Source organism: Edaphovirga cremea (genome assembly GCF_003332275.1).
GTDB lineage: Bacteria > Pseudomonadota > Gammaproteobacteria > Enterobacterales > Enterobacteriaceae > Edaphovirga > Edaphovirga cremea.
This window is the reverse complement of sequence record NZ_QOVA01000011.1, coordinates 1-57671: the sequence shown is the minus strand read 5'-3', so window position 1 is coordinate 57671 and position 57671 is coordinate 1. Positions and strand designations below refer to the sequence as shown.

Annotated in this window: 55 protein-coding genes and 1 riboswitch (1 of these 56 running past the window's edge); of the genes, 28 read left to right on the top strand and 27 right to left on the bottom strand. The window is 50.6% G+C overall.

The genetic code is table 11. The features are described from left to right. A protein-coding gene (gpmM, locus tag DRI82_RS15400; protein WP_114194865.1) for a 2,3-bisphosphoglycerate-independent phosphoglycerate mutase crosses the window boundary here: on the bottom strand, nucleotides 1-361 show its beginning. 1184 nt of this gene lie to the left of the window's left edge; the window shows 361 of its 1545 coding nt (coding positions 1-361); it begins with the start codon at nucleotides 359-361; the stop codon falls past the left edge of the window. Nucleotides 362-681: 320 nt separating this feature from the next. On the opposite strand from gpmM, the gene DRI82_RS15395 reads away from it, so the two are divergent. The 5 genes from DRI82_RS15395 (at nucleotide 682) to cysE (ending at nucleotide 3833) form a co-directional block, all read left to right on the top strand. After that, a complete protein-coding gene (locus tag DRI82_RS15395) occupies nucleotides 682-1113 on the top strand; it encodes a rhodanese-like domain-containing protein (RefSeq protein ID WP_114194794.1) in 432 nt (143 codons plus the stop codon). Nucleotides 1114-1136: 23 nt separating this feature from the next. After that, entirely contained in the window at nucleotides 1137-1385 is a 249-nt protein-coding gene (gene grxC, locus DRI82_RS15390) for a glutaredoxin 3 (RefSeq protein WP_114194793.1), read from the top strand. Between the two features lie 66 nt (nucleotides 1386-1451). Continuing rightward, nucleotides 1452-1922 carry a protein-export chaperone SecB gene (secB, locus tag DRI82_RS15385; RefSeq protein ID WP_114194792.1) on the top strand — a complete coding sequence of 157 codons (471 nt, stop codon included), beginning with the start codon at nucleotides 1452-1454 and terminating at the stop codon, nucleotides 1920-1922. Continuing rightward, nucleotides 1922-2941, top strand: coding sequence for an NAD(P)H-dependent glycerol-3-phosphate dehydrogenase (gene gpsA / locus DRI82_RS15380; protein WP_114194791.1), 1020 nt, complete (start codon nucleotides 1922-1924; stop codon nucleotides 2939-2941). Before secB ends, gpsA begins: the two co-directional genes overlap by 1 nt. Nucleotides 2942-3017: 76 nt before the next feature. Further along, nucleotides 3018-3833 (top strand): serine O-acetyltransferase, encoded by an 816-nt coding sequence (gene cysE / locus DRI82_RS15375; RefSeq protein ID WP_114194790.1) that lies wholly within the window; start codon nucleotides 3018-3020, stop codon nucleotides 3831-3833. Between the two features lie 93 nt (nucleotides 3834-3926). Here cysE and trmL read toward each other — a convergent pair whose 3' ends face one another. From trmL to cpxR, 3 genes are read right to left on the bottom strand one after another with little or no spacing between them, the layout of a single operon-like run. Continuing rightward, complete coding sequence (gene trmL / locus DRI82_RS15370) at nucleotides 3927-4400, bottom strand: tRNA (uridine(34)/cytosine(34)/5-carboxymethylaminomethyluridine(34)-2'-O)-methyltransferase TrmL (protein ID WP_114194789.1); 474 nt, start codon at nucleotides 4398-4400, stop codon at nucleotides 3927-3929. Nucleotides 4401-4439: 39 nt separating this feature from the next. Further along, nucleotides 4440-5810, bottom strand: a complete 1371-nt coding sequence (cpxA, locus tag DRI82_RS15365) for an envelope stress sensor histidine kinase CpxA (RefSeq protein ID WP_114194788.1) — start codon at nucleotides 5808-5810, stop codon at nucleotides 4440-4442. Continuing rightward, entirely contained in the window at nucleotides 5807-6505 is a 699-nt protein-coding gene (gene cpxR / locus DRI82_RS15360) for an envelope stress response regulator transcription factor CpxR (protein ID WP_114194864.1), read from the bottom strand. The genes cpxA and cpxR overlap by 4 nt, the downstream gene beginning before the upstream one ends. A gap of 151 nt (nucleotides 6506-6656) precedes the next feature. Here cpxR and cpxP point away from each other — a divergent pair, with 151 nt between their 5' ends. After that, nucleotides 6657-7115, top strand: a complete 459-nt coding sequence (gene cpxP, locus DRI82_RS15355) for a cell-envelope stress modulator CpxP (RefSeq protein WP_114194787.1) — start codon at nucleotides 6657-6659, stop codon at nucleotides 7113-7115. Between the two features lie 507 nt (nucleotides 7116-7622). On the opposite strand, the gene DRI82_RS15350 is transcribed toward cpxP, so the two are convergent. Continuing rightward, nucleotides 7623-8102: an Hcp family type VI secretion system effector gene (locus tag DRI82_RS15350; protein ID WP_114194786.1), complete on the bottom strand. Its 480-nt coding sequence runs from the start codon at nucleotides 8100-8102 to the stop codon at nucleotides 7623-7625. A gap of 613 nt (nucleotides 8103-8715) precedes the next feature. On the opposite strand from DRI82_RS15350, the gene DRI82_RS15345 reads away from it, so the two are divergent. From DRI82_RS15345 to DRI82_RS15320, 6 genes are all read left to right on the top strand, one after another. Continuing rightward, nucleotides 8716-9567 (top strand): DUF4225 domain-containing protein, encoded by an 852-nt coding sequence (locus DRI82_RS15345; RefSeq protein ID WP_114194785.1) that lies wholly within the window; start codon nucleotides 8716-8718, stop codon nucleotides 9565-9567. Further along, nucleotides 9567-9842 carry a hypothetical protein gene (locus tag DRI82_RS15340; RefSeq protein ID WP_114194784.1) on the top strand — a complete coding sequence of 92 codons (276 nt, stop codon included), beginning with the start codon at nucleotides 9567-9569 and terminating at the stop codon, nucleotides 9840-9842. Before DRI82_RS15345 ends, DRI82_RS15340 begins: the two co-directional genes overlap by 1 nt. 111 nt (nucleotides 9843-9953) lie before the next feature. Continuing rightward, complete coding sequence (locus tag DRI82_RS15335) at nucleotides 9954-10364, top strand: hypothetical protein (protein WP_245956859.1); 411 nt, start codon at nucleotides 9954-9956, stop codon at nucleotides 10362-10364. A gap of 389 nt (nucleotides 10365-10753) precedes the next feature. Next, nucleotides 10754-11656, top strand: coding sequence for a CDF family cation-efflux transporter FieF (gene fieF / locus DRI82_RS15330; RefSeq protein ID WP_114194783.1), 903 nt, complete (start codon nucleotides 10754-10756; stop codon nucleotides 11654-11656). A 231-nt stretch (nucleotides 11657-11887) separates the two neighbouring features. After that, nucleotides 11888-12850 (top strand): 6-phosphofructokinase, encoded by a 963-nt coding sequence (gene pfkA / locus DRI82_RS15325; RefSeq protein WP_114194782.1) that lies wholly within the window; start codon nucleotides 11888-11890, stop codon nucleotides 12848-12850. Between the two features lie 186 nt (nucleotides 12851-13036). Next, nucleotides 13037-14026, top strand: coding sequence for a sulfate ABC transporter substrate-binding protein (locus DRI82_RS15320; RefSeq protein ID WP_114194781.1), 990 nt, complete (start codon nucleotides 13037-13039; stop codon nucleotides 14024-14026). Nucleotides 14027-14133: 107 nt separating this feature from the next. Here DRI82_RS15320 and tpiA read toward each other — a convergent pair whose 3' ends face one another. Then, a complete protein-coding gene (tpiA, locus tag DRI82_RS15315; RefSeq protein ID WP_114194780.1) occupies nucleotides 14134-14901 on the bottom strand; it encodes a triose-phosphate isomerase in 768 nt (255 codons plus the stop codon). Between the two features lie 127 nt (nucleotides 14902-15028). Next, nucleotides 15029-15634, bottom strand: coding sequence for a DUF1454 family protein (locus DRI82_RS15310; RefSeq protein ID WP_114194779.1), 606 nt, complete (start codon nucleotides 15632-15634; stop codon nucleotides 15029-15031). Nucleotides 15635-15778: 144 nt separating this feature from the next. Between DRI82_RS15310 and DRI82_RS15305 the strand changes: the two genes are divergently transcribed. Next, entirely contained in the window at nucleotides 15779-16201 is a 423-nt protein-coding gene (locus DRI82_RS15305) for a DUF805 domain-containing protein (RefSeq protein ID WP_114194778.1), read from the top strand. A gap of 63 nt (nucleotides 16202-16264) precedes the next feature. On the opposite strand, the gene fpr is transcribed toward DRI82_RS15305, so the two are convergent. Beyond that, the gene (gene fpr / locus DRI82_RS15300) at nucleotides 16265-17011 is read right to left on the bottom strand and encodes a ferredoxin--NADP(+) reductase (protein WP_114194777.1); all 747 of its coding nucleotides are present in this window, start codon (nucleotides 17009-17011) and stop codon (nucleotides 16265-16267) included. A 476-nt stretch (nucleotides 17012-17487) separates the two neighbouring features. Here fpr and emrD point away from each other — a divergent pair, with 476 nt between their 5' ends. After that, the gene (gene emrD, locus DRI82_RS15295; protein WP_114194776.1) at nucleotides 17488-18672 is read left to right on the top strand and encodes a multidrug efflux MFS transporter EmrD; all 1185 of its coding nucleotides are present in this window, start codon (nucleotides 17488-17490) and stop codon (nucleotides 18670-18672) included. Between the two features lie 55 nt (nucleotides 18673-18727). Here emrD and glpX read toward each other — a convergent pair whose 3' ends face one another. The 3 genes from glpX to DRI82_RS15280 all read right to left on the bottom strand — a co-directional run bounded on the left by glpX (nucleotide 18728) and on the right by DRI82_RS15280 (nucleotide 22249). Next, a complete protein-coding gene (glpX, locus tag DRI82_RS15290; RefSeq protein WP_114194775.1) occupies nucleotides 18728-19738 on the bottom strand; it encodes a class II fructose-bisphosphatase in 1011 nt (336 codons plus the stop codon). A gap of 125 nt (nucleotides 19739-19863) precedes the next feature. Further along, complete coding sequence (gene glpK / locus DRI82_RS15285; RefSeq protein WP_114194774.1) at nucleotides 19864-21372, bottom strand: glycerol kinase GlpK; 1509 nt, start codon at nucleotides 21370-21372, stop codon at nucleotides 19864-19866. Nucleotides 21373-21403: 31 nt separating this feature from the next. Next, nucleotides 21404-22249: an MIP/aquaporin family protein gene (locus DRI82_RS15280; protein WP_114194773.1), complete on the bottom strand. Its 846-nt coding sequence runs from the start codon at nucleotides 22247-22249 to the stop codon at nucleotides 21404-21406. Between the two features lie 566 nt (nucleotides 22250-22815). Between DRI82_RS15280 and zapB the strand changes: the two genes are divergently transcribed. After that, on the top strand, nucleotides 22816-23055 hold the full coding sequence (zapB, locus tag DRI82_RS15275) for a septal ring assembly protein ZapB (protein ID WP_114194772.1): 240 nt from the start codon (nucleotides 22816-22818) through the stop codon (nucleotides 23053-23055). 101 nt (nucleotides 23056-23156) lie between these two features. Here zapB and rraA read toward each other — a convergent pair whose 3' ends face one another. The 7 genes from rraA to priA form a co-directional block, all read right to left on the bottom strand. Further along, nucleotides 23157-23645, bottom strand: coding sequence for a ribonuclease E activity regulator RraA (gene rraA / locus DRI82_RS15270; protein WP_114194771.1), 489 nt, complete (start codon nucleotides 23643-23645; stop codon nucleotides 23157-23159). Between the two features lie 149 nt (nucleotides 23646-23794). Next, on the bottom strand, nucleotides 23795-24721 hold the full coding sequence (locus DRI82_RS15265) for a 1,4-dihydroxy-2-naphthoate polyprenyltransferase (protein ID WP_114194770.1): 927 nt from the start codon (nucleotides 24719-24721) through the stop codon (nucleotides 23795-23797). 97 nt (nucleotides 24722-24818) lie between these two features. Beyond that, on the bottom strand, nucleotides 24819-26153 hold the full coding sequence (gene hslU, locus DRI82_RS15260) for an ATP-dependent protease ATPase subunit HslU (protein ID WP_114194769.1): 1335 nt from the start codon (nucleotides 26151-26153) through the stop codon (nucleotides 24819-24821). A gap of 12 nt (nucleotides 26154-26165) precedes the next feature. Next, nucleotides 26166-26696: an ATP-dependent protease subunit HslV gene (gene hslV / locus DRI82_RS15255; RefSeq protein ID WP_114194862.1), complete on the bottom strand. Its 531-nt coding sequence runs from the start codon at nucleotides 26694-26696 to the stop codon at nucleotides 26166-26168. Nucleotides 26697-26795: 99 nt separating this feature from the next. Next, nucleotides 26796-27695: a cell division protein FtsN gene (gene ftsN / locus DRI82_RS15250; RefSeq protein ID WP_114194768.1), complete on the bottom strand. Its 900-nt coding sequence runs from the start codon at nucleotides 27693-27695 to the stop codon at nucleotides 26796-26798. A 65-nt stretch (nucleotides 27696-27760) separates the two neighbouring features. Next, the gene (gene cytR / locus DRI82_RS15245; RefSeq protein WP_114194767.1) at nucleotides 27761-28789 is read right to left on the bottom strand and encodes a DNA-binding transcriptional regulator CytR; all 1029 of its coding nucleotides are present in this window, start codon (nucleotides 28787-28789) and stop codon (nucleotides 27761-27763) included. A gap of 311 nt (nucleotides 28790-29100) precedes the next feature. Next, nucleotides 29101-31296: a primosomal protein N' gene (gene priA, locus DRI82_RS15240; RefSeq protein ID WP_114194766.1), complete on the bottom strand. Its 2196-nt coding sequence runs from the start codon at nucleotides 31294-31296 to the stop codon at nucleotides 29101-29103. Nucleotides 31297-31498: 202 nt separating this feature from the next. Between priA and rpmE the strand changes: the two genes are divergently transcribed. Continuing rightward, the gene (gene rpmE / locus DRI82_RS15235) at nucleotides 31499-31717 is read left to right on the top strand and encodes a 50S ribosomal protein L31 (protein WP_114194765.1); all 219 of its coding nucleotides are present in this window, start codon (nucleotides 31499-31501) and stop codon (nucleotides 31715-31717) included. Nucleotides 31718-31881: 164 nt separating this feature from the next. On the opposite strand, the gene metJ is transcribed toward rpmE, so the two are convergent. Beyond that, nucleotides 31882-32199: a met regulon transcriptional regulator MetJ gene (metJ, locus tag DRI82_RS15230; RefSeq protein ID WP_004392248.1), complete on the bottom strand. Its 318-nt coding sequence runs from the start codon at nucleotides 32197-32199 to the stop codon at nucleotides 31882-31884. A gap of 353 nt (nucleotides 32200-32552) precedes the next feature. On the opposite strand from metJ, the gene metB reads away from it, so the two are divergent. The 3 genes from metB to metF all read left to right on the top strand — a co-directional run bounded on the left by metB (nucleotide 32553) and on the right by metF (nucleotide 37273). Next, nucleotides 32553-33713 (top strand): cystathionine gamma-synthase, encoded by a 1161-nt coding sequence (gene metB / locus DRI82_RS15225; RefSeq protein WP_114194764.1) that lies wholly within the window; start codon nucleotides 32553-32555, stop codon nucleotides 33711-33713. A gap of 2 nt (nucleotides 33714-33715) precedes the next feature. Next, complete coding sequence (locus tag DRI82_RS15220; protein WP_114194763.1) at nucleotides 33716-36151, top strand: bifunctional aspartate kinase/homoserine dehydrogenase II; 2436 nt, start codon at nucleotides 33716-33718, stop codon at nucleotides 36149-36151. A 213-nt stretch (nucleotides 36152-36364) separates the two neighbouring features. After that, a complete protein-coding gene (metF, locus tag DRI82_RS15215; RefSeq protein WP_114194762.1) occupies nucleotides 36365-37273 on the top strand; it encodes a methylenetetrahydrofolate reductase in 909 nt (302 codons plus the stop codon). 83 nt (nucleotides 37274-37356) lie between these two features. Here the strand turns inward: metF and ppc are convergent, their stop codons facing one another. Together ppc and argE are read right to left on the bottom strand one after the other, a co-directional pair. After that, nucleotides 37357-39993 carry a phosphoenolpyruvate carboxylase gene (gene ppc, locus DRI82_RS15210; RefSeq protein ID WP_114194761.1) on the bottom strand — a complete coding sequence of 879 codons (2637 nt, stop codon included), beginning with the start codon at nucleotides 39991-39993 and terminating at the stop codon, nucleotides 37357-37359. Nucleotides 39994-40283: 290 nt separating this feature from the next. Next, the gene (gene argE / locus DRI82_RS15205) at nucleotides 40284-41435 is read right to left on the bottom strand and encodes an acetylornithine deacetylase (RefSeq protein WP_114194760.1); all 1152 of its coding nucleotides are present in this window, start codon (nucleotides 41433-41435) and stop codon (nucleotides 40284-40286) included. Between the two features lie 214 nt (nucleotides 41436-41649). Between argE and argC the strand changes: the two genes are divergently transcribed. The 4 genes from argC (at nucleotide 41650) to argH (ending at nucleotide 46223) form a co-directional block, all read left to right on the top strand. Beyond that, nucleotides 41650-42654 carry an N-acetyl-gamma-glutamyl-phosphate reductase gene (gene argC / locus DRI82_RS15200; protein ID WP_114194759.1) on the top strand — a complete coding sequence of 335 codons (1005 nt, stop codon included), beginning with the start codon at nucleotides 41650-41652 and terminating at the stop codon, nucleotides 42652-42654. A 52-nt stretch (nucleotides 42655-42706) separates the two neighbouring features. After that, nucleotides 42707-43480, top strand: a complete 774-nt coding sequence (gene argB, locus DRI82_RS15195) for an acetylglutamate kinase (RefSeq protein ID WP_114194758.1) — start codon at nucleotides 42707-42709, stop codon at nucleotides 43478-43480. Nucleotides 43481-43525: 45 nt separating this feature from the next. After that, on the top strand, nucleotides 43526-44749 hold the full coding sequence (locus DRI82_RS15190) for an argininosuccinate synthase (protein WP_114194757.1): 1224 nt from the start codon (nucleotides 43526-43528) through the stop codon (nucleotides 44747-44749). A gap of 100 nt (nucleotides 44750-44849) precedes the next feature. Beyond that, on the top strand, nucleotides 44850-46223 hold the full coding sequence (gene argH / locus DRI82_RS15185) for an argininosuccinate lyase (protein WP_114194756.1): 1374 nt from the start codon (nucleotides 44850-44852) through the stop codon (nucleotides 46221-46223). Between the two features lie 40 nt (nucleotides 46224-46263). On the opposite strand, the gene DRI82_RS15180 is transcribed toward argH, so the two are convergent. The 4 genes from DRI82_RS15180 to DRI82_RS15165 form a co-directional block, all read right to left on the bottom strand. Further along, entirely contained in the window at nucleotides 46264-46590 is a 327-nt protein-coding gene (locus DRI82_RS15180; protein ID WP_114194755.1) for a type II toxin-antitoxin system HicB family antitoxin, read from the bottom strand. A 106-nt stretch (nucleotides 46591-46696) separates the two neighbouring features. Further along, the gene (locus tag DRI82_RS24355) at nucleotides 46697-46840 is read right to left on the bottom strand and encodes a hypothetical protein (protein WP_245956858.1); all 144 of its coding nucleotides are present in this window, start codon (nucleotides 46838-46840) and stop codon (nucleotides 46697-46699) included. Nucleotides 46841-46994: 154 nt separating this feature from the next. Beyond that, nucleotides 46995-48443, bottom strand: a complete 1449-nt coding sequence (locus tag DRI82_RS15170) for a dihydrolipoyl dehydrogenase (protein ID WP_114194754.1) — start codon at nucleotides 48441-48443, stop codon at nucleotides 46995-46997. A gap of 73 nt (nucleotides 48444-48516) precedes the next feature. Further along, entirely contained in the window at nucleotides 48517-49248 is a 732-nt protein-coding gene (locus DRI82_RS15165) for a glutathione peroxidase (RefSeq protein ID WP_114194753.1), read from the bottom strand. Nucleotides 49249-49394: 146 nt separating this feature from the next. Between DRI82_RS15165 and oxyR the strand changes: the two genes are divergently transcribed. Further along, complete coding sequence (gene oxyR / locus DRI82_RS15160; protein ID WP_114194752.1) at nucleotides 49395-50312, top strand: DNA-binding transcriptional regulator OxyR; 918 nt, start codon at nucleotides 49395-49397, stop codon at nucleotides 50310-50312. On the opposite strand, the gene sthA is transcribed toward oxyR, so the two are convergent. Then, complete coding sequence (gene sthA / locus DRI82_RS15155; RefSeq protein ID WP_114194751.1) at nucleotides 50295-51695, bottom strand: Si-specific NAD(P)(+) transhydrogenase; 1401 nt, start codon at nucleotides 51693-51695, stop codon at nucleotides 50295-50297. The genes oxyR and sthA overlap by 18 nt on opposite strands. Nucleotides 51696-51909: 214 nt before the next feature. Here sthA and fabR point away from each other — a divergent pair, with 214 nt between their 5' ends. Together fabR and DRI82_RS15145 are read left to right on the top strand one after the other, a co-directional pair. Continuing rightward, nucleotides 51910-52542 (top strand): HTH-type transcriptional repressor FabR, encoded by a 633-nt coding sequence (fabR, locus tag DRI82_RS15150; protein ID WP_170138720.1) that lies wholly within the window; start codon nucleotides 51910-51912, stop codon nucleotides 52540-52542. A gap of 52 nt (nucleotides 52543-52594) precedes the next feature. Then, on the top strand, nucleotides 52595-52960 hold the full coding sequence (locus tag DRI82_RS15145; protein ID WP_114194749.1) for a YijD family membrane protein: 366 nt from the start codon (nucleotides 52595-52597) through the stop codon (nucleotides 52958-52960). 127 nt (nucleotides 52961-53087) lie between these two features. Here the strand turns inward: DRI82_RS15145 and trmA are convergent, their stop codons facing one another. Next, nucleotides 53088-54191, bottom strand: a complete 1104-nt coding sequence (trmA, locus tag DRI82_RS15140; protein ID WP_114194748.1) for a tRNA (uridine(54)-C5)-methyltransferase TrmA — start codon at nucleotides 54189-54191, stop codon at nucleotides 53088-53090. A gap of 132 nt (nucleotides 54192-54323) precedes the next feature. Beyond that, nucleotides 54324-54533, top strand: a riboswitch (cobalamin riboswitch). A gap of 71 nt (nucleotides 54534-54604) precedes the next feature. Between trmA and btuB the strand changes: the two genes are divergently transcribed. Both btuB and murI read left to right on the top strand, forming a co-directional pair. Then, a complete protein-coding gene (gene btuB, locus DRI82_RS15135) occupies nucleotides 54605-56482 on the top strand; it encodes a TonB-dependent vitamin B12 receptor BtuB (protein WP_114194747.1) in 1878 nt (625 codons plus the stop codon). Then, complete coding sequence (gene murI, locus DRI82_RS15130; RefSeq protein ID WP_114194746.1) at nucleotides 56427-57290, top strand: glutamate racemase; 864 nt, start codon at nucleotides 56427-56429, stop codon at nucleotides 57288-57290. Before btuB ends, murI begins: the two co-directional genes overlap by 56 nt. Nucleotides 57291-57671 lie beyond the last annotated feature (381 nt).

The window sequence follows — 57671 nt, the reverse complement described above, 5'->3', positions numbered from 1 at the left end:
CGGAGAGCAGGCCCATAATGTGCACTGCTTTACCGGCTTTCACTGCATTGTCGACAGCAGAAACCAGCGTCGGGTTGACGAAGAAATCGCCATCCTTGATCTCTTTATCCAAACGGGTCAGATCCTGGTAGACAATGCGCCCTGCACCGAGGTTTACGTGACCGACTTCGGAGTTACCCATCTGACCGTCTGGCAGACCGACATCCAGCCCAGACGCGGCAATAAGCGTATGCGGACACGTTTTCCACAGAGAATCCATCACCGGTGTTTTTGCATTCAGAATGGCGTTATCCTGCTGCTCTTCGCGATAGCCATAGCCATCAAGAATGACCAGTACGGTTGGTTTTTTTTTGCTCGACATTGCAATAACCTCAATTAAAGACATCTAAGTATTGAATAGCCGCGAGCATTCCGCAATCCTGGCTGGCGCGGTGGGAAAATCCGCGGCTATTCCTACTCAAAGGCCTGCAGATTTTACACTAATGTCGGGGATGAATAGCCTCGGGAGATCAAAGTTGAGTGGATGATTGGGTTAACTTTTACTCACAGAGGCTGGTAATTTTTCGTGGTGTGCCGCAGTTTATGCATTCGCGATTGCATACTGGCTGTATTTGCTGCAACGCGCAGGTATACTCTGAAACCTTGAATTTGTCCCTTAACTGACGGGAGTCGTTACACCCCATGCAAGACATTATGCCATTCATTAGCTCGCACCCCGTACTCAGCCTGGCCTGGGTTGCGCTGCTGATTGCCGTGATTTTCACCACCTTCAAGAGCCGTTTTTCCAAGGTGAGAGAGATCACCCGTGGTGAAGCTACCCGCCTGATAAACAAAGAAGACGCCGTAGTGGTGGATGTTCGTCAGCGTGAAGATTTTCGCAGAGGTCACATCGCCAATTCGCTCAATTTGCTTGCCAGCGATATTAAAAACAACAACGTGGGTGAATTGTCCAAACATAAAGCACAGCCGGTTATTGTGGTGTGTGCCAATGGGACGTCAGCACGTGAGTCGGCAGAAAACCTGAGCAAAGCCGGGTTCGAAACGGTCTATACCTTGAAAGAAGGTATTGCAGGCTGGAGCAGTGAAAATCTGCCGCTGGCCCGCGGAAAGTAACGTTGTAAGACTGAGGGGGTTCCATAGCCAAGATCGAAATGTATACCAAGGCAACGTGTCCGTTTTGTCACAAAGCCAAGGCATTGCTGAAGAGCAAAGGTGCCACGTTTACCGAGATTGCGATTGATAGCCATCCTGAAAAGCGTGAAGAGATGATCGCGCGCAGCGGGCGAACAACGGTACCCCAGATTTTTATCGATGATCAGCACATTGGTGGCTGTGACGATTTACATGCACTTGACGCACGTAACGGGCTTGACTCATTACTTTAATAGCGGCATTTTTTCGCTGTTGGCCGCAAAGTGTCAATAAAGACATTTAACCAAAGGTATTTTCACATGTCAGAACAAAACGAAACAGAGATGGCTTTCCAGATTCAGCGCATTTATACCAAAGATATCTCCTTTGAAGCGCCGAATGCACCGCAGGTTTTCCAGCAGGAATGGCAACCAGAAGTTAAGCTTGATCTTGATACCGCATCAAGTCAGCTGGCTGATGACGTGTATGAGGTTGTACTGCGTGTTACCGTCACTGCAAGCCTGGGCGAAGAAACTGCGTTTCTGTGTGAAGTACAGCAGGGCGGTATTTTCAGCGTCGCCGGGATTGAAGGGACTCAGTTGGCACATTGCCTGGGTGCATACTGCCCGAACATTCTGTTCCCGTATGCGCGCGAATGCATCACCAGCCTGGTTTCACGTGGTACTTTCCCGCAGTTGAATCTGGCTCCCGTCAATTTTGACGCGCTGTTCATGAACTATCTGCAACAGCAGTCAGAAGGCGAAGGTGCTGCTCCACGTCAGGATGCCTGATGAACACCGTCAATGCTTCAATGACTGTAATCGGTGCCGGCTCGTACGGCACCGCATTAGCCATTACCCTTGCACGTAATGGTCACTCTGTTGTGCTCTGGGGGCATAATCCCAAGCATATCCAGGCGTTGCAAAATAGCCGATGCAACCAGGTTTTTCTTCCTGATGTCCCTTTCCCAGATACCCTGGTACTGGAAGCCGATCTCGGTAAGGCCCTGGCTGCAAGCCGTAATGTATTGGTCGTGGTGCCGAGCCATGTATTTGGCGATGTCTTGCGCCAGATTAAGCCGCATTTGCGAGCCGATGCCCGTATTGTTTGGGCAACGAAAGGTCTGGAAGCAGAAACCGGGCGTTTGTTGCAGGACGTTGCGCGTGAAGCACTGGGCGACACGATCCCACTTGCTGTGGTTTCTGGTCCCACGTTTGCCAAAGAGCTTGCGGCTGGATTACCAACAGCGATAGCGTTGGCGTCAACAGATGCTGTGTTTGCTGACGATCTGCAAAAACTATTGCACTGTGGCAAGAGTTTCCGCGTTTATAGTAATCCCGACTTTATCGGTGTTCAGCTTGGTGGTGCGGTTAAAAACGTCATCGCTATCGGCGCCGGTATGTCTGATGGCATCGGGTTTGGTGCGAATGCGCGTACCGCACTGATCACCCGCGGGTTGGCTGAAATGAGCCGGTTGGGTTCAGCCTTGGGTGCTGACCCATCGACATTCATGGGTATGGCAGGACTGGGCGACTTGGTGCTCACTTGTACAGATAATCAATCACGTAATCGCCGTTTTGGCATTATGCTCGGACAGGGTTTGGACGTGCAGGAAGCGCAGGACAAAATTGGTCAAGTGGTAGAAGGTTACCGCAATACCAAAGAGGTGCTGGCGCTGGCAAAACGGATGAACGTCGAAATGCCGATCACGGAACAGATCTATCAGGTATTGTATTGCAATAAGGATGCCCGCGAAGCTGCAATCAGTTTGTTGGGGCGTACAAGCAAAGACGAAAAAAGCAGTGCTTAACCTGTAAATTCTCAAGCCACTTTATCGTTAGATATCGATATGGTGGCTTATTTTCGTAAGGCTGAGAGGAAGAGTGATGTCTGCAGAAGAACTAGAGCAGGTCTGGAGTAACATTAAATCTGAAGCCCGGGCGTTGGCTGATTGTGAACCAATGCTAGCCAGTTTTTTTCACGCAACATTACTCAAACATGAAAATTTGGGTAGTGCGCTGAGTTATATCCTTGCGAATAAACTAGCGAACTCCATCATGCCAGCGATCGCTATTCGCGAGGTAGTTGAGGAAGCTTACCGTTCTGATGAACAAATGACGTTGTCAGCGGCGCGAGACATTCTTGCCGTACGGCTGCGCGACCCTGCAGTGGATAAATATTCCACACCGTTACTGTATCTGAAGGGTTTCCATGCCTTGCAGGCCTATCGCATCGGCCATTGGTTGTGGGCGCAGGATCGTCAGGCATTGGCGATCTACTTTCAAAATCAAATCTCGATGTCTTTTGGCGTGGATATTCATCCGGCGGCCAGAATCGGTTGCGGCATCATGCTTGATCACGCAACGGGCATCGTGATTGGTGAAACGGCAGTGGTAGAGAATGACGTTTCCATTCTCCAATCCGTCACCCTTGGCGGTACCGGCAAAACCAGTGGCGATCGTCATCCTAAAATTCGTGAAGGCGTGATGATCGGGGCGGGTGCAAAAATCCTCGGCAATATCGAAGTAGGGCGCGGTGCCAAAATTGGCGCCGGCTCTGTGGTATTGCAATCTGTACCGGCACACACCACGGCTGCGGGAGTACCGGCAAGAATTGTTGGTCGTCCGCGCACTGACAAACCGTCGCTGGATATGGATCAGAACTTCAGCGATCTCAGCTTCGAATACGGCGACGGCATTTAAGTAAGTTGATGTGGTTATTGAATGCCAGACAGAACCTCTCGGTCTGGCATCAATACTTAATCCTGAACCACTACTTATTCCCGTATCAAATATTTATTCCCGCACCAAAGCGCCTGCATAACCAAGCTGACGCCACGCCTCATAGACCACAACAGAAACGGCATTTGACAGGTTCATACTGCGACTGTCAGGTTGCATCGGAATACGTATCTTTTGCTCTGCGGGCAAGGCATTGAGAATTTCTGCGGGCAGGCCGCGTGTTTCCGGTCCAAAGAGCAGAAAATCCCCCACCTGATAACTCACTGCGCTGTGCGCGGGTGTGCCCTTTGTTGTTAAAGCAAAGAGGCGCTGAGGCTGTTCACTGGCAACAAAGGCCTGATAATCATGATGTCGCTTGATGTTGGCAAATTCGTGATAATCGAGACCCGCACGACGTAATCGCTTGTCATCCCAGGTAAAACCCAAAGGTTCAATGACGTGCAATTGAAAACCTGTATTTGCACACAGGCGAATAATGTTACCGGTATTTGGTGGGATTTCGGGTTCAAACAAAACTATATTTAGCATACGCCCCCCTGAACAGAGGGGCGTAGGATAGCAGAAACTTTATCGCAAGTGCAGCGGCAGCCAAATGATCAGGCGTAACCCGCCGAGTGGGCTGTCATCGGCCTTGACCCAGCCGCGATGCTGATCAACGGCAGTTTCAACGATAGCCAGACCGAGACCCGTCCCACCGGACTCTCTGTCGCGTGCTTCATCAGTTCTGTAGAATGGGCGGAATATCTGTTCGCGGTCTTCAGGAGAAACGCCTGGACCGTCATCGTCCACGGTGATGGTGATCCCTTCGTTATCGCAGGTAAATGCGACAGAGATGCGGTGGTGAGAATAGCGCAGGGCATTACGGACGATGTTTTCCAGCGCACTGTCCAGTGCCGATGGATTCCCGATCAGCGTCCATGGACCTGGCGGAGAAGTCACCTCCAGTTCTTTCCCCATCTGCTCCGCTTCAAACTGAGCATTATCAATCACATCAGACCACAACTCATTGGCCTTCAGAAGTTCACGAGCCAACTCGTTCTTGTGCTGACTGCGTGAGAGAACCAATAGATCGTTGATCATACTGTCTAATCGCTGTGCTTCGGTCTCAATGCGCGCCAGTTCTTTACCTTCACCGTGGCGGCGTCGCATGAGTGCGGTTGCCAGCTGCAAACGCGTCAGCGGCGTACGTAATTCATGTGAAATATCAGAAATAAGCCGCTGCTGGGCATTGACCATCCTTTCCAATGCGCTGACCATTTGGTTGAAGCTGGCTCCTGTCGCCAAAAACTCCTGTGGCCCAGCTTCCAGTTCAGGATGCTGTTTCAAATTACCCCGGGCGACGTCATCTGCTGCATTTTTCAGCTTACGTGCCGGTTTTGCCAGACTCCAGGCCAGCCAGAGCAGCAAGGGGGCGCTGATTAGCATTGTCACCACCAACAACAGCAGGGGCCGGTCAAACATCAGGTTGATGAAGTCTGACTGGGAACTGCTCGCGGGGCGAATCAGGTAGAGCTGGTAATTATCTTCGCCATCCCTGACGGAAAAAGGTCCCACCAGTTCGATGCGCCCATATTTTTTCTTTTGCGGATGATCGGCATTATCAGACTGCCCAATGAAATTTCGCACTATTTGCATTTCATTGCGCTGTGCGCCAATCACCCGCCCCTCGCTGGTAACCAGCAGTAATCGCTGGCCGGGCGGTGCCCATTTATCGATAGCGCGAAACAGCCTGCGCCACCACATCAGGTCGTTTGCCGGATCGCTTGCGAGTTCTGCCTCGACATGCTGTTCAAGCATCAGACCTTGACGTTGCTCGTTGTCGACCAGAGGGGTCAACTGTCGGGAGTCAAGCTTAGGCACCATCAACACCAACATCAGCACCAAGGCTAATGTGAACCAGAAAATGGCGAAGATACGCGCCGTCAAACTATTTATCATGTTGCAGAAACCATCAGATAACCACGCCCACGCAGTGTTTTAAACCACGGGTGACCATCTTTTCGTTCGGGTAATTTACGGCGTAGATTCGATATGTGCATATCGATGGCCCGATCAAACGGCGTCAGACGCTTACCCAGCACTTCCTGACTGAGATGCTCTCTGGAAACCACCTGGCCCAGATGCTGCGCCAGCAGATAAAGCAGGGTAAATTCGGTGCCGGTCAGATCCAATACCTGGCCTTCAAAACTGGCTTCCTGACGACCTGGATTAAGTTGCAGGCAATCCACTTCTACGGTTGGCGCACTATTGTCACTGTTTTGTTGCTGTTCACTCCAACTTGAGCGGCGGAGAATCGCGCGGATGCGCGCCACCAGTTCGCGATCGTTAAAGGGTTTAGGCAAATAGTCATCTGCCCCGAGTTCAAGCCCCAGAACGCGATCCAGCTCGCTTCCCCGCGCCGTCAGCATGATTACTGGCGTCTGGTGGTTCTGACGCAGTTCTTTGAGTGTATCAATGCCGTTTTTCTTGGGCATCATTACGTCCAGCAGTAATAAATCAATACTGCTGTCCAACAGTTCCAATGCCTGTTCGCCATCATGCGCAACTACAACATTGAAACCTTCCATGTCCAACAGTTCTTTCAAGAGCGAAGTGAGTTCGCGATCGTCGTCAACCAACAGGATTTTATTCATCATGTATTACCTCTAGACGCAAAATACGACATCAATAGTTGTCATTCCATGACTTTACGTAGTTTTACAAGCACTGACGCATGTTTGCAGCCGTCGAAGTACACTGCTTAACATGAAACGTACAGCGCGAAACAAAAGCAGGAGTGGAATGATGCATAAGGTAACCGGCTTAGTTATAGCCTCAATGCTGACACTCGGTTCCGGTGTCGTGTTGGCCGCTGAGACTAATACCGAATCCGACAATGCATGGCATCACGACGACCCTGCACTGAAAAGCGGTTACGTACAAAATGAATTAATGTTCGACGGTGTAAATCTTACCGAAGAACAGCGCCAGCAAATGCGTGATTTGATGCATCAGGCGCGAAGAGATTCTCCTCGTATCAATGTAGCTGAAATGGAAGCCATGCATAAGCTGGTAACCGCTGAGAATTTCGATGAAAGTGCCATCCGGGCCCAGGCTGAAAAGATGGCGCAGGAGCAGGTTAACCGCCAGGTAGAAATGGCGAAAGTACGCAATCAAATGTACAACCTGCTCACCGACGATCAAAAAGCAGTTTTGATCCAGAAACATGAACAGCGCATGCAGCAATTATTGAAGATGCAGTAGGCGCAGCAGCAAAATGCACAGCGAATGAACGAATTGCAACAAACTTCTGCCCAGAAGCCAAGTACCACGAGTAATGAGTAGTAGTGAGAGTAATACCCCTGTTTTTCCTTGCCATAGACACCATCCCTGTCTTCCCCCACCGTAAGGTGGGGTTTTTTTTGTCCCTTGTAATGTTGCTTTCTAAAGAACCTTTCCATTCACCACTTGCGAATGCAACTTCTTGCACGCTACCAAGTCTACTATTCACTCTGTGACTACCATCTACGAGCTTTGTCAAAACCCTCCGATTCATGACATTGACCCTGAGTGTATGGTATGAGCCATAAGTAAACTGCTGCATTCGTAATACTGCAGGTCACATCGAGGCATCAGTTCGCGTTGCATTAGAACCTGGACTCTATGAATAGCCGGCAACCGGAGAATGTCAAAACCAGTGATCATATATAATTGGGGTATGATTACATTAATAACCATATGTTGGTGGGATAGCATATGGTTTCATTATTTTTAATAAATCATGTCGTTCCAGATGCTATAACCGCCGGTGCCGGCAATATGATGTTGCCAAGTAATACTCTTATAACGAAGCGACAAGGTTTCTTGCGGTTGTGCGCCAGTATGTGTGATGTTGTGAGGATGCAGCGCAGCAAGTTCTGTGATCGTCGCACCGATTAGTTTTACTGAGTAATACAATTCTTGTGCGCCATCCTGACTTGTTCGGTAAAAGTAAAACTCAGCATCTAATAATTCATTCTCTGAGATGGCAACACCTAGCAGTGGAGATGATTTGTCTATAGGTTTTTTTATTACCACGGGGTTGTGATTGACGTGTTGCGCTCGGGTTATTGAGTGAGACAGGTTGTATATCAATATCTGGTCTTCATGATTGAGTTGTCCTTTATTCCCGATGGAGTCTATGTTTGAACAACCACTGGAAATTAGTCCCTGTTTCTGACCCTTTAACGTTAAGTAAATCAAATGTGCCATTAACCTCTCCTTATTAAATGCATTAGTTAAACTTATGTGTCTCGCAGTAATCTATCACATAGTCTGGACGTTTATTATATTTTATTGACTGCGCTCTGTACGAAACAAATCATTCAGACTGTATGAAATTGAATGGTACATTGCATGTTGATTTATCCTCGTAGTTCCAATGCTGGGTTTGTCTATAAAACATTGGATTCTATCTCGTGCACGCTCGAAGTTTTGCCTCATAAGAATGCCACTATTCGCTACCATCCAATTGTATTTATTTACAATAATGGTGATTATTTTTTACTCTTTAATAACTTGATTTTCTGATCCTCACCCTACACTCAGTAAATAGCTGTGGACAGATTCAGCGATGGTTGCAAGTGACATCGTTAAAGTATGTCGCTGCAGTGGTGATCTTAATCAAGAGAGTTTTACTGTCGAACGCAGGCTCATGAACGTACTGACTCGCGGATACTAGCGAGTTTTTAACGGTAAAAAAACTTTATGTTAGGTGTGGGGTGTTTGACGAGAATTCATTAGTAAAACAAAATAAAAGTATTCACTCTTTTGTTTTTGCGGAGTATGTTTACGCATGAGTTTTTTGTTATTATAAGGGATTGTCATGGATGTTATGGAAGAGTTTTACGAGAGGCACCCGGAACTTCGGGGATGGATTGATGAGACGCTAGGTGAAGAACGTGAGAGTGTTAAGATTTTGTTGGATAAACAAAATGAATTAATGCGAGTGATGAATAGCGTTGCGGATAAGTATGTAAAGTGGAGTTTAGCAAAAGACCACTTTATCAGTGAAGTAATTAGTTACTCATCAGATATAGTAGCAAAAATTAATACGAGTGAGTTAAGTGTTGCAGATGCGATTAACTCTTTGGATGAGGAAATATCAGCATTAAGGCATCAGGATGAAATGATGTCGAGAAATCAATTAAAACAAGTTGTTATAGTTAAGCCTATTCTTGATCCTCTAAGAAGAAAAAGATCTGCCAAAACCGAGGAAGCGATAAGTTTGATTATCGCGGGTATTGGGTTTGTTTCGGGTGGATTACAGTTCGTAGCTGGTGTTGGTCTTATTGAGACAGGGATAGGAGCCGGTATGGGCGCTCTATTAATTGGTCATGGAATAAACAATGTAGTTGAAAATGGGTATTATCTTCTCTATCGAGAAAGTTACACTGGTCCAGTGAAATTTGTATATGAGCAAGTTGGTCAAAACGTTTTCGGATCAAGTGCTCGTGATGCTGATGTTATTTATACATTTGTTGATGTTGGCTTATCGATTAATACTTTGCTTGGCTATAGACTGGAACCTGATGTATATAGGCTTTTGCGTTATGTAAATGCGGACTTATTAACAGGATTGAAGAATCCTGGATATAAGATGATGGGTGGGCTAGATCTACTTTTTGAGACTACTGGTGCATTTAATACAGGTTATGGACAGACGAGGAGTTATTGATGTTTGTTTTATACTTTATTGCATCAATTTTTGTGTTGTCTGGCAACTACTTTATTATAAAGAGATTACTTGCCATTGGTGATGTTAATCACCATTTTTTCGCGATACTTATATCAATAGTCCCCATTGGTTTTCATATGTATATTGTTAAGTTTGGTATAATACCGCTGTTTGGAATTGATGTTTTTGATAATGATTTTTTTACATTTAGTGCGCTTTTATTTAGTGTCGTTGGTGGTGTTCCATATGCTATAGCTAAGCGTATGATGTATTGATTTTAATAAATTTCCTCATCCCAGATGCTATAACCACCGCTACCGGTAATGGTAACTAAAAGACATAGTGATGACTTATAATAATACAAAGGCTTTCTTGGATTTAAAGTTATGATAAAATCAATGGCAGTGGTTTTCTTTATTGGTTTTTCCCTCATTATCTATTGGGGGTGGTTAATTGTGATGCCTAATGTAACTTACACTGATAAGGATTTTTTTAAATATTATCTTCTGACCTATAAAGAAATAAGGAATGCCCCAAGACTTTCTGAGAATTATTTTTTTGAGTATGGTCCCAGTGATGAGTCTAGTCCTCAAAGCAGTGTCATCTATTTTTGTGACTTGAAAAACATTGATGAAAACCTCCAAAAAATGGTCTTATATATAAACAATACGCATATACCTTTGATCGCTGGGTATTCATGGGATAACCCACCTCGTGGGGAATATTTTTATCTTGGTAAGGTAGGCGTCAAGGGCAATAAGTGTTTAATGTTGATGTTATCGAAAGAGGTTAATTAAATTTCTGGTATGACTTATTTTTAGATTATATAAGTTATGTCAATTACTTAAGGGTGATTTTTAACTCATAACAATGCCCAACCGTATGAATTAATATCTTTTAAGTATGAGAGCATTACGTGGAAACATCATTATGCGGGAACATTAAGTTATTGTATATGGGCTGATAGGGTCTCGAGATTACCGTTGAACCTTCCCGGCCAAATCCCTTCCCTATGTAACAATTCGAAACCTTCTCAGAACCTATGCTGCGCGCTGGCAATTAAAAACATCAAAATGGCTAATAGGATTGCATCGGCATTGGTGACTCACACTGCGCCGCAAATCTGGGGCTTTTTTTGCCTGCTATCCGTTATAATCTGTGTCCGGGACTTTTTTTGAGATCGGCTATGGATCACCAATATGCACGTCTGGTAAAAACGGCAGCACTTTGCGCGACAGTTGTCGCCTCTTTTCTATTGGCCATAAAAATCATCGCATGGTTGCAAACCGATTCGGTCAGTATTCTTGCCGCGCTGATTGATTCCCTGGTCGATATTGCCGCATCACTCACGAATTTACTGGTAATCCGTTATTCGCTCCAACCTGCTGATGACGAACATACTTTTGGCCATGGGAAGGCTGAATCTCTCGCCGCGTTGGCACAAAGTATGTTTATATCGGGTTCAGCACTTTTCCTGTTCCTGACAGGATTCCAGCATTTGATCTCGCCAGAACCGTTGCGAGATTTGGGTATCGGTATTTGGGTAACGGTGTTTTCCCTGATAACCACCCTGCTTTTGGTGAGTTTTCAACGCTGGGTGGTACGTAAAACTCACAGTCAGGCAATTAGGGCTGATATGCTGCATTATCAGTCTGATGTGTTGATGAACAGTGCTATTCTTATTGCATTGGTGTTGAGTACGTATGGTTTAATTTGGGCTGATGCTGTCTTTGCGCTCGGTATCGGGGTGTATATTTTATATACTGCGCTGAGGATGGGTTATGAAGCAGTCCAGTCTTTGCTGGATAGAGCACTGCCGGACGAAGAACGTCAGGAAATTATTGATATCATCGTTGCTTGGCCCGGAATTCGTGGAGCACACCAACTGAGGACTCGGCAATCAGGTCCGACCCGATTTATCCAAGTTCATATTGAGATGGATGATAATTTGCCATTGGTGAGTGCCCATCTGTTAGCAGAGCAAGTTGAGAAAGCGATTTTGCATCGTTTTCCCGGGGCAGACATCATTATCCATCAAGATCCTTGTTCGGTGGTGCCAAAAGAGCAGCAAGGTCATTGGGAGATGTAAAACTCGCTGGTATCAGATGAATTTTATATGGAGCAGATGGATCTGAGCACTGTATGTTATGCGAAAAAATTTACCGTGATTTAGAGTGACCTGAATCAATTCAGCAACGGCTTTTTGTTATAATATTCCCTATCAAAAGCCTAGGGCTCATTTTATGAACGGCGTGAAGCGCGGTAAAATTTGCAGGCAAAGAATTCTTAAGAAATTGCATCTACAAGTTCAGAGGTAGTCATGATCAAAAAAATCGGTGTACTGACGAGTGGCGGAGACGCCCCAGGTATGAACGCTGCGATACGCGGTGTGGTTCGTGCCGCGTTGAGTGAAGGGCTGGAAGTTTACGGTGTGTACGATGGCTATCAGGGATTGTACGAAAATCGTATGGATAGACTGGATCGTTACAGCGTTTCTGACATGATCAACCGTGGTGGCACTTTCCTTGGCTCGGCACGTTTCCCCGAATTCAGGCGAGATGAAGTACGTGCACAAGCGATTGAGAACATGAAGGAACGTGGTCTGGATGCACTGGTTGTTATTGGCGGTGATGGTTCCTACATGGGGGCTAAGCGCCTGACTGAAGAAGGTTTCCCTTGCATTGGTCTGCCGGGCACGATTGATAATGATGTAGCAGGGACTGACTACACAATCGGCTATTTCACTGCGCTAGAAACTGTTGTTGAAGCTATTGACCGCTTGCGTGACACCTCATCGTCGCACCAGCGTATCTCTATCGTTGAAGTGATGGGCCGCTATTGTGGCGACCTGACCTTGGCTGCCGCCATTGCCGGTGGATGCGAATTCATCGTGCTGCCAGAGGTAGAATTCAATCCTCAGGATCTGATTAAAGAAATCAAAGCAGGCATCGATAAAGGTAAAAAACACGCGATTGTGGCGATTACCGAGCACATTTGTGATATCGATGAGTTGGCGCGCCAGATTGAAAGTGAAACCAAACGCGAAACGCGTGCGACCGTATTGGGGCATATTCAACGTGGTGGTTCACCCGTTGCTTACGACCGTATTCTGGCTTCGCGCATGGGTTCTTATTCCATAGAATTACTGTTGCAAGGCTACGGTGGTCGCTGCGTCGGTATCCAAAATGAAAAGCTGGTGCATCATGATATCGTCGATGCCATTGAAAACATGAAGCGTCCATTCAAAGGCGATTGGCTGGAATGCGCTAAAAAGCTTTATTGATCAAAAGACTATATTGTGATGAAAGCCTCCTTAGCCGGGGGCTTTTCGTTTTCTACCCGTCCTTTATTCCTATAAGTAATAGATGGAAGTTTTTTATTCTTTATTCCTCATTCTACTTTCTGGCAGGCTCTAGCTCAGAAACAACCGATTGGCGTTGTTAATAATAATCTCTGGGAGAGCGTGGCGATGCGTAAATGGGGTGCAGGGCTGGCAATAATGCTGATGACAACGGGTGCCATCGCAAAAGATATTCAAATTCTGAATGTTTCTTATGATCCGACTCGTGAGTTATATCAAGATTATAACCAGGCGTTCAGTAAATATTGGCAGGAAAAAACGGGCGATAAAGTCACTGTGCGCCAATCACATGGCGGATCGGGCAAACAGGCGACCTCTGTGATTAACGGCCTCGAAGCCGACGTGGTAACACTGGCGCTGGCGTACGATGTTGATGCGATTGCTGAACGTGGCCAGATCGATAAAAACTGGATTAAACGCCTGCCGGATAACTCCGCACCCTACACTTCAACCATCGTGTTCCTGGTACGCAAAGGTAACCCGAAACAAATTCATGACTGGTCTGATTTAATCAAGCCGGGTATCTCTGTAATAACGCCGAATCCTAAAACGTCAGGTGGTGCGCGCTGGAACTATTTGGCTGCGTGGGGCTACGCCCTGCATCACAATGATAATGATAAAGCCAAGGCACAAGAGTTCGTAAAAGATCTGTACAAAAACGTTGAGGTGCTGGACTCGGGTGCCCGTGGTGCCACGACAACTTTCGTTGAGCGTGGTATCGGCGACGTGCTCATCGCATGGGAAAATGAAGCGCTGTTAGCGGTGAATGAAGTGGGTAAAGATAAATTCGATATCGTTACGCCGAGCGAATCTATCCTGGCGGAACCTACGGTATCAGTGGTCGATAAAGTGGTAGATAAACGTGATACCCGCACTGTGGCTGATGGGTATCTGAAATATCTCTACTCAACCGAAGGACAGACCATCGCTGCGAAAAATTATTACCGTCCTCGCGATGCAGCCGTAGCGCAGAAATTTGAGAAAGAGTTCCCGAAACTGAAACTGTTTACGATAGAAGAAGTAGCGGGTAACTGGACTGATGCACAGAAAGTGCATTTCTCTACAGGCGGAATATTCGACGAGATCAGCAAGCGCTAATTACGTTCACTTCTCAACTCACTATATCGAGAAATAAAAACCCCCGGTTCATCGAGCCGGGGGTTTTCTTTGGAAGCGGCACGAGAATCTGCCGCAACCCTGATAGATTATGCTTTTTTGGCTTCAGCAGCCGCTTTAACAATCACGGCAAACGCGTCAGCTTTCAAAGAAGCACCGCCCACTAATGCACCATCAATGTCTGGCTGGGTGAAGAGTTCAGCCGCATTTGCTGCGTTAACGGAACCGCCGTATTGGATGATGACTTTGGCAGCCACATCCGCATCTTGTTTGGCGATATGATCACGGATGAATTTGTGAACAGCCTGAGCTTGCGCAGGCGTTGCTGATTTACCGGTGCCGATAGCCCAGACGGGTTCGTAAGCGATAACCGTACCTTCAAATGCTTTCGCGCCGAGGGTATTCAGTACCGCGTCGAGTTGCCTGGCGCAAACCGCTTCAGTTTGGCCTGCTTCATTTTCAGCTTCAGTTTCGCCGATACACAGAACCGGAATCAGGCCAACTTCTTTCAGTACGCCGAATTTTTTAGCGATGAATTCGTCGCTTTCTTTGTGGTAAGTACGACGCTCGGAGTGACCGATGATGATGTGCGTTGCACCGATATCTTTCAGCATTTCAGCAGAAACTTCGCCAGTGAATGCGCCAGACGGATTTACGCCGACGTCCTGCGCACCCAGCGCAATACGGCTGCCTGCCAATGCATGTTTCGCTTGGTTCAAATAGATGGTTGGCGGGGCGATTGCTACGCCGCAGCCGGTAACGGCGCTCAGTTCAGTACGCAATGCAGCGATCAACTCGTTGACCATATGGGTGCTGCCATTGAGTTTCCAGTTACCCATCACTAATGGATGTCGCATGTTATTTCCTCCAACAGGGAACGCGAGAGACGATCAAAATGACTGCCACAAGGGCAATTTACCTGCCAAACAGTATAGAGATGATTATCAAGAAAGGCTTTGCTTTTCGTCATTAATTACCGGGTCATCATGGTTCAGATAGCGCCAGCTTAATCGGTTCAACGGCGAAAGTTAGCCCTTTTTCGCCGCTATCTGACACAACATAGCGTATTGAACCGACCGGTTGTTGAAAGAACTGTAATCCCTTCCCTTTTTCGAGCAGATCAGTGACTTTCGTCGTGCTTTGTTCAATGCTCAGGGAGGGTTCAAATTCACGCATCAACGCTGCCATGTAATCGATCGCCATTGCGCGCGCGGCTTTTTCCTCATTGCCTTGAATTGGCAGATAAGTGATTTGCAGCGTTTTAATTTTCCCGGTGCCTTTTTCCAGCGCCGTTGAGGCATAGAGGTTTTCGTTGATTTTGCTGGCTGCGCGGGTCATTAGGCTATTGGCTTGTTTATCGGCAATGACCCTGAATTCATTGATAGGCAACGTTGGGTTGGCGGCGTTGTAATGTTCTCGAAATTTTACTACCGTCAGATCAAAGGTTGGTGCCCCAGACAGAAGATACGGGGCTTTCGGCATTTCATTCACCTGCGCCGCATGATCGCGATCGGCTGGTGGATCGGCCAGCACGGAGCTCGCAGTGCACAGGCCAGTAAACAGCAATAACGAAGTAAATAATGTTCTCATGACTTCCCGATAATGGCGACGGTAATGCCCTATGAAGGCGATCCGGTTGGGTGATTGTCAAAAATCCGCGCAAACAATGTCAGTTGCCCGAGTGCATAAGGTAAACTTTGCCACATTAGGCAGGTTAAAGGGAACCAGTAGGTTATGACATTGCAGCAATGGGGTTTTTCATTTCGTGGCCGGATAGGACGGCGGGACTTTTGGATCTGGATGATTTCCTGGCTGATCCTGATGTCTGGCGCGTTTTTAGCGGCCGATCGTCAGTGGCTGGAGATTAAGTCCGCGGCATTTTTCATTGTGGTATTAATGTGGCCGACGGCTGCGGTGTTTGTCAAACGTCTGCATGATAGAAATCGCTCGGCCTGGTGGGCGTTGCTAATTGTTCTGGCGTGGATGCTGGCTGCGGGAAACTGGCAGATGTTACCTACGATAGCGCAATGGAGTATCGGCCGTTTAATACCTGCGATAATTACCGTCATGATGGTAATTGATTGCGGCGCATTTGTGGGGACACCAGGAAATAACCGCTATGGGCCGGAACCCGAACCGGTCAGATATCGTCTGTAAACTTATCAGCGAAAGCTGGGGTTCCGATATGTCAGGGCCTGTGCCCTGACGCGGAGATCTGATTTACCAATAGTGCTCGCTGGTCATATGGCCAGGTTTACGTCGCAAATGCTTGCGCATCTGGCGGGAGTCTTTAAGTATCTGCTGAGTGTCTCGCACCATCTGCGGATTGCCGCAAAGCATAATATGGCTACTCTCAATATCCATCGTCAGCCCGACTGCGGCCTCCAACTCTCCACGTTCAATAAGTGCGGGAACTCGCCCGGTTAATGACCCTGGCACCTCTTCACGACTCACGACAGTCTGGATGCGTAACTTGCCGTTATAATGCTGCTGGAGCTGCTGCATCAGCGGCAGGTAGCTTAAATCGCGGGCAAAGCGGGCGGCATGCAGCAATACAATATTTTTGAACCGCTCCAGACCTTTCCCTTCCTGCAGAATAGAGAGATACGGGCCGATGGCCGTACCCGTCGCCAGCATCCACAGCGTGTCGCAATCCGGCACTTCGTCGAGTACGAAGAAACCAGCCGCCTCTTTCGTCACCTGGATTTCATTACCCGGTTGCAACTCATGCAAGCGAGGGCTGAGCTTGCCTTCCGGCACGGTGACCAGATAAAACTCCAGATTGTTATCGCTGGGAGCGTTAACGAAAGAGTACGCGCGCTGGACACGTTCTCCGTTAACCTCCAACCCCAACTTGGCAAATTGACCCGCCGTAAAGCTGTCGATTGGTGCTTTTACTTTGATGCTGAAAAGGCTTTCCGTCCAATGTTCAACCTGAGTGATCGTGCCAGTAACCCATTCAGCCATTGTGTAATGCTCCCGTGGTCTTATCAAATATCCGCATGGCCTAAGAGCCTATCCCATTAGGGCTATTTTATTGGTCATTTTGACCCTGGGCAGTGCTCAGACTCCTCACGTACTGCGTGTACGCTCCGGGTCTTGCGCGCTATCCGTGTTCAAACTGTCTGCAACAATAACGCCTACTGGGATAGGCTCTAAGCCGAAACAGTGCTGTTGCCAGGTTGTTATTTTATTTCATATTCCCAGAATAAATTATCGATTAAATGTGGTTCGCCTGAGATAGCCAATACCCTCTGAAAGCCACCGTACAGTTTCATTTACGTCGATGGACTCGCAGGGTGCCAGCCCGTGCAAAGTATTAATCCGCTCATCGCTCGCTTATTCATACCAATTTGATAGCTTATGCGTCCTTGGCATAATTCGCCTAAATCATGGCGATAAACTCCGTCATTTTGTTAAGTGAACAAAGAAATAACCGATAAATGAGAAAATTAGAAAATTATCACCTGCTGGTTATGTTGATTTTACTGGTGGCAGTTGGGCAAATGGCACAAACCATCTATGTTCCGACTATCGCTGATATGGCCGAAAGTTTGTCGGTCAGGGCGGGTTCGGTACAGCGCGTTATGGCGGCGTATCTGATTACTTATGGAATGTCGCAACTGCTTTATGGGCCTTTGTCCGATCGTATTGGCCGTAAACCCGTGATCATGGCGGGAATGATGATCTTCATGCTGGGCGCGGTGGGGGCGCTTTTGGCGGATAGCCTGACTCTCCTTGTGGTCGCGAGTGCCGTTCAGGGGATGGGAACCGGTGTCGCCGGCGTTATGGCGAGAACGATGCCACGCGATTTGTATGCCGGTAATTCATTACGTTACGCCAATAGCCTCTTGAATATGGGGATTCTGGTCAGCCCGTTATTGGCACCGATCATTGGCAGCATACTGGCGTCCTGGTTTGGTTGGCGTGCCTGTTACGCTTTTTTATTGCTGCTGTGCGCGGGGGTGGCGTTCAGTATGTATCGGTGGTTGCCGGAAACCCGGCCGCAAAACAGTGAGCCACGAGCGATGTTCAGCGGATTTCGTCCGTTACTGGCGGACGGAACGTTCAGCCGTTATCTGGTGATGCTGGTGGGGGCGCTGGCAGGCATTGCCGTCTTCGAAGCGAGTTGTGGCGTACTGATGGGAGGCGTGCTTGGCTTGAGTGGTATCACCGTCAGCATCCTGTTCATCCTTCCCATTCCCGCGGCTTTCTTTGGCGCATGGTATGCAGGGCGTGCCGATAAAAGTTTTCATATGCTCATGTGGCATTCGGTGATTAGCTGCTTATTGGCAGGTCTGCTGATGTGGATCCCAGGCTGGCTGGGCATTATGAATATCTGGACACTGATCGTGCCAGCTTCCCTGTTTTTCTTCGGCGCAGGCATGTTGTTTCCTTTGGCAACAACGGGGGCGATGGAGCCATTCCCGTATCTGGCGGGTGCAGCGGGTGCATTGGTTGGGGGGTTGCAAAACGTGGGGTCGGGATTGATTGCCTGGCTTTCAGCCCTGCTACCACAAAGCGGGCAGTTCAGCCTGGGTCTGCTGATGTTTGCCATGGCGATGCTGATTTTGCTTTGCTGGTGGCCGCTGTCGAATCGTTTGCAACATCAGGGCCATACAGTCTGACCAGGATGTGGGCACGTTTGACGTGCCCATTTTGATCGCAAGGTGGTGGAGTGGATCAAATAATAAATTGATGCAAATCCGGATCTTTGCGATCGAGGAAGTGAGTGGAGCGAATACGACGGATAGTGCGGGATTTACCGCGGATCAGCAGCGTCTCTGTGGTCGCCATATTTCCTTTACGTGAGATACCTTCCAGCAAGTCGCCTTTGGTGATACCGGTTGCAGAGAAAATAACGTTGTCATTACGTGCCATATCACCGAGCTGCAATACTTTACCGGCTTCGATCCCCATCTCTTTACAGCGTGCCAGCTCCTGTTCGCCAATCTGACAGTTGGTTTCACTGTCGCCTTTCACTTCGTGCCGCGCCAACAGACGCCCTTGCATGTCGCCATCCAGTGCTCGGATAACGGCTGCGGATATCACGCCTTCTGGAGCACCGCCGATTCCGTAGAGCACATCGACTTCACTTTCAGGCATGCAAGTGAGGATCGTAGCTGCAACATCGCCATCGGGGATCGCAAAGACCTTTACGCCCAACAACTGCATTTCGCGGATAATGTCATCATGACGCGGTTTAGCCAGCGTAATGACTGTCAGTTCAGACATGGGCTTTTGCAATTTTTCGGCGATATTCTTCAGGTTTTGCGCCAACGGCAAATTGAGATCGATACTGCCTCGCGCAGCCGGGCCGACCGCCAGTTTCTCCATGTACATATCGGGAGCGTGGAGGAAGGTGCCTTTATCGCCAACTGCAAGTACGGCGAGCGCATTGGCCTGCCCCATTGCCGTCATGCGCGTTCCTTCTATCGGATCGACAGCAATATCCACGGCATCACCGTTGCTGGTACCAACGCGTTCACCAATGTAGAGCATCGGGGCTTCGTCAATCTCTCCCTCACCAATGACGATCTGGCCGTCGATATCGACCTGATTCAGCATAATGCGCATGGCGTGGACGGCGGCACCGTCGGCAGCATTTTTATCACCGCGGCCAAGCCATTTGTATCCAGCCAGAGCGGCGGCTTCGGTAACGCGGGAAAATTCGATGGCTAATTCACGTTTCATGGGAAAACCTGTTGCTAGCGAAAAGGAAGTTGGGGCGGATTTTAACACAATGCGGCAGCAGGAAGGGCACAGAGGTCGGACATAAGAAGAACTCCCCGGGCGGGGAGTTCTGCGTTTAGGTTAAATCAATCGTGATCTTCCCATGCTTGCGCACGTGCGACGGCTTTTTTCCAGCCGCTATAGCGGACGTTACGCTCGGTGGTTTCGATTCCAGGGCGGAATTCACGTTCAATGACCGCCTTGCTTTTCACTTCATCCAGATCGTTCCAGAAGCCAATCGCCAGACCGGCCAGGAACGCGGCACCCAGCGCGGTCACTTCACGGACTTCCGGGCGTTCAACGCGAGTTCCCAGAATGTCTGACTGGAACTGCATCAGGAAGTTGTTGGCGACAGCACCACCATCCACGCGCAATGATTTAAGACGCGTGTTGGCATCAGCCTGCATCGCATCCAGCACGTCGCGGGTCTGATAGGCAATGGATTCCAATGTGGCGCGGATGATGTGATTACTGTTCACCCCACGGGTCAGACCGAAAATAGCGCCGCGTGCATACGGGTCCCAATAAGGTGCGCCCAGGCCGGTAAAGGCCGGGACCACATACACGCCGTTACTGTCTTTAACTTTAGTCGCGAAGTATTCAGAGTCTGCGGCATCGCTGATCAACTTCATTTCATCACGCAGCCACTGGATCGATGCGCCACCGATAAATACGGCACCTTCCAGCGCATAGTTCACTTCACCGCGTGGACCGCAAGCGATTGTGGTCAACAGTCCATGGCTGGACTTCACGGCTTCTGTGCCAGTATTCATCAGCAGGAAGCAGCCCGTACCATAGGTATTTTTCGCCATACCGGGTTGAACGCAGAGCTGGCCGTAAAGCGCAGCCTGCTGATCGCCCGCGATACCGGCGATAGGAATACGCGTACCGCCTTTGCCACCAATGTTGGTCTGGCCGTAGATTTCTGAAGATGGGCGTACTTTTGGCAGCATGGCGCGAGGAATATCCAGCACCTCAAGCATGCGTTCATCCCAATCCAGCTCATGAATGTTGAACATCATAGTCCGCGAGGCGTTGGTATAGTCCGTGACATGTACCCGTCCCTGCGTCATTTTCCACACGAGCCAGGTATCGACGGTTCCGAACAGCAGTTCGCCACGTTTAGCGCGTTCACGGGCGCCTTCGACGTGATCAAGGATCCATTTTACCTTGGTGCCCGAGAAATAAGGGTCGACCACCAAACCCGTGTTATGGCGAATGTACTCTTCCAGACCGTCTCTTTTCAGTTTTTCGCAAATATCGGCAGTACGGCGGCATTGCCAGACGATCGCATTATAGATTGGCTTTCCGGTCTCTTTTTCCCACACGATGGTGGTTTCGCGCTGGTTGGTAATCCCGATACCGGCAATTTGGTCAGAACTGATGTCAGCTTTCGCCAGCACTTCAACCAGCGTTGAGCTTTGTGATGACCAGATTTCCATCGGATCATGCTCTACCCAGCCTGGCTTGGGATAAATTTGGGTGAATTCACGTTGGGATACGCTGACGATATTCGCGTCATGATCGAGGACCACGGCGCGTGAGCTGGTTGTTCCCTGGTCGAGGGCGACAATGTATTTCTTTTCTGTCGTCATGATATTGATCCTGTAATTTATTTACCGTTAATTATGCTTTGCGCTGTGTGGCTTGCGGGGATGCGTCTTCATCGGTGACACAGATATCACAAGGCAGATGTCGTCCAATCAGAGCGCGGTAACCGAAGGCGCCAAGGCATGCACCCAGCAGCGGCCCGAAGATGGGTACCAGGAAGTATGGAATATCACGCGCGCCCGTGAAGGCTACTTTTCCCCATCCTGCAATATAGGTAAACAGCTTTGGACCAAAATCACGCGCCGGATTCAATGCAAACCCTGTCAACGGTCCCATTGATGCACCGATTAAGGCAATCAGAATACCGATCAGCAGAGGTGCGAGAGGGCCGCGGGGGATACCGTTACCATCATCGGTCAATGCGAGAATCAGGCACATGAGAATGGCGGTGATCACCGTTTCAACCAAAAATGCCTGGGTAACGCTGATGTGCGGGTTTGGATAGGTCGAGAAGATGCCAGCAAGATCGAGGCTTTCCACACTGCCACGCACCATATTATGGCTTTGCTCAAAATCGACGATCAAATTGCAATACAAGCCGTAGACCAGCGCGGCGGCACAAAATGCCCCGGCAACCTGCGCCAGGATGTAGGGAACAACTTTGCGTTTGTCGAAGCAGGCGAACAGCCATAGGGCAACGGTAACCGCCGGGTTAAGGTGCGCGCCGGAAATAGCCGCAGTGAGATAAATAGCCATGGCGACGCCAAGGCCCCAGATGATGCTGATTTCCCACTGCCCAAAGGCAGCGCCAGCCACCTTCAATGCAGCAACGCATCCTGCACCAAAAAATATTAACAGGCCGGTGCCGAGGAATTCGGCGATACATTGGCCTTTAAGAGTTGGAATCGCTGTTTGGCTCATAGTTAGGTCCTACAGACGGTGATGTTTTAGGATGAATTATTGTTTTTAACTGCCAAGTACGTCTACGCGAACTTATGTTACGACTCGTCTAAAGAATGAGAATGCGATGTAAATTTATCGTTAACGAACACAAACGAGAAATAGCGAAATCAAAATGTGTGTGTTGCGTCATAAAAAATGAGCGAAATCGAGTGATTTCGCCCCTTTTTAAACAACGATTTCAGAACATCTATAAATGTTTTTAATGCTATCGATGTTGCGAGACTGTAACGTTAATGAGTATCAACCGCATTGGCAACATAATACTTGAAGGGAATTTTTCAGTCTGGACTGATATTCAGTCCTACAAAATTACGCCAGACTGACTTTTGTACCGGGATGTCGCTAGACAGGGGCAGACAGGCTACATACAATCGTTTTTATCAAGCAGCGCCGTATTCCATCAGGAAAGCGGGGTAATGAAGAAAGGCGCTTGTCTACAGGTTGTAACAGCTTTGTCTTTGCATCCGGAAGATGTCGACGTAACAATAAAGATGTACGCCTTGCGAACATGAGAGGAATTAAGAATGTCATTTGAAGTATTTGAGAAATTAGAAGCTAAGGTTCAGCAGGCGATTGATACGATCACCCTGCTGCAAATGGAAATTGAAGAGCTGAAAGAGCAGAACAACACGCTGTCTCAGGAAGTGCAGAATGCGAGCAGCAACCGCGAAACGCTGGTGCGTGAAAATGAGCAGTTGAAAGAAGAGCAACATGTTTGGCAGGATCGTCTGCGTGCACTATTGGGAAAAATGGAAGAAGTCTGATTTCCATGGGATATAGCGCTCTGCCGTGTTTGTTTCGGCGAGCGTAGGTAAAACTTAAGGACACACTGGGTGTGTCCTTATAGCGACCGCAAACCTGGGGATTACTCGATGTCGAGCGGCTCTTCAGAAAGAATGATACCGGTATTATCAGCATAGAGATGGTCGCCGGAAAAGAACGTTACCCCGCCAAAAGTCACCCGGATATCGCTCTCACTGCCCACGCCTTCACTCGTTGCACCAACGGGAATCGCTGCCATCGCCTGGATACCGAGATCAAGTTCTTGCAGATCGTCTACCTGGCGCACCGCACCATAAACGACAATGCCTTCCCATTCATTTTCAGTGGCTTGACGAGCCAGTTCAGCGTCAATCAGGGCACGCCGCACGGAACCGCCACCATCGACCACGAGAACACGGCCCCGGCCATTTTCCTCAAGCAGGTCATAAAGCAGACCATTATCCTCGAAGCATTTCACCGTAATGATTTGCCCACCGAATGAAGTACGTCCGCCAAAATTGGAGAACAATGGCTCAACGACATTCACCTCTTCATGATAAATATCGCATAGTTCGGAAGTATCGTATTTCATAGGATTTACGTCAGGTTGCTGCGGGAACAGTGAGTATATCTCTTTCTGGCGGGTGTTGGCAAAATCATCAATTGTTAAATATTGCTTAAAAGACGCCCAATGCCTCGTTACGGGCAGTGGGCGGTCCTTTTTTGCTCAATGTCGTTTGCTCAATACTGTTTACTCAGTACGACCCCAATCGCGAAGAGGATATTGATCAACAGTGCCGCTTTCACCATGTGTTCAAGCATGGGGCGCATGCCTGAAGCTGTGGGATCCCGTAACACTAATACGCTGTGGCGCACAAGCAAGGGCAGGGCAAGAACAAATAACCAGGCGCTCCAGCCAGAGAGAAAAAGCCAGGAGAAGAGTGCCAGGCAGAGCGTCGCTGCCAACAATAGAAAGACGTGATAACGGCGGGCAGTCTGCGGTCCCAAACGTACGGCCAGGGTATTTTTACCGTTTCGCTGATCGTTTTCGATATCGCGCAGGTTATTGATATTCAGTACGGCGGTTGCCAGCAAACCGCAGGCGGTGGCCGGTAACATCACGATGGAGTCCAGTTCACCCGTTTGCAGGTAGTACGTACCCGCAACGCTGATCCAGCCAAAGAAGATCAAAACGGAAATATCACCCAATCCCATGTAGCCATAGGGTTTATTGCCCACGGTATAAGTGATGGCTGCGACGATGGAAAGCAGGCCCAGCATCAGGAACCCCAATACATCGCTGGGTTTTTCGCAGGCGACGGTAATCAAGGCGATCCCAGCCATAACGGTAAGAATGACGGTCAGAATCAGGGCGCGTTTCATTTGCTGCGCAGTGATCATCCCTTTCTGCATACCGCGCAGGGGACCAATCCGCTCCGGCGTATCGCTGCCTTTGATGGCATCGCCATAATCATTCGCCAGATTCGACAGGATCTGCAGTAAGCCTGCGGTAATGAGCGCCAACAGGGCAACGCCGGGTTTGAAACTGTCATGCCAGGCGGCAATCGCGGAACCGGTGACAATGGACGAAAAAGCCAGGGGTAACGTGCGCGGACGCAGGCTTTCTAACCAGGCTTTGGCGTGACTCGTGGGGATAGATTCGCTCATTTTTCGCTTCAGTTAGTTAGAATCCTTATCCGTAAGAAACAATTGTGGGAGGCACCGCCTCCCACAAAAATTACTGTCCGGGACGACATACTCCGGATTATAGAATAAAACGACTTAGATCTTCATCTGCAACGAGCTGATCAAGGTGATTACCGACATATTCTGCGTCAATAATGAACGATTGACCGCTGCTCTCACTGGCATCGTAAGAAATATCTTCCATCAGACGCTCAAGAACCGTGTGCAAACGACGCGCTCCAATGTTTTCGGTGGTTTCATTCACCTGCCAGGCCGCTTCGGCAATACGACGGATGCCGTCTTTGGTGAACGCAATGCTCACACCTTCGGTTGCCATCAACGCTTTGTACTGCTCGGTCAGTGAAGCGCTCGGTTCGGTAAGAATGCGCTCGAAATCTTCTGTCGACAGGGCTTCCAGCTCAACGCGGATCGGTAAACGACCCTGTAACTCTGGGATCAGGTCAGAAGGTTTCGCCACCTGGAATGCGCCAGACGCGATAAACAGTATGTGATCGGTCTTGACCATGCCGTGTTTGGTCGACACCGTACAACCTTCCACCAATGGCAACAGATCGCGTTGAACCCCTTCACGGGAGACGTCAGGACCGGAGGTTTCGCCGCGTTTACAGATCTTGTCAATCTCGTCGATAAAGACGATGCCGTGCTGCTCAACCGCTTCAATCGCCTGTTCTTTCAGCTCTTCAGGGTTAACCAGCTTGGCCGCTTCTTCTTCGGTCAGCAGTTTCAGTGCTTCCTTGATCTTGACCTTGCGCGGTTTCTGCTTCTGTCCGCCCAGATTCTGGAACATGGACTGCAGCTGATTGGTCATCTCTTCCATACCAGGAGGCGCCATGATTTCAACACCCATAGGTACCGCAGCGAGATCGATCTCGATCTCTTTATCGTCGAGCTGGCCTTCCCGCAATTTTTTGCGGAATGCCTGGCGAGCGGCTGAAGGCTGTTCTGCCTCGCTCTCAGGTTGTCCCCAGTTATTTTTCGCCGGGGGAATCAGCACATCGAGAATACGCTCTTCCGCCAGCTCTTCAGCGCGGAAGCGGTTTCTGTCAATGGATTGCATGCGCACCATTTTAATCGCTGAATCGGTCAGATCGCGGATGATTGAATCCACTTCTTTACCGACATAACCGACTTCCGTGAACTTGGTCGCTTCAACTTTGATGAACGGTGCATTCGCCAGTTTCGCCAGACGACGCGCGATTTCGGTTTTACCCACACCGGTTGGACCGATCATCAGAATGTTTTTCGGGGTAACTTCATGGCGAAGTGCTTCGTCAAGCTGCATACGGCGCCAGCGATTACGCAAAGCGATGGCAACGGCACGTTTGGCTTTATCCTGACCGATGATATAGCTATCTAATTCGCTGACGATCTCGCGCGGGGTCATTTCAGACATAGGTTTCGATCCTTACGCTTTGGAAGGCAATTCTTCAATTGTATGGAACTGATTGGTGTAGATGCAGATATCACCTGCAATCGCCAACGACTTTTCAACAATATCACGGGCACTCAGTTCAGTATTTTCCAACAGGGCGCGTGCAGCGGACTGGGCAAACGGGCCACCTGAGCCAATTGCAATCAGATCGTCTTCTGGCTGAATCACGTCACCATTACCAGTAATAATCAGGGAGGCATTTTCATCGGCGACCGCAAGCAGGGCCTCAAGACGACGCAGCATACGATCCGTACGCCAGTCTTTGGCCAACTCAACGGCAGCCTTCACCAGATGTCCCTGATGCATTTCCAACTTGCGTTCAAAAAGTTCAAACAGCGTGAAGGCATCTGCTGTACCACCGGCAAAACCAGCAATGACTTTGTCGTTATACAGGCGACGGACTTTACGTACGTTGCCCTTCATCACGGTATTACCCATGGTAGCCTGGCCATCACCACCAATTACCACATGGCCGTTGCGGCGTACACTTACAATTGTTGTCACGAGCAGACCCTCGTTGCAGACGGAAAAGGCCCTCATGCCGGGGCGTTCACACCGGCATGAGGCATATTGTGATTATAGATTGGGGGGAAATAACGCTTTTCAACCCCCCGTGGAGAGGGGAATACAACCTGATACGCCTGCACTTTTCATTCTTTGTACGGATTTATCGGCATTTGCACGACTGTCATAAGGGCCGAGAACCACCCGATTCCAGCCGCCACCCGACGTAATCCGACTCTCGATACCCTCAAAAGCCAGTTGGGCGCGGATCGATTCTGCCTGATCCGTTGCGCGGAAAGAGCCACACTGCACCATCCAGCGTTGCGGTTTCTCTTTTGGCTTCTCTTTCTCTTTTTCCGGTTTGGCCTGCGCGACGACAGGTGCCTGCTGTTGCTGTACCTGCGGTTGCTGCGTCTGTTGCTGCACACGCGCTGGTTGCTGAACCGCTGGCTGCAGCACCTGTTGCTGAACGCGAGGCTGCTGTTGAGCCGGTTGTTGCACTTGCTGCTGCTGACGTGGCGCTACAACCGTTGGTGGCGCAATCGTTACTGCAGAACGCGGAACCTGTGTTTTGTCGTTGTAAGGCACTTCAGACAGTTGCGTCGGTTGCTGACGCATGTCCGCCTGCATCTGCTCAAGCAATTGGCGCTGCTCATTGGTCAGTTGGGTCTGCGACTGTACTTCACCACCAGCAGAAGGTTCTGTCGGTGTAGGGACGCCAATCTGACGGTTTTCCAGCTCTTTGATATAACGCCAGCGCTCTTCAGGTTTGGGCGGCAAGCCGTTCCCTGGGCGGGTGTTGTGGCTGGGCAGCAGCGGTATGTCTTCCGGCTTGTTGTGTGTGAGGAAATAGAGGGCACCGATAAACGTCACCAGGACCGCAACAGCCAATGCCATCATTGTTTTGGAGATCCCCGAAGAACTGCTTTTTTTCTTCCGGCTGGTACTCTTGCGCCGCGCTCCGGAGCGCCCACGGCTTACATAGTCTCTTTGTGCCACTATCGTTTCGCTGTGTCGTGATGATGGATGAAGTCCGTCATGTTACTGAACCCTAAAATGTTTGACTAGCGCTTCGGCGCAGAGGTGCTTCCCCGGATGATCAATTCACTCTCCAGCAACCGGGAGCCACTTTGTACCGAATGGCCTTGCAGTTGTTCAAGCAATAATAACATGGCTTGCTGACCGATCTGCAATCTTGGCTGGGCGACGGTGGTTAATGGCGGATCGCAATACTGACATAATTTGATGTCATCAAAGCCAATAATCGACAGATCCTGCGGGATGCGCAGCCCCATTTTCTTGGCTTGCGACAAGACACCTATTGCCATTACGTCGCTGTGGCAGAAAATGGCCGTCGGCGGTGAAGGCAGCGCCATCAGCGTGATTAGCGCCTGCGCGCCGGCATCGTAGGTGAAATCCCCACGGGTAATGTATTGGCTGTCCACGGCCACATTGTTACGGCGCAGCGCCTGAATATAGCCTTGCAGGCGATATTGGCATAGAGGCATTTTTTCCGGACCGGCGACACAGGCGATGCGTTGATGCCCGAGCTGTTGCAGATAATTTACGGCTTCAAATGCGGCAGTCAGGTTATCAATATGTACGGTTGGCAGTTCTAGCTCAGGGGCAAACTCATTTGCCATCACCATCGGAGGCAAATTACGCTGCTCTTCTTTGCTGGCATCAAACGGCAGATTGGATCCGAGCAGCAGCATGCCGTCAATCTGTTTGGTAATAATCAGATTGATGAAGGTTTTTTCCTGCTGGTTTTGCTGCGCACAGTCACCGATCAGCACCAAATAGCCGTTTTCAGCAGCAGTCCGTTCTATGCCCTGAATGACGTCGGCAAAAAAGGGATCACAGATATCCGGGACAATGACCAGAATGGTTCGGGACTCGTTACGCTTGATATTACGTGCCAGGGCATGCGGCGAATAACCGACGGCGAGAACAGCCTGTTCAACTTTTTGCCGGGTCGGGGCGGAAACCTTTTCTGGATTCATCAATGCCCGTGACACGGTCGCTGTTGAAACACCCGCCATCTCAGCAACATCCTTCATGGTCGCCATGGTTAATTCTTTCTTCTGTTCCAACGCATATCTCCTTGCGCCAGCTCAACGCCAACGCTACTGCCTGGGAATTTTCCACTCTCAAACTGACGAAAACAGGGTAAGGTTTGCCGCGTAAGGGCTGGAGCACAACTTCCTTGAGGCTCACAGCAATTTCTCACTGGCGCGGCATACATAACCACATTTTAAACAGTTTGTGATTAGGATTTGTTACTTAATTTGCATAAAAAGTGTGATGTATGCATGTTTTTTCGATCTGCCACTCAAAACCCTAGTAAACGTTTGCCTACTTTGCTGCATTCACGAGCAATTAGTTTTATCCGCGATTTATTTTATCAGCTATCAATGGGGTCCACATCGATTGTCCATTTGACTTTTTTGGACAGCGCTAAATTGCCGATCAGCGGCTGGGACGTTTTTATGAGGTGTTGCAGCAAACGCCGGGAGGGGTGTTGAAGCAGTAATTGCCAGCGGAAACGACCGCTGCGTTTGGCTTGCAATGCCGGAACCGGGCCGAGAATCCATAACGCGTCTTCTTTGAGTGGGCTGGATTCCAGCAAATTACGCAACTGCAGTAAAAACTCAGCCGCCTGCTGGTTATCGTGATCTTCGGCGCGAATCAGGATATGGCTGGTGAAAGGGGGTAAAAATACACTTTTCCGTTCTGCCAGCGTTTGTTTGGCAAACGCGTCATAGCCCTGATGCAATAAAATTTGCAGCAGCGGATGTTCAGGATGGTGAGTCTGAAGTATCACCTCGCCTTTTTTTCCGGCCCGGCCAGCGCGACCCGAAACCTGGGTAAAGAGTTGTGCGAAGCGTTCGGCAGAACGGAAATCTGCGGAAAAAAGTGCACCATCCACGTCCAGTAACGAAACCAGCGTGACATCAGGGAAATGGTGCCCTTTTGCCAGCATCTGCGTACCTATCAGGATCCGCGCCCCACCGCGATGAACCTCAGCCAGATGCTGTTCCAACGAGCCTTTACGGCTGGTGGTATCGCGATCAATACGGGTGATCGCCGTGTTTGGGAACAACGGTGCCAGTTCATTTTCCAACTGCTCGGTTCCCACCCCCACAGAAACCAGGTTTGTTGAGCCGCAATGCGGGCACTGGTGAGGAACCGGACGTTGGCTATCGCAATGATGGCAGCGTAACTGACGATGATTCTGATGGAGCGTGTAGTAGTGATCGCAACGCTGGCATTCCGCTATCCAGCCACATTCATGGCAAAGCAGGGCCGGAGCATAGCCGCGTCGGTTGAGAAACAGCATGACCTGATTGTCAGCATCAAGATGCTCCTTCATTCTTTTGAGCAAGGGTTGCGAAAGACCGACTTTCAGCGGCAAACCTTTCAGGTCGAGCAAGTGCTGAACCGCCGGTTTCGCATTGCCCGCGCGTTTGCCGAGCGTCAACTGACGATATTTCCCCAGTTGGACGTTATGCAGCGTCTCCAGTGCCGGTGTGGCCGACCCCATAACAATGGGGATATCTTCTTCGCGAGCGCGGAATACGGCCAAATCACGGGCGTGGTAGCGCCAACCTTCTTGCTGCTTGTAGGAGCTGTCGTGCTCTTCATCAATAATGATCACACCGAGGCGGGCAAATGGCGTGAAAAGCGCTGAACGTGTACCAATAACGATCGCCGCTTCGCCATTGCGGGCGCGGAGCCACACCGACAGGCGTTCGCTGTCATTCAGACCGGAGTGCAGAACCTCAACCGGGGCATTGAATCTCTCCCGGAAGCGGGCGATGGTCTGCGGCGTCAGGCCGATTTCAGGCACCATAATCAGCGCTTGTTTACCGGCGGCGAGAATATTCTCCAATACGCTGAGATAGACTTCGGTTTTACCCGATCCCGTTACCCCGGCCAACAGCCAACTTGAGAACTGCCGATCTTCGCTGCGGATGGCCCCGACGGCGGTTGCCTGCTCGGTGTTGAGGCGCATCCGTTCCCCCAACACGGCGAAATCTTTGCGCCAGTCATGGGTTACGGGTGCCTGCGAGCGTAAATCCGTCAGCCCTTTGCTGCGCAACGTCTGCAATGCCGTCTCTGTCAGCGCCAGCTCATTGACCTGATGGCGATAAACCGGCCCCTGCAATAAGGTAGCCAGGGCTTGTTGCTGTTTGGGTGCACGCTTGAGGCTTTCAGGAGGCGTTGCCCGGCCCTGTTCGGTGGCGTACCACTGCCAAAGGGGAGTCAGCTCGGCGTTTTTACCCTGGCGCAGTAACACTGGCAGGGCGTGGAACAACACTTCGCCCAGCGGGTAGTGATAGTACTCTGCCGCCCAATTGAGGATGCGCCATAGCCCTGGCGAGAACAGGCTTTCGCGATCCAGGAGATCGTTGACGGGTTTGAGCTTATTAAGGGGTAACTCACTGTTTTCACTGATCTGGGTGACAATGCCGATCGCCTGCCGTTGACCAAAAGGAACGCTGACGCGGGCACCGGTCGCTGGGCGCATTCCTTCAGGTAAAAGGTAGTCAAATGTGCGTGCCAGGGGCACGGGCAACGCGACGTTAACAACAGGCATCAGGCATCCCGACTGTAAAAAAGAACGCGGTAGTGTACACTGTGTACCTCAAAATGTATGGTTTCGATTGCGCTGGCTTTTCATATTCTGTATGATTCGCCGCCTTTGATATATTTTGATATCAAAACCTAAATCATCCACTCGCGTGGTGTCTGGCGAAACAGGGTTGGATAGCGACGCGGCCTTAAAAAGAGGTTTTCCCATGAAACAAGGTATTCACCCAAAATACGAAGCCATTACTGCTACTTGCTCTTGCGGTAATGTCATTAAAACCCACTCTACCGTGGGTCGCGACCTGAACCTGGACGTTTGTGGCGAATGCCACCCGTTCTATACTGGTAAGCAGCGTGATGTTGCTACCGGTGGTCGTGTGGATCGCTTTAACAAGCGTTTCAGCGTACCAGGCGCAGCTAAAAAGTAATGTAGCTGACCGACAAAAAAGGCGCCTTCGGGCGCCTTTTTGCGTTTCTGACTCCACATAACTGTCACCAGAAGATCAGTTCGCGGACAAAAGCAACCCGATTCAGCGCAGCAGGAAAAGCACTGGCTCAGCAGCCTGCAACTATTCCCGTCCGCATTCTGCGATCAATATTCCCAGGTATCGGGATCGACGCCCAGCTCGCGCATTAGTATCTTCGCTGCTTCCGGAATCTCATCACTGCGTTCTTTGCGCAGATCTTCATCGTTTGGCAGCGGCTGTCCGGTAAAGGCATGCAAAAACGCCTCACACAGCAATTCGCTGTTGGTCGCATGGCGCAGGTTGTTGACCTGACGACGAGTGCGTTCATCGGTGAGGATTTTGAGAACCTTCAGCGGAATGGATACCGTGATTTTTTTTACTTGCTCGCTTTTCTTGCCGTGTTCAGCGTAAGGGCTGACATATTCGCCGTTCCACTCAGCCATGGGACACCTTAAATTTGTCTGAAAAATACAACATCCTAAAAACCGGCTGATTATGCCCGATCTTCACTGTTCTCACTAAATAAATGTCCGTTTAACCGGAGCGACATCACTGATCCCGTACCAGTGACCTCGGTTCGAGTATCTTGTTTCACTCCACTGCCAGGCTCTGTAATACCGCACAACTCTGCCTGACACCAGAACCACACCGGATAAGCCATAATTTTAGCGGGTATTGCTGCATTGCTCAATCTATACGCAAAGAAGTTTAGATGTCCAGATGTATTGACGTCCATCATCGATACGATTAATCTTTGAGCCTCATCCTCCAGCATCCCGTCAGTGAGAGACCAGAAATGACGCTTAAACAGGCAACCATCGCAGTTCGCAGCGGTTTAAATAATGACGAGCAGTACGGCTGCGTTGTCCCACCGATTCACCTTTCCAGCACCTATAACTTCACTGACTTCAATCAACCGCGCGCCCATGATTATTCACGCCGGGGTAACCCAACGCGGGACGTGGTGCAAAGTGCGCTTGCCCAATTGGAAGGGGGAGCCGGAGCGGTAATGACCAGCAGCGGCATGTCGGCGATTCATCTGGTTTGCACGGTCTTTTTGCAGCCCGGCGATCTGCTGGTGGCACCGCACGACTGTTACGGGGGCAGCTACCGTCTGTTTGACAGCTTGAGCAAGCGTGGTGCCTATCGCGTGCTGTTTGTCGATCAGGGCGATGAGCAGGCATTGGCAAAAGCATTGGAAGAAAAACCCAAGCTGGTGCTGATCGAGACACCAAGCAATCCCCTGCTGCGCGTCGTGGATATTGCTGCCATCTGTCAGGCTGCACAAAAGGTGGGCGCACTGACCGTGGTTGACAACACTTTCCTGAGCCCGGCATTGCAGCAACCACTGCAACTTGGTGCCGATCTGGTTGTCCATTCTTGTACTAAATATCTCAATGGTCATTCTGATGTGGTTGCGGGAGCCGTCATTGCCAAAGATCCGGCGCTGGTCACAGAGTTGGCCTGGTGGGCGAATAACATTGGTGTTACAGGCGCTGCGTTTGATAGCTATCTGTTGCTGCGCGGTCTGCGGACGCTGTCGCCACGCATTAAACAACAACAAAGTAATGCGCAGGCGATCGTTGACTATTTACAGCAGCAGCCACTGGTGAAAAAGCTGTATCATCCTTCGCTGCCGCAAAATGCGGGCCATGAGATTGCGTGCCGTCAACAATCGGGTTTCGGTGCGATGCTAAGTTTTGAGATTGATGGCGATGAAGCCCTGCTGCGTCGTTTTCTCTCTGCGCTGGAACTGTTTACGCTGGCAGAATCATTGGGTGGCGTAGAAAGTTTGATCTCCCACGCGGCGACCATGACCCATGCGGGGATGGCACCAGAAGCACGTAAGGCTGCAGGAATTTCCGAAAGTCTGTTGCGGGTCTCGGTAGGACTCGAAGACAGTGATGATTTGATTGCCGATCTGGAAAATGCCTTCCAGGCGGCGGCAACGAGGTAAGCATGAATGCAATAGCGGTAGCAGTGCCGGCGGGTGGTCGGCAACTGCACAAATTTGGTGGCAGCAGTCTGGCGGATGTGAAGTGTTACCTGCGAGTTGCCGGGATTATGGCAGAGTACGGTAATCCAGGTGACATGATGGTGGTTTCTGCCGCTGGCAGTACCACTAACCAACTGATTAGCTGGCTGAAACTCAGCCAGAGCGATCGCCTTTCAGCCCATCAGGTTCAGCAGGCGCTGCGCCGTTATCAAAGCGAACTCATCGCGGGTTTATTGCCTGCCGATCAGGCTGAAGCGCTGATCGCTGAATTCATTCGCGATCTGGAGCGTTTGGCAGGGTTGCTTGATGGTCAGATGACGGATGCGGTGTACGCGGAGGTATTGGGTCACGGTGAAATCTGGTCAGCGCGGCTGATGTCGGCGGTACTGAACAAACTGGATATTCACTCAACCTGGCTGGATGCCCGAGATTTTTTGCGCGCAGAACGTGCGGCGCAACCGCAAGTTGACGAAGGACGCTCCTACCCGCTGTTACAGCAATTACTGGCACAGCACCCGAGCAAATATCTGGTCGTGACGGGTTTTATTTCCCGCAATGAGGCCGGTGAAACGGTTCTGCTGGGACGCAACGGCAGTGACTATTCCGCCACACAAATCGGTGCCTTGGCCGGCGTGAAGCGCGTGACGATCTGGAGTGACGTTGCAGGCGTCTACAGTGCCGATCCGCGCAAAGTCAAAGATGCCTGCCTGTTGCCGCTATTACGATTGGATGAAGCCAGTGAACTGGCGCGTCTAGCGGCGCCAGTATTGCACACCCGGACATTGCAGCCCGTTTCTGGCAGTGATATCGACTTGCAACTGCGTTGCAGCTACCAGCCGGAACAGGGCTCAACCCGAATCGAGCGCGTTCTGGCCTCGGGAACGGGCGCGAAGATCGTGACCAGTCATGACGATGTCTGCCTGATTGAACTGCAAGTCGCCTCCAATCACGATTTTGCCCTCGCGCAGAAAGACGTGGATCGGATACTGCGACGTGCGCAACTGAAACCACTGGCGACCGGTGTTCATCAGGATCGCAGCCTGCTGCAACTCTGTTACACCTCGGAGGTGGTCAACAGTGTCTTGCAAACGCTGACCGATGCTGGCCTGCCGGGTAAATTGACCCTGCGTGAAGGGCTGGCGTTGGTTGCGCTGGTGGGGGCTGGGGTGTGCAAAAATCCATTGCACAGCCATCGTTTTTATCAGGAACTGAAGGATCAGCCCGTTGAGTTTATCTGGCAGGCCGATGACGGAATCAGCCTGGTGGCAGTATTGCGGCGGGGATCGACGGAACATCTGATTCAGGGTCTGCATCAAACCCTGTTCCGCGCCGAAAAACGCGTCGGGTTAATGCTGTTCGGCAAAGGAAACATCGGCTCACGCTGGCTCGAGCTGTTTGCCCGTGAGCAAAAGAATATCTCGGCCCGCAGTGGCTATGAATTTGTGCTGGCGGGCGTTGTGGACAGTCGCCGCAGCTTGCTGAATTACGACGGGCTGGACGCCAGCCGTGCCCTGGCTTTCTTTGATGATGAAGCGCGGGAGCAGGATGAAGAATCATTATTCCTGTGGATGCGCGCGCATCCATTTGACGATCTGGTGGTACTGGACGTTACCGCCAGTGAATCGCTGGCCGATCAGTATCTCGATTTTGCCAGCTACGGTTTCCATGTCATCAGCGCGAATAAATTGGCGGGCGCGTCGTGCAGCAGCAAGTATCGCCAAATCCGCGATGCGTTTGCCAAAACCGGCGGGCATTGGTTGTACAACGCCACAGTTGGTGCTGGTCTGCCCGTAAACCATACGGTACGTGATTTGCGCGACAGCGGTGACAGCATTCTGGCGATCAGCGGTATTTTCTCTGGCACGCTATCCTGGCTGTTCCTGCAATTCGACGGCAGCGTTCCTTTTACCGAATTGGTCGACTTAGCCTGGCAACAGGGATTGACCGAACCCGATCCGCGCGTCGATCTCTCCGGTCAGGATGTCATGCGCAAGCTGGTGATCCTGGCGCGTGAAGCCGGTTACGATATTGAACCGAACCAGGTTCGTGTCGAGTCATTGGTGCCTGCGGGGACGGAAAAAGGGACGGTTGATCAATTCTTTGAAGACGGGGAAGCGCTGAATGAGCAGATGATTCAGCGCCTCGAAGCGGCTCAGGAGATGGGACTGGTCTTGCGCTACGTCGCGCGCTTTGATGCCAACGGTAAAGCGCGGGTGGGCGTGGAGGCGGTGCGTGACGATCATCCGCTGGCCGCTTTACTGCCGTGCGATAACGTTTTTGCCATTGAAAGCCGTTGGTACCGCGATAACCCGTTGGTAATCCGCGGTCCAGGCGCAGGGCGCGATGTGACGGCGGGTGCCATTCAGTCGGATCTGAACCGTCTGGCGCAACTTCTGTAAAACAAGATGAGTGAGCCGCATCATGCGGCTCATGTTTTCCCCGCCTTATGAAATTTCTTCACGTTGCTTGAGCATTACTCATCTCTTCTCCACTATTTTAATGTTGACACTTTCGCCGCTTTCCGTCATTTTCTATCCATACGTTTAGACGTCTAGACGCTTAATAAGACGCAACGACAATTATAACGCAGTGATTCATGAGGTAGATAGGGTATGAGTTTTTTTCACGCAAACCAGCGCGAAGCGCTGAATCAAAATCTGGCTGAAATGCAGGGTCAGATTAACGTATCCTTCGAATTTTTCCCGCCGCGCACGAGCGAAATGGAAGATACGTTGTGGAAATCTATCGATCGCCTCAGCAGCCTGAAACCCAAGTTTGTCTCCGTCACCTACGGTGCGAACTCAGGCGAGCGGGATCGGACGCACAGCATTATCAAAGGGATTAAAGAACGTACCGGACTGGAAGCCGCGCCCCATCTCACCTGCATTGATGCTACCCGTGATGAATTGCGCACGATTGCTGAAGATTACTGGCAGAGCGGTATCCGCCACATCGTTGCGCTGCGCGGCGATTTGCCCCCCGGCGGCGGTAAACCTGATATGTATGCCACCGATCTGGTCAGCTTGCTGAAAGACGTGGGCGATTTCGACATTTCGGTGGCGGCCTACCCGGAAGTGCATCCTGAAGCCAAAAGTCCGCAAGCCGATTTGATCAATCTCAAACGTAAAATCGATGCGGGTGCCAACCGGGCGATTACCCAATTTTTCTTTGATGTTGAAAGCTATCTGCGTTTCCGCGACCGCTGCGTGTCTACGGGAATTGATGTCGAAATTGTTCCCGGTATTTTACCGGTATCCAACTTCAAGCAGTTGCAGCGTTTCGCCACCATGACCAATGTGCGCGTCCCGCACTGGATGACCAGCATGTTTGAAGGGTTGGATGACGATGCGGAAACCCGCAAAATGGTCGGTGCCAATATTGCGATGGATATGGTTAAAATTCTCAGTCGTGAAGGGGTCAAGGATTTCCATTTTTACACGTTGAACCGTGCAGAGATGAGCTACGCGATTTGCCATACGCTGGGCGTCAGGCCGGGAGCAGCCTTGCCCACTACCGCTTGAAAATAAACGGATTAATCCATAAAAGAGAGGCCGCATATGCGGCCTCTTGTTTTTAGCGTCAGCGAAAAGCGCTTATTGTACGACTAGCCGGTATTACGCATCCCGGCAGCAACGCCCGCAATCGTAACCATCAAGGCTTGCTCAACGCGCGCGTCCGGATGTTCCTGCTGGCGGGAGCGATGCAGCAACTCTGCCTGCAGAACGTTCAACGGATCGGTATACACGTTACGCAGCGCGATTGATTCAGCAATCCATGGCAGGTCGGCCATCAAATGATCGTCATTGGCGATGGTGAGCACCACTTTGATATCGTCGGCCAACTGTTGGCGCAACTGCTTGCCCAGAGGCCAGAGCGATTTGTCCACCAGACGTTGATCGTAATATTCAGCCAGCCATAAATCCGCTTTGGCGAACACCATCTCCAGCATACCGATGCGGGTTGAGAAGAACGGCCAGTTGCGGCACATATCCTCCAACTCCGACTGTTTGCCCTCATCAATGGCTTTCTGTAACGCCGCACCGGCACCCAGCCAGGCAGGCAGCATCAAACGGTTTTGCGTCCAGGCAAAGATCCACGGAATGGCTCTCAGGCTCTCAACGCCGCCATTGGGACGACGTTTGGCAGGACGAGAACCCAATGGCAGTTTACCCAGCTCAAGTTCTGGCGTAGCCGCGCGGAAATAAGGGACAAAGTCAGGATTCTCACGCACATAACCGCGATACATTTTGCAGGAGACGTCGGAGAGCAGTTCCATCACCTGGTTCCACTCTTGCTTCGGTTCCGGCGGCGGCAGAAGGTTGGCTTCCAGAATCGCACCGGTGTAGAGCGCAAGACTGCTGATGGTCACTTCTGGCAGACCGTATTTGAAACGGATCATCTCACCTTGTTCGGTAACGCGGAGTCCGCCTTTCAGGCTTCCTGGTGGTTGCGACAGCAGCGCAGCATGCGCAGGTGCACCGCCACGGCCAATAGAACCGCCACGTCCGTGGAACAAGGTCAGGGAAACACCGGCCTTCTCACAGGTTTTAATCAAGGCGTCCTGAGCGCGATACTGCGCCCATGACGCGGCCATCACGCCAGCATCTTTCGCTGAGTCGGAATAACCGATCATCACCATCTGTTTGCCTTGAATCAAACCGCGATACCAGTCAATGCTCAGCAATTGTTTCATGACGCTGTCGGCGTTGTTCAGATCGTCGAGCGTTTCAAACAGCGGGGCGACAGGCAGAACGAACGGGCAACCGGCCTCTTTCAACAGCAGATGCACAGCCAGAACGTCGGAAGGCGTGCGCGCCATGGAGATAACATACGCAGCGATAGAGCCTTCAGGGGCTTCAGCAATGACCTGACAGGTTTCCAGTACTTCCTGCGTCTCAGCACTTGGCTCCCAGCGGCGTGGCACCAACGGACGCGCGGAATTCAACTCTCGGATCAGGAAGGCCTGTTTGTCCGTCTCGGACCAGCTTTCATAATCACCCAATCCCAGGAAGCGGGTGATTTCGCCGAGCGCTTCGGTATGGCGATTGCTTTCCTGACGGATATCGATACGCACCAGCGGAACGCCAAAACAACGCACGCGACGCAATGTATCAAGGAGTTGGCCATTGGCGATAATGCCCATGCCACAGGCTTGCAGCGATTGGTAACAGGCGTACAGCGGCTCCCACAACTGGTCATTATTCACCAGCAAATCGTGAGGACGCAGCAGGCGTTCGCCTTTCAGACGTCCTTCCAGATAAGCCTGGGTTTGCACCAATTGGCTGCGGATGCCTTTCATGATTTCGCGGTACGGTTCAAGTACCGTTTCACCCCCGGCACGTTCACGCAGCTCTGGGGTACAATCAGACATCGACAGTTCCGACACCAGCACCTGAATATCACGCAGGAACAGATCGGTGGCTTTCCAACGGCTGAGAAGCAGGACGTGGCGGGTAATTTCAGCCGTCACGTTAGGGTTGCCATCACGGTCACCACCCATCCATGAGGTGAAACGAATCGGTACCGCTTCCACTGGCAGCTTATAATCGAGAGAGTTTTCAAGCTGTTCGTTGAATTCACGCAGGAACGCAGGAACCCCTTCCCACAAACTGTTTTCTACCACGGCAAAGCCCCATTTGGCTTCGTCGATAGGAGAAGGACGCAATTTACGGATTTCATCCGTGTGCCAGGACTGCGCGATTAACTGACGCAGGCGGCGCATGATCTGGTTACGCTCGTAGTCGGCAATATCGTTGTGATCGAGCTGCTTGAGGCAATTATTGACCTCAACCATTTTATGGATCAGCGTGCGACGGGTGATTTCGGTCGGATGCGCAGTCAGCACCAATTCAATGGATAATCCATCAACGGCACCGCGCAGTTGCTCATCGCTGATTTTGTTATCTTTAAGACGGGTGAGAAGGAGAGCCAGGGCTTCCGGATTGCTGGCAGCTTCGCCATGCGGGGAAATACTGTGGTATTGCTCTGCAGTGTTGGTCAGATTCAAAAACTGACTAAATGCCCTGGCAACGGGCAGCAACTCGTCATTAGACAGGTTCTGCAGCGTTGAAAGTAATTCCTGACGGTGTGCTTCATTACCCGCGCGCGAAGATTTGGATAATTTACGAATAGTCTCAACTCGATCAAGAATGTTTTCACCCAGCGTCTCTTTAATCGTATCGCCGAGTATTTTGCCGAGCATACTGACATTACTTCGCATTGCGGAATATTGTTCGTTCATATGATCCCTGACCCATCTCTCTTGTGATTTTATGTCTTGTAAATAACTTTCACCCGTAAGGCAAAACGCCTGTCATTTCTTGTCATGATGCATTTGCTGAATCAATTCACTCTATATTTACCGTAAAAATCGGCATTTTTTTACCTAAAAAACGCAATTACGGCCAAAAAGGCTGAAATTTAATTACAGCACGCAGGTTATCAGCCTGGCTAATTGCTTTTTTTGTCTCATATCATGGCAGCGCGTATGAACTGCATAAAATTTCATCAGCGTGCGCGCTGCCATCATTGTCAATGGTGACAAAAATGATGAACGACCTGGGTGATTAACTCCCGCGTCGGTTTGATAAAAGAGGTATCGATATATTCATCAGGTTGGTGCGCTTGATCGATCGATCCCGGCCCCAATACCAGCGTAGGACAAAGTTCCTGGATGAATGGTGCCTCAGTACAATAATTGACTACGTCGGTTTTCGTACCCAACAATTTTTCGACCACGGCAACCAGCTGATGATTTGCTGGGCATTCGTAACCCGGAATCGGTGGGTGCAGTTCTTCAATCACAATCCTGCCTGGCCAACGCTTGCTGACTGGCTCCAGAGCATGGTTCAGCATCTCATTGACATCGGAAAGCGTGAGCCCCGGTAATGGTCTGATATCCATATGCAATTCACAGCATGCGCAGATGCGATTTGCGGCATCACCACCATGAATGTGTCCGAAATTCATGGTGGGATAGGGAATGGCGAAACCGTCATGATGAAAGCGCTCTTTCAATGAATTACGCAACTGCATCAGGTGAGTAATGGATTCATGCATCAGTTCAATGGCATTGACGCCCCGCGCCGGATCGCTCGAATGACCTGATTGGCCCGTAATACGGATCGCGTTCGACATGTGGCCTTTGTGGGCACGTACCGGTTTCAGCGAAGTCGGCTCACCAATAATGGCGCAATCCGGACGAAGCGTCGTCGATTTTGCAAAATAGCTTGCGCCCGCCATGCTGGTTTCTTCGTCCGCCGTTGCCAGAATATACAGCGGTTTATTCAGTTTGCTGGTATCAATGTCGCGCAGCGCATCAAGGATAAAAGCGAAGAAACCTTTCATGTCCGCAGTACCGAGACCATACAGCTTATTGTCGTGTTCAGTCAGCGTGAAGGGGTCACGGGTCCAGCGGCCATCGTCAAAGGGAACAGTGTCCGTATGCCCGGCGAGCAACAGCCCGCCGCTTCCGCTGCCAATACTGGCCAACATGTTGAATTTGTTACGCGTATGGGGCACAGGTTGGGTTTCAACCTGAAAGCCCAGATCGCGGAACCACCCGGCCAGCAAATTGATTAACGCCTCATTGCTTTGATCCAGTGCGCTGTCTGTGGCGCTGATCGAAGGTGTCGCGATTAACGCCCGGTATAACTCAATAAAAGGAGGTAATTTCATCTTCACTGTTGACAGCCTTTAGTTAGGATAGTATCAATATTCATGCAATAATTATGAATAAAAATACATTAAGCTTGTGCGTAAGGGAACCGGGTCAAGTGCCAGGGCCTCATAAAACGTCAATGCTCAATCTCGCGGGTGAACAGCGAAGCAACGCTGGTGAACCCTGTTACCTGTATTAAGTACGTAAGTACAGAAAGTAAGAAGGTGAACGGATCCCATGTTGAATACGCTGATTGTTGGTGCCAGCGGCTATGCCGGAGCGGAGCTTGCGGCCTACCTGAATCGCCACCCACACATGAACATAACCGCTTTAACGGTTTCAGCGCAAAGTGCAGATGCAGGAAAATTGCTTTCCGATCTGCATCCGCAGTTCAAGGGTGTTATCGATCTCCCTGTTTTACCGCTGAAAAATGTGGCTGAAGCAGCAAAAGGTGTCGATGTAGTTTTTTTAGCGACTGCCCATGAAGTCAGTCATGACCTGGCACCGCAGTTCCTTGATGCGGGTTGTGTCGTGTTCGATCTCTCTGGCGCCTTCCGTGTCAGCCAACCTGAGTTTTACAACGAATATTACGGTTTTACCCATCAACACCCCGATTTGCTGGAGCAGGCGGTCTATGGTCTGGCAGAGTGGCAGGCAGAAAAACTCAAAGAGGCAAAACTGATCGCCGTACCGGGATGTTATCCAACGGCATCACAACTGGCGCTGAAACCCCTGGTTGAAAACCAATTGCTAAATAACGACCAATGGCCGGTGATTGATGCCACCAGTGGCGTCAGCGGTGCCGGTCGCAAGGCCAGCATGGGCAACAGCTTCTGTGAAGTCAGCCTGCAACCCTACGGCCTGTTCAATCACCGTCACCATCCTGAAATAACTGCGCATCTGGGGATCCCGGTGATCTTTACCCCGCACCTCGGCAACTTCCCCCGTGGGATTCTGGCAACCATCACCTGCCGCCTGAAGGCGGGCGTGACGGCACAGGATGTCGCTGAAGCCTATCACAACGCTTATCAAGACAAACCGCTGGTCCGAGTTTACAAACAGGGCGTTCCGGCATTGAAAGCGGTGGTGGGTTTACCGTTCTGCGATATTGGCTTTGCGGTGAAAGGCGAACACCTGATCATCGTGGCAGCCGAAGATAACCTGCTGAAAGGTGCGGCGGCGCAGGCGGTACAGTGCATGAATTTACGCTTTGGTTTCCCGGAAACACAATCACTACTGTAATGTTATTCAGACATATTAAATTCAGAAAAAACAGGTTGAGGCGCAAACATCTATGAACCCATTAATTATTAAATTAGGTGGCGTGTTACTGGACAGCGAAGAAGCGCTTGAGCGTCTCTTCATGGCGCTGGTGGCCTATCGGCAGCAACATCAACGCCCATTGATTATCGTTCATGGCGGCGGTTGCCTGGTCGATGAGTTAATGAAGCAACTTTCGCTCCCGGTGGTGAAAAAAGCCGGTCTGCGTGTGACGCCTGCCGATCAAATCGACGTCATTACCGGTGCTCTGGCGGGTACTGCGAATAAAACCCTGCTGGCCTGGGCAACGAAAGTGAAAATCAACGCGGTTGGCCTGTGTCTGGGCGATGGCGAAATGGTTAAGGTGACTCAGCTTGCCGAAGAGTTAGGTCACGTAGGCAAGGCGGAGGCAGGTTCCCCGGCGTTGATGCAAACGCTGCTGGGCGCAGGCTATCTGCCAATCGTCAGTTCCATCGGGATCACTGTTGATGGTGAACTGATGAACGTGAATGCCGATCAGGCTGCAACGGCGTTGGCCGCCACTCTCGGTGCCGATCTGATTCTGCTGTCCGATGTCAGCGGTATTCTTGACGGCAAAGGCCAGCGCATTGCTGAAATGACAGCACAAAAAGCCGAGGAGTTGATCGCTCAGGGCATCATCACCGACGGTATGGTCGTGAAAGTGAATGCTGCGCTGGATGCAGCCCGCACGTTGGGTCGCCCGGTGGATATCGCCAGTTGGCGTCACGCCGATCAACTCCCGGCTCTGTTTAATGGCGTGGCAATTGGCACGCGGATCCTGGCATAGCGCCATTTTTAAAGTTCTTATTGAATAAGTTTCAAGGAAATAAACATGCAAACTAAAGGCATCAGCAAAATCGTTCTGGCGTACTCCGGTGGTCTCGATACCTCGGCAATCATTCCGTGGCTGAAAGAGAACTACGGCAACTGCGAAGTCATCGCATTCGTGGCGGATATCGGCCAGGAACGTGCGGATCTGGAAGGCATCGAACAAAAGGCGCTGCGTACCGGAGCTTCAGAGTGCCATGTGGTTGATCTTCGTGAAGAATTTATCAGCGAATATGTATATCCCGTATTGCAGACCGGCGCACTGTATGAAGGCAGCTATCTGCTGGGTACGTCAATGGCCCGTCCCCTGATCGCCAAGGCGCAGGTTGAGCTGGCATTGAAAGTGGGTGCAGATGCCGTTGCCCATGGCGCAACCGGCAAAGGGAACGATCAGGTGCGTTTCGAAACCACCTACACCGCACTGGCACCGCAACTCAAAGTGGTTGCGCCTTGGCGTGAGTGGAATCTGCGTTCACGTGAAGCGCTGTTGGATTATCTGAAAGAACGTAACATCCCGACCACCGCATCCCTGGAAAAAATCTATAGCCGTGACGAGAATGCCTGGCATATCTCCACCGAAGGCGGCGTGTTGGAAAGCCCGGCTAACGCAGCAAACAAAGATTGCTGGGCCTGGACTGTTTCCCCGGAAGAAGCGCCGGATGAAGCCGAACTGGTTACCGTTGGCGTTGAAAAAGGCCGCGTTGTTTCCGTTAATGGCAAAGCGTTGAGCCCATACCAGTGTCTGGATGTGCTGAACGGCTTTGGCGTCAAACACGGCATTGGCCGTATCGATATCGTGGAAAACCGTCTGGTGGGCATCAAATCCCGTGGCTGCTATGAAACCCCGGGAGGCACCATCATGATGGCTGCGCTGCGTGGTGTTGAGCAACTGGTTCTGGATCGCGACAGCTTCAAATGGCGTGAACAACTGGGCCACGAAATGTCCTATGTCGTGTACGACGGTCGCTGGTTTGCACCGCTGCGCCAGTCCATTCAGGCTGCGGCAGAAGCCCTGGCGCAGGAAGTGAACGGCGAAGTGGTGATCAAACTGTATAAAGGCCAGGCAACGGCGATTCAGAAAACCTCGGCCAACAGCCTGTATTCAGAAGAGTTTGCAACCTTTGGCGAAGATGAAGTTTACGATCACAGCCATGCGGGCGGCTTTATCCGTCTGTTCTCGCTCTCTTCACGTATCCGTGCATTGAATGCGAAAAAGAATAATCAGTAGTATATTCATAGGCGCCGCAACTATGGCGTCGAAGTCGTAGAAGTATAAGAGAAGGGCACTGCATGCAGTGCCCTTTGTATCAGAATCAGGGAGTAAAATTATGGCACTTTGGGGTGGTCGGTTTACCCAGGCAGCAGATCAACGTTTCAAGCAACTTAACGACTCATTGCGTTTCGATTATCGTCTGGCAGAGCAGGACATTGTCGGATCAGTGGCCTGGTCGAAGGCGCTGGTCACCGTGGGCGTATTAACGGCTGAGGAACAACAACGTTTGCAGGAAGCGCTGACGTTTCTGCTGGAAGAGGTTCAGGCCGATCCCGAAGCGATTGCGCGCAGCGATGCCGAAGACATTCATAGTTGGGTCGAACAAAAGCTGATCGACAAAGTCGGCGATCTGGGTAAAAAACTGCATACCGGACGCAGCCGTAACGATCAGGTCGCAACCGATCTCAAACTGTGGTGCAAAGTGCAGGTGGTCGAGTTGTTGGAGGCGATTCAACGCTTGCAGCATGCGCTGGTGGATACCGCCGAAGCGAATCAGGATGCTGTAATGCCGGGGTATACCCATCTGCAACGTGCACAGCCGGTGACTTTCGCGCATTGGTGCATGGCGTATGTTGAAATGCTGGCCCGTGATGAAAGTCGTTTACGCGATACCCTGACCCGTCTGGATGTCAGTCCGCTGGGCTGTGGCGCATTGGCAGGTACGGCGTATGAGATTGATCGTGAACAACTGGCGGGTTGGCTGGGTTTTGCCTCTGCCACGCGCAACAGTCTGGACAGCGTCTCTGATCGCGATCATGTCTTGGAACTGCTATCAAACGCCGCAATCAGCATGGTGCATTTATCGCGCTTCGCTGAGGATCTGATTTTCTTTAACAGCGGTGAGGCCGGGTTCGTCGATCTCTCCGATCGTGTCACCTCCGGCTCTTCCCTGATGCCACAGAAGAAAAACCCAGATGCACTGGAGCTGATCCGCGGTAAAAGCGGTCGGGTGCAAGGTGCATTGACCGGCATGATGATGACCATGAAGGGTCTGCCGCTCTCCTATAACAAGGATATTCAGGAAGATAAAGAAGGGTTATTTGATGCGCTGGAAACCTGGATGGACTGCCTGAACATGGCTGCACTGGTGCTGGACGGTATTCAGATCAGACGTCCACGCTGCAAAGAGGCGGCAGAGCAGGGGTATGCCAACTCGACGGAATTGGCAGATTATCTGGTGGCGAAGGGGATTCCTTTCCGCGAGGCTCATCATATTGTTGGTGCTGCGGTGGTTGCTGCGATTGCGCAGGGCAAGGCACTGGAGGCATTGCCGTTATCCGAGTTGCAGAAGTTCAGCAGCGTGATTGGTGAAGACGTCTTTCCGATTCTGTCACTGCAATCTTGCCTGGATAAACGCGCAGCAAAAGGCGGGGTGTCACCTCGTCAGGTTGCACAAGCCATTGCCGATGCAAGACAACGTTTGAGCTAACGAATGAGTACGAAATGCGGATTGCCCTGCGCGATCCGCATTACCCCGCCAGTCGGGAGCACAGATAACGATTCAGGCTGACTCCTTCTTCCAGCGCCAGTGTCGCAAGTCGTCGGTGCTGCTCAGGCGGCATACGAAGGACTAATTTGCCACTAAAGTTTTTTTCTGCGATGGGTATTGGGGGGATTTCTCCAACCGCCAGCATTTCTCTTACGACACTGCTGACTAAAGTGATAACACCTTCAAGCGCCGCTGCGGCTGACGCATCGAGCCAGGAAAGCGCTGGAAATTCAGCACATAAGCCGACAAACTCCTGATCCTCCGCGGACCAGGTAATCCGATAAGTGTAGTGGTCAGTATTACTCATTCTCCATGCGCTCCAGTTTGTCTATTGCTGCAATGACTTGTTTGACCTGGTAAATTTTCGCCATTCCATTTTTTCCTCGCTGTATGTTAATCCTCGGATCACCCAGTCAAGGCGTCGCGTAAACTTTATGGCTGGTGGCATCCTGACGGGCTTTACCAAATAAAAACGAGCAAACCTTTACCAGATCGTTAAATTTCACCCCTGCGGGATTAATTCTCAGTTTGTTTATCCGCTGCGCAATATCCTGCATTGTCACTCCAATAATAGTACCACTATTGATATCATTTCAAGTCGGATTATTGAAATCATCGGCACAGTGATCGAAATGAGAAGAGTCAGCAAGCAAGGGGATAAAATTCAGCGGCGTGCCTCGACAAAAATATCGAGGCTCAAAAAGAAGCGGTTTAATCGCCAGGACAACGTTGGCAACGCTCGGCTTCGGCATCACCGATTTTCAGTTTGCTTTGCAGATTGCGAAGCGCGGTACGTAAACCTTCTTCGATCACCGGATGATAGAACGGCATATCCAGCATTTGATCGACCGTCATTTGCTGTTGATGTGCCCAGGCCAATAAATGTGCGAGGTGTTCTGCGTCCGGGCCCATCATTTCAGCGCCAAGAAACTTGCCCGTTCCTTGCTCACCATAGACACGCAGTATGCCCTTGTTGCGCAGCATGACTCGCGAACGCCCCTGATTCTCAAAAGAGACTTCACCAATATCAAAACAGCCACAGGCGCTGAATTTCTGCGTCAGTTCATGGTAGGTCGAGCCAACCATGGCGATTTGAGGATCGGAGAACACGACCGAAATGAGGCTCCGGCGCAGACCTGGCGTCACTTCAGGATAGCCACCGGCATTATTGCCAGCGATGCGTGCCTGGTCGCTGGCTTCATGCAGCAATGGCAACTGGTTGCTGGCATCACCTGCAATAAAGATATGCGGCACGCTGGTCTGCAGGGTCAGACGATCGGCAATGGGTACGCCCCGCGCATCACGTTGCAGGGCGGTATTTTCCAATGACAAATTGTCGACATTCGGACGGCGACCCGTGGCGGCCAGCACGTAATCCACCAGGATTTCCTGCGGCTTGCCCTGTAAGTCCTGATAGCGGATAAAGACTTTATCGCCTTCACGCTGCATGATTTCTACTTTCGCGTTGGGATCAAGATAAAACTCTTCTCCCAGCGTTTTGCTGGCATAGTCGCGGACGCGGTTGTCAGTCAACGGACCAATGGCACCGCCCACACCAAACATTTTCACGCTGACACCGAGACGATGCAGTGCCTGACCCAATTCGATGCCGATGACGCCAGGCCCAAATATGGCCACTGATTCCGGCAGATCGTCCCAGTTGAAAACGTCATCGTTGATAATCAAACGGTCACCCAAATCGTTCCAGGCAGCGGGCCAGGAGGGACGTGAACCGGTTGCGATGACGATTCTTTGCGCCACAATGCGCGTATGGTCGTCGACCTGCAGCGTATTGTCATCAATAAAGCGGGCATAGCCGGAAATTTTGTCATGGGCGGGGATGCTATCAACCCCTTCCAGCACAAAACCGACAAAACGGTCGCGCTCACGTTTCACGCGTGCCATGACTTCACGGCCATCGATGCGGATTTCACCCTGCGGATGAATACCAAAACCGGGAGCCCGTTCTATTTGATGAACTGCTTCTGCTGCGGCAATCAATAATTTGGAGGGCATACAGCCAACGCGCGCGCAGGTGGTGCCATAAGGACCGCCTTCGATCATCACGACGCTGGGCGTTAACAGTTTTGCGGCGCGAAAGGCACCTAATCCCGCCGTTCCGCCACCGATCACCGCGACATCCACATGTAATTCTTTCATTTGCTACTCCTGACGCTAAAAAAAAGGCGGGCTCAAGCCCGCCAAAGTTCACGTTGGCTTCTTCTCGTTATTATCAGGCAGTAAATAAGGCTTCGAGATCGTCGCTGCCACCGATATGGCGACCGCCGATAAAGACTTGTGGAACCGTCGCACGGCCAGTTACAGCGCGCAGGCTGACAGTTGTGGCGTCTTTGCCGAGGACGATTTCTTCATACTGAATGCCGCGCTCTTGCAGCATCTGTTTAGCTTTGGCGCAGAACGGGCAACCCGGTTTGGTAAACAGGGAGACAGATTCCTGAATTTTAAAATCCGGAGCCAGGTATTTCAGCATGGTGTCTGCGTCGGATACTTCAAACGGGTCGCCAGGTTTGTTTGGCTCGATAAACATTTTTTGTACCACACCGTTGCGAACCAGCATGGAGTAACGCCATGAACGAGGACCAAAACCGAGGTCAGCTTTTTCAACCAGCATTTCCATGCCTTTGGTGAATTCGCCGTTACCGTCTGGAATGAAGGTAATGTTTTCAGCATGTTGATCGGCTTTCCATGCATTCATCACGAAAGTATCATTGACGGAAACGCACAGAATGCTATCAACACCGTGGGATTTAAATACGCTGGACAGTTCGTTGTAACGTGGCAAATGGCTGGAAGAACAGGTTGGCGTAAATGCGCCGGGAAGTGAAAACAGGATAACCGTTTTGTTTTTAAACAGATCGTCGGTAGTAACGTCGACCCACTTATCCCCTTGACGAGTGTGGAAAGTGACTTGAGGGACGTGTTTACCTTCTAAATTTGAGAACATGAATAACTCCTTAATTAATAATGCTAAATATAAATCTTTAGTCAATTTTGTTTCGTTGGGCACATTATTCACTTCTGGGCTTGATAGTTCTAATCGTTGATTGCTATCTTATTCATTGCCATGAGCTATCATGGGTCGGAGGAAAAATGAACATTCGTGATTTAGAGTATTTGGTTGCCTTGGCGGAGCATCGCCATTTCCGTCGTGCCGCGGATTCCTGCCACGTCAGCCAGCCCACCTTGAGCGGCCAGATCCGCAAACTGGAAGATGAGTTGGGTGTGATGCTGCTCGAACGTACCAGCCGTAAAGTGTTGTTTACCCAAGCCGGGTTACTGTTGGTCGATCAGGCTCGTACCGTGCTGCGCGAAGTTAAAGTTCTGAAAGAGATGGCCAGCCAGCAGGGTGAAACCATGGCCGGGCCCTTGCACATCGGGCTTATTCCCACCGTTGGGCCATATCTGTTACCGCACATTATCCCTATGCTTCATGAAACATTTCCTAAACTGGAGATGTATTTGCATGAGGCCCAGACTCAGCAACTCTTGGCGCAGCTTGATAGCGGTAAGCTGGATTGTGCCATTCTGGCGTTGGTTAAAGAGACCCAGGCATTTATCGAAGTACCGTTATTTGATGAGCCGATGCAATTGGCCGTCTACAACGGCCACCCGTGGGCCGACCGTGAGCAAGTTGCGATGGCCGAACTGTCGGGTGAGAAATTGCTGATGCTGGAAGACGGGCATTGTCTGCGCGATCAGGCCTTGGGCTTCTGTTTCCAGGCGGGAGCGGATGAAGATACGCATTTCCGGGCTACCAGTCTTGAGACATTGCGCAATATGGTAGCGGCAGGCAGCGGTATCACCCTGTTGCCGTCGCTGGCGGTGCCAAACGTACGCAAACGCGATGGCGTGAGTTATCTGAAATGCTTCAAACCAGAGCCGAAGCGCACCATTGCGTTGGTGTATCGCCCCGGCTCCCCACTGCGTGGCCGCTATGAGCAACTGGCAGAATCGATTAAAGAACACATGCAGAACTATATGGATGCACCGCTAAAAGAGGCGGTTTAAACCGTTTAGTGCGGCAACCCGATAGGCTTCTGCCATGGTGGGGTAGTTGAAGGTGGTATTAACGAAATATTCGATAGTATTGCCTTCCCCTTTCTGTTCCATAATTGCCTGACCGATATGAATGATCTCCGCAGCGCGTTCACCAAAACAGTGAATGCCCAGGATCTCTTTCGTTTCGCGATGGAACAACAACTTGAGACTGCCGACGCTCATACCTGCGATTTGCGCCCGTGCCAGATGCTTGAACTGAGCGCGGCCAACTTCGTAAGGGACTTTCATCGCCGTCAGTTCCTGCTCGGTTTTACCCACGGAGCTGATTTCTGGAATGGTGTAGATCCCGGTTGGAATGTTTTCAATCAAATGGACTTTTGCTTCACCCTGAATCATCGCCTGTGCTGCGATACGGCCTTGATCATAGGCAGCGGAAGCCAGGCTCGGGTAACCAATCACGTCGCCTACCGCGTAAATATGTGACAGCGCGGTTTGATACATACTGTTAACTTTCAGCAAACCACGGCTGTCGGCATGCAGGTTGATTTTTTCCAGCCCCATTCCTTCCGTGTTCCCGGTTCGGCCATTGGCATAAAGCAGGCAATCTGCTTTCACTTTCTTGCCCGATTTCAGATGAACAATCACCCCGTCTTCCACGCCCTCAATCTGCTCGAACTCTTCGTTGTGGCGGATAACGACGCCGTTATTCCAGAAGTGGTAAGAGAGGGCATCTGACATTTCCTGATCGAGGAAAGCGAGCAAACGGTCGCGGGTATTAATCAAATCGACTTTGACGCTCAGTCCACGGAAAATCGAGGCATATTCACAGCCGATAACGCCAGCACCATAGATGATGACATGGCGCGGTTCGTGGCTCAGTTCAAGAATCGAGTCGCTGTCATAAATGCGTGGATGCGTGAAATCAACATCAGCGGGGTGATACGGGCGCGAGCCGCAGGCAATCACGATATTCTTGGCGCTCAGCAAATCTTGCGTACCGTCGGGATAGCGCACGCTGAGGGTGTTGGCATCAACAAAGCTCGCATTACCCGAAAAAAGTTGGCACTGATTACGTTCATAGAAACCCTGGCGCATACGGATTTGCTGGTTAATGACGGAGTCAGCATGGCGAAGAATATCGGGGAATGTAGAGCTCATGGTGCGGGAGTTATCGCTGTAGAGCGGATTCTGGTTGAATTCGATAATACGACTGACAGCATGGCGCAGCGCTTTGGACGGGATGGTTCCCCAATGGGTACATCCGCCACCCACGCTATTGTAGCGTTCTATCACCGCAACGCGGGCGCCCTGTTTTACCAGGCCCATCGCGGCACCTTCACCGCCAGGACCCGAGCCGATAACGATGGCATCAAAATGGAAATGCTGTTGCATGTAGGGGGGCCTATTTTTATACAAAATAACAACTAGATTGTAACATCATAGTCCTGATATCCCAATCAGCCTTAGGCTTTTTGTGGTGTTTATGGGCGTTGTTTCATAACTTGCGCCGCTGTTTCTCGTTTGTATAAAGGCTGTCGTCCTAAAGTTTGGTATAGTGTTCAAACCAATGTGATTCATTAAGACGGAACATTATCTGGACAGGGTTATGGGCGTAAGAGCGCAACAAAAAGAACGCACGCGTCGCTCTTTAATAGAAGCGGCGTTTAGCCAGCTAAGTGCCGAACGCAGTTTCGCCAGCCTTAGCCTACGTGAAGTTTCGCGGGAAGCTGGGATCGCGCCGACCTCTTTTTATCGCCATTTTCGTGATGTAGATGAGTTGGGCCTGACGATGGTGGATGAAAGCGGCTTGATGCTGCGGCAACTTATGCGTCAGGCTCGCCAGCGAATCGCCAAAGGGGGGAGCGTTATCCGCACCTCTGTCTCGACGTTCATGGAGTTCATCGGTAATAATCCCAACGCCTTCCGTCTTCTTTTGCGTGAACGTTCCGGTACTTCTGCTGCGTTCCGTGCTGCTGTTGCCCGGGAGATCCAGCATTTTATTGCGGAACTTGCCGACTATCTGGAAATTGAAAACCATATGCCGCGCAGTTTCACAGAAGCGCAGGCAGAGGCGATGGTCATTATTGTGTTCAATGCAGGTGCTGAAGCGCTGGATGTTGACCTTGACCAACGTCGGCGGCTTGAAGAACGGTTAGTATTGCAACTGCGGATGATTTCCAAAGGGGCTTACTATTGGTATCGTCGCGAACAGGAAAGGCTGGCTGTTTCTCAATCATGAACCGCCAGGCAAAACCAGGTAAATAACAGATCAGTATAAATAGGTAAGAAAGATGACAGAACAACCTCGCCGTGAAAACGGAACCCTGTTGCTGGCACTCATTGCTGGTTTATCCATTAATGGTACTTTTGCTGCGCTGTTCAGTTCGGTGGTGCCATTCTCGGTTTTCCCGTTTATCGCACTGGTACTGGCTGTTTACTGCCTGCACCAGCGTTACCTGAATTGTGCGATGCCTGATGGAATGCCAAAACTGGCTTCAGCGTGCTTCTTACTGGGATTATTGTTGTATAGCGCGATTGTCCGGGCTGAATATCCGCAGATTGGCTCTAACTTCCTGCCATCCATCATTAGTGTGGTGTTGGTATTCTGGATTGGCGTCAAACTGAAAAACCGTAAAGTGCTGAACGCAGAGAACTGATTTCATGCATAAGGGCAACTCACTGTATAGACCGGTCTAAAGTGTTACCCATGTGACCGGTCTATTCACACCGTTACCCTTTTAACATTGCGCGTAACTGCGTATCTCGACTATTGATGCATTTCGACTAACCGCGTTTTTCCAGCAATACGCCACACTCCATATGGTGGGTGTATGGGAATTGATCGAAGAGCGCCAAGCGCTGAATACTATGCGTCTGACTCAATGTTGCGAGGTTCGCGCATAAGGTTTCCGGATTACAGGAAATATAGAGAATACGCGGATAGGCCTGTACCATTTTGACCGTTTCATCATCCAGCCCGCTGCGCGGCGGATCGACAAAAATCGTTTCGCACTGATAGTTCGTCAGATCAATATCCTTCAATCGCCGAAATTCACGAACGCCCAGCATGGCTTGGGTGAAGTCCTCTGCGGCCATGCGAATGATCTGCACATTATCAATGTGATTGGCGGCAATATTGTATTGCGCCGCGGCCACTGAAGGTTTGGCGATTTCCGTTGCCAGCACCCGGTTGAAATTGCGCGCCAACGCCAATGAAAAATTACCGTTACCGCAATAAAGCTCCAGTAAATCACCCTGGGAACCTTGAGTGACATCCAGCGCCCATTCGAGCATGTGAATATTCATTTCCGCATTGGGCTGGGTAAAACTATTCTCAACCTGACGATAAATCATGTCCTGGCCCGCAACCGGCAGACACTCATCAACGTAGTCATGATCGAGCATGATTTTGATCTTCACGGCGCGTCCAATCAGTTGCAAATCAAAACCTTGCTGGCGCAAAGCATCCCGCAAGCTCACGGCGTGCTGACGCCATTCCTCATCGATTTTGCGGTGATAGAGCAGTGAGGTGACGATCTTGCCGTTGCGGGTCGACAAAAAGTCGATTTGGAACAGCTTGCGGCGTAACTCTGGTTGCAGTTTGATCGCTTCAAGCAGTACGGGCATCAACTGGTTGATTAATTCACTGGCCGCCGGGAATTGATCGACACGGATGCGCTGCTTGGTCTGCTGGTCAAACATGATGTAGTAAAGATCGCCCTCATCATGCCAGACGCGAAACTCCGCCCGCATACGATAGTGGCTACGTGGTGATTGGAACACTTCTGCTTCTGGCGCACTGAACGGCGCCATTAATGCCGCCAGGCGGGCACTCTTTTCCGCCAGTTGTTCGTCATAGTGTTCAATGGGCAGGGTATCTGGCGTCATGGTTACTCTCGTCTGGCTGTCGTTAATCGGTGTAATGGCGGGAATTGTAGGGAAAGCCTGAATGAAGTCCAGTTTTGTTGCGTTTATTATTTGTAACACCAATGGAAGTCTAGACATCTATTTACATTGATCGTAGCATTACGATCCGGCCTCAAACCATGAGTTAAAAGGGAATCCGGTGTAAATCCGGAACTGACGCGCAGCGGTAAGGGGAAGTCAAGGCGAGTGCCAAAAGCAGACACTGTTCTTCAGAGAATGGGAAGTCATCGCCGGGTGCGTATTTTCTTCAGGAAATAATCAGCAATCCCAAGTCCGAAAACCTGCCGGTATTACGTCGCAATATTCAGAGCCGTCGCGAGTTATCGGTTGTGATTTCCTGCGGCATCCTGCCAATTAAGTTTGGATGCTTTCTCATGACAATTAAAAAACATACGCTGCTGACAGTGCTTTCTGTCACGGCATTTTCTGGCTGGGCACAAGACAACGCCAGTACTACCAGCATGGACAAGAGCAGCGATACCCTGGTGGTTACCGCTAACCGTTTCCCTCAACCCGTTTCATCCGTATTGGCACCGGCCAGCGTCGTTACCCGCAATGATATCGACCGTTGGCAGTCAAAAAACCTGGATGATGTGATGCGGCGTTTACCGGGTGTGGACATTGCGCGCAACGGTGGCTTGGGGCAGAAAAGCTCGCTGTTTATCCGTGGTACGAACTCCAGTCATGTGCTGATACTGATCGACGGTATTCGCCTCAATCAGGCCGGCGTCAGCGGCTCTTCCGATCTCAGTCAGATCCCGATTTCACTGGTGCAGAGAATCGAATATATCCGTGGGCCGCGTTCAGCCGTTTATGGTTCTGATGCGATTGGCGGTGTAGTGAACATTATCACCACCCGCGAGAAGAACGGCACTACGCTCTCAGCGGGCATGGGATCCAATGGCTATCAGGAATATGACGGTTCAACCCAACAGCAATTGGGTGACAGTACCGTTGCGACACTGGCGGGTAACTACACCTATACCAAAGGGTATGATGTGGTTGCCTATGGCAGTACCGGTCTGGAAAGCCAGCAGGATCGCGATGGTTTTATGAGTAAGTCGCTGTATGGCGCTGTTGATCATCAGTTCTCAAACGAGTTCAGCGGATTTGTGCGTGGTTATGGCTATGATAATCGTACGGATTACGATGGTTATTACAGTTCCCCAACCAGCCCACTCGTGGATACGCGCCAGCTGTATAGTCAGACCTGGGATACCGGGTTGCGTTATCAAGACGGGATTTATGCCACGCAATTGATTGGCAGCTACAGTCACAGCAAGGATTACAACTACGATCCCCGCCAGGGTAGGTATGCCGATTCCGCCCGTCTGGATGATTCTGAGCAATATAACCTGCAATGGGGAAATACTTTCCAGGTTGCACATGGAACTGTCAGTGCAGGCGCGGATTGGCAGGAACAAAAAATTCAGCCGGACACAGCTTCGGTCAGTACCGAAACCACCCAGCGCAATACGGGACTTTACCTGACTGGCCAACAGTTGTTTGGGCCGGTAACACTGGAAGGCGCGGTGCGTGGCGATGAAAATTCCGAGTTCGGCTGGCATGGCACCTGGCAGACCAGCGCGGCGTGGGAGTTTGTGGAAGGCTATCGTTTCGTGGCTTCTTACGGCACGGCATTCAAAGCGCCTAACATGAACCAGCTCTACAGCGATTTTTACGGCAACGACGATCTGAAACCGGAAGAGAGCAAGCAGTGGGAAGGGGGCTTCGAGGGGCTAACAGGTTCAGTGACCTGGCGTATATCCGGCTATCGTAATGATATCAGTAACCTGATTGATAGTGAGCCGGTGACTTATCGCTTTTACAACATTGGTGACGCGACAATTAAAGGTGTTGAAGCGACAGCGTCCTTTGAGACCGGCCCGCTGACCCATCAAATCGGTTACGACTACGTTGATCCACGCAATTCCAAGACCAACGAAGTGTTGCTGCGTCGCGCTAAACAACAGGTTAAATATGAATTGGATTGGCAACTGTATGACTTTGATTGGGCGGTCACTTACCAATATCTGGGTGAGCGTTTTGACAACGATTACAGCACCTATCCTGAACAGAGAGTAAAACTTGGCGGCGTCAGCTTATGGGATCTCGCTGTTTCATATCCTGTCACATCACATCTGACAGTTCGTGGTAGAATTGCCAACCTGTTTGATAAAGATTATGAGACGGCATATGGCTACGTTACTCCAGGAAGAGAATACTACCTCACTGGAAGCTATACCTTCTAACACCACCATGATTGTGCGCCCGACGGTGTTGGTTTTTGATTCCGGCGTGGGCGGACTGTCTGTCTACAATGAGATCCGGCTGCTTTTGCCGGATCTGCACTATATATATGCTTTCGATAACGTTGCGTTCCCTTACGGTGAGAAAACGGAAGAGTTCATCGTGGAGCGCGTCGTTGATATTGTCAGTGCCGTCCAGCAACGCCACGCATTGGCGATTATTGTTATTGCCTGCAATACTGCGAGCACGGTTTCTCTTCCTGCATTGCGCCAACGTTTTAACTGCCCGGTTGTCGGCGTGGTTCCTGCGATAAAACCTGCCGCCAAACTGACCCGTAACGGTGTGGTCGGGCTTTTGGCCACCCGTGCAACGGTCAAGCGACCTTATACCCTCGATCTTGTTGCCCGTTTCGCGACAGACTGCCAGATATTGATGCTGGGGTCGTCTGAGTTGGTCGAAATTGCTGAGGCCAAGTTACATGGCGAGCCAGTATCCCTTCCTGCATTGCAGAAAATCCTGCGTCCCTGGCTAAAGATGCCAGAACCGCCGGATACCGTGGTGCTCGGGTGTACTCACTTTCCTTTACTTGCAGATGAATTGGTTCAAGTATTGCCAGACGGTACGCGGCTGGTGGATTCCGGTGCAGCTATCGCCCGTCGCACGGTATGGCTTATTTCTTCCCAGACAAATTTGATCTCCTCGCAAGAAGAGAACATTGCGTACTGTATGGACTTTAATGCTGATACTGCTGCTTTATTGCCCGTTTTGCAGAGTTATGGTTTCACTTCGCTGAAAAAACTGCCAATTTAACGTCGCTTTGGCTAAAGATTCAGCGCTTGAAAAGTTTTTTGAAATTAGGGGTTGCAGGCTGACAAGAACTCCCTATAATGCGCCTCCACTGACCGGGAACAACGACTCCTCCAGCGAGACCAAGTCGCCCAGCCAGGAAGGGATAAGCCAGTGAAAACACTGTTTCTTTTAAAAGAAAAATGCTTGACTCTTCGGCGGGAAAGCGTATTATCTGCCTCCCGCGTTACCGGGTTTTGCCGTTGACACCACGTGTCCTGCAAAAAACGTAACGAACGCTCTTTAACAATTTATCAGACAATCTGTGTGGGCACTCACAAGACAATATCCACCGTCGAAAGACGGACAAAAGATAACAAGTCTTGAAGAGTGACCAAAGCAGTA

Excerpts from the sequence above, each read along its gene's own strand:
- secB (WP_114194792.1), top strand. The coding sequence starts at position 1,452 with ATGTCAGAACAAAACGAAACAGAGATGGCTTTCCAGATTCAGCGCATT.
- DRI82_RS15345 (WP_114194785.1), top strand. The coding sequence starts at position 8,716 with ATGGATGTTATGGAAGAGTTTTACGAGAGGCACCCGGAACTTCGGGGA.
- gpsA (WP_114194791.1), top strand. The coding sequence starts at position 1,922 with ATGAACACCGTCAATGCTTCAATGACTGTAATCGGTGCCGGCTCGTAC.
- oxyR (WP_114194752.1), top strand. The coding sequence starts at position 49,395 with ATGAACATTCGTGATTTAGAGTATTTGGTTGCCTTGGCGGAGCATCGC.
- cpxA (WP_114194788.1), bottom strand. The coding sequence starts at position 5,810 with ATGATAAATAGTTTGACGGCGCGTATCTTCGCCATTTTCTGGTTCACA.
- DRI82_RS15395 (WP_114194794.1), top strand. The coding sequence starts at position 682 with ATGCAAGACATTATGCCATTCATTAGCTCGCACCCCGTACTCAGCCTG.
- DRI82_RS15340 (WP_114194784.1), top strand. The coding sequence starts at position 9,567 with ATGTTTGTTTTATACTTTATTGCATCAATTTTTGTGTTGTCTGGCAAC.
- metB (WP_114194764.1), top strand. The coding sequence starts at position 32,553 with ATGACGCTTAAACAGGCAACCATCGCAGTTCGCAGCGGTTTAAATAAT.
- fpr (WP_114194777.1), bottom strand. The coding sequence starts at position 17,011 with ATGGCTGAATGGGTTACTGGCACGATCACTCAGGTTGAACATTGGACG.
- rraA (WP_114194771.1), bottom strand. The coding sequence starts at position 23,645 with ATGAAATACGATACTTCCGAACTATGCGATATTTATCATGAAGAGGTG.
- sthA (WP_114194751.1), bottom strand. The coding sequence starts at position 51,695 with ATGCAACAGCATTTCCATTTTGATGCCATCGTTATCGGCTCGGGTCCT.
- DRI82_RS15320 (WP_114194781.1), top strand. The coding sequence starts at position 13,037 with ATGCGTAAATGGGGTGCAGGGCTGGCAATAATGCTGATGACAACGGGT.
- trmL (WP_114194789.1), bottom strand. The coding sequence starts at position 4,400 with ATGCTAAATATAGTTTTGTTTGAACCCGAAATCCCACCAAATACCGGT.
- DRI82_RS15165 (WP_114194753.1), bottom strand. The coding sequence starts at position 49,248 with ATGTTCTCAAATTTAGAAGGTAAACACGTCCCTCAAGTCACTTTCCAC.
- cpxR (WP_114194864.1), bottom strand. The coding sequence starts at position 6,505 with ATGAATAAAATCCTGTTGGTTGACGACGATCGCGAACTCACTTCGCTC.
- rpmE (WP_114194765.1), top strand. The coding sequence starts at position 31,499 with ATGAAACAAGGTATTCACCCAAAATACGAAGCCATTACTGCTACTTGC.
- glpK (WP_114194774.1), bottom strand. The coding sequence starts at position 21,372 with ATGACGACAGAAAAGAAATACATTGTCGCCCTCGACCAGGGAACAACC.
- DRI82_RS15190 (WP_114194757.1), top strand. The coding sequence starts at position 43,526 with ATGCAAACTAAAGGCATCAGCAAAATCGTTCTGGCGTACTCCGGTGGT.
- btuB (WP_114194747.1), top strand. The coding sequence starts at position 54,605 with ATGACAATTAAAAAACATACGCTGCTGACAGTGCTTTCTGTCACGGCA.
- metJ (WP_004392248.1), bottom strand. The coding sequence starts at position 32,199 with ATGGCTGAGTGGAACGGCGAATATGTCAGCCCTTACGCTGAACACGGC.
- priA (WP_114194766.1), bottom strand. The coding sequence starts at position 31,296 with ATGCCTGTTGTTAACGTCGCGTTGCCCGTGCCCCTGGCACGCACATTT.
- cysE (WP_114194790.1), top strand. The coding sequence starts at position 3,018 with ATGTCTGCAGAAGAACTAGAGCAGGTCTGGAGTAACATTAAATCTGAA.
- glpX (WP_114194775.1), bottom strand. The coding sequence starts at position 19,738 with ATGAAACGTGAATTAGCCATCGAATTTTCCCGCGTTACCGAAGCCGCC.
- zapB (WP_114194772.1), top strand. The coding sequence starts at position 22,816 with ATGTCATTTGAAGTATTTGAGAAATTAGAAGCTAAGGTTCAGCAGGCG.
- DRI82_RS15265 (WP_114194770.1), bottom strand. The coding sequence starts at position 24,721 with ATGAGCGAATCTATCCCCACGAGTCACGCCAAAGCCTGGTTAGAAAGC.
- metF (WP_114194762.1), top strand. The coding sequence starts at position 36,365 with ATGAGTTTTTTTCACGCAAACCAGCGCGAAGCGCTGAATCAAAATCTG.
- emrD (WP_114194776.1), top strand. The coding sequence starts at position 17,488 with ATGAGAAAATTAGAAAATTATCACCTGCTGGTTATGTTGATTTTACTG.
- pfkA (WP_114194782.1), top strand. The coding sequence starts at position 11,888 with ATGATCAAAAAAATCGGTGTACTGACGAGTGGCGGAGACGCCCCAGGT.
- DRI82_RS15220 (WP_114194763.1), top strand. The coding sequence starts at position 33,716 with ATGAATGCAATAGCGGTAGCAGTGCCGGCGGGTGGTCGGCAACTGCAC.
- argC (WP_114194759.1), top strand. The coding sequence starts at position 41,650 with ATGTTGAATACGCTGATTGTTGGTGCCAGCGGCTATGCCGGAGCGGAG.
- DRI82_RS15305 (WP_114194778.1), top strand. The coding sequence starts at position 15,779 with ATGACATTGCAGCAATGGGGTTTTTCATTTCGTGGCCGGATAGGACGG.
- murI (WP_114194746.1), top strand. The coding sequence starts at position 56,427 with ATGGCTACGTTACTCCAGGAAGAGAATACTACCTCACTGGAAGCTATA.
- DRI82_RS15180 (WP_114194755.1), bottom strand. The coding sequence starts at position 46,590 with ATGAGTAATACTGACCACTACACTTATCGGATTACCTGGTCCGCGGAG.
- hslU (WP_114194769.1), bottom strand. The coding sequence starts at position 26,153 with ATGTCTGAAATGACCCCGCGCGAGATCGTCAGCGAATTAGATAGCTAT.
- DRI82_RS15145 (WP_114194749.1), top strand. The coding sequence starts at position 52,595 with ATGACAGAACAACCTCGCCGTGAAAACGGAACCCTGTTGCTGGCACTC.
- fieF (WP_114194783.1), top strand. The coding sequence starts at position 10,754 with ATGGATCACCAATATGCACGTCTGGTAAAAACGGCAGCACTTTGCGCG.
- DRI82_RS15335 (WP_245956859.1), top strand. The coding sequence starts at position 9,954 with ATGATAAAATCAATGGCAGTGGTTTTCTTTATTGGTTTTTCCCTCATT.
- DRI82_RS15350 (WP_114194786.1), bottom strand. The coding sequence starts at position 8,102 with ATGGCACATTTGATTTACTTAACGTTAAAGGGTCAGAAACAGGGACTA.
- trmA (WP_114194748.1), bottom strand. The coding sequence starts at position 54,191 with ATGACGCCAGATACCCTGCCCATTGAACACTATGACGAACAACTGGCG.
- fabR (WP_170138720.1), top strand. The coding sequence starts at position 51,910 with ATGGGCGTAAGAGCGCAACAAAAAGAACGCACGCGTCGCTCTTTAATA.
- argB (WP_114194758.1), top strand. The coding sequence starts at position 42,707 with ATGAACCCATTAATTATTAAATTAGGTGGCGTGTTACTGGACAGCGAA.
- DRI82_RS15310 (WP_114194779.1), bottom strand. The coding sequence starts at position 15,634 with ATGAGAACATTATTTACTTCGTTATTGCTGTTTACTGGCCTGTGCACT.
- argH (WP_114194756.1), top strand. The coding sequence starts at position 44,850 with ATGGCACTTTGGGGTGGTCGGTTTACCCAGGCAGCAGATCAACGTTTC.
- DRI82_RS24355 (WP_245956858.1), bottom strand. The coding sequence starts at position 46,840 with ATGCAGGATATTGCGCAGCGGATAAACAAACTGAGAATTAATCCCGCA.
- DRI82_RS15280 (WP_114194773.1), bottom strand. The coding sequence starts at position 22,249 with ATGAGCCAAACAGCGATTCCAACTCTTAAAGGCCAATGTATCGCCGAA.
- tpiA (WP_114194780.1), bottom strand. The coding sequence starts at position 14,901 with ATGCGACATCCATTAGTGATGGGTAACTGGAAACTCAATGGCAGCACC.
- DRI82_RS15170 (WP_114194754.1), bottom strand. The coding sequence starts at position 48,443 with ATGAAAGAATTACATGTGGATGTCGCGGTGATCGGTGGCGGAACGGCG.
- ppc (WP_114194761.1), bottom strand. The coding sequence starts at position 39,993 with ATGAACGAACAATATTCCGCAATGCGAAGTAATGTCAGTATGCTCGGC.
- cpxP (WP_114194787.1), top strand. The coding sequence starts at position 6,657 with ATGCATAAGGTAACCGGCTTAGTTATAGCCTCAATGCTGACACTCGGT.